Source organism: Parabacteroides sp. B2-S-102 (assembly GCF_023656665.1).
GTDB lineage: Bacteria > Bacteroidota > Bacteroidia > Bacteroidales > Tannerellaceae > Parabacteroides > Parabacteroides distasonis.
In genome coordinates this window covers 1-57,671 of sequence record NZ_JAMOKM010000016.1, presented here as the reverse complement: position 1 = coordinate 57,671, position 57,671 = coordinate 1, and the positions used below count along the sequence as shown (strand labels likewise).

50 protein-coding genes and 3 pseudogenes (1 of these 53 running past the window's edge) are annotated in these 57,671 nt (G+C 44.5%); 27 read left to right on the top strand and 26 right to left on the bottom strand.

The window, feature by feature from the left end; translation table 11 throughout:
• The 7 genes in view from sufD to rimP are tightly spaced (at most 42 nt apart) and all read right to left on the bottom strand, a layout consistent with a single transcriptional unit that may run on beyond the window.
• Nucleotides 1-954: the 5' portion of a Fe-S cluster assembly protein SufD gene (sufD, locus tag NBH07_RS17320; RefSeq protein WP_008779222.1), read on the bottom strand. It extends 399 nt beyond the left edge of the window; the window shows 954 of its 1,353 coding nt (coding positions 1-954); the start codon lies at nucleotides 952-954; its stop codon lies off the left edge, out of view.
• Nucleotides 947-1,702: a Fe-S cluster assembly ATPase SufC gene (gene sufC, locus NBH07_RS17315; RefSeq protein ID WP_005859388.1), complete on the bottom strand. Its 756-nt coding sequence runs from the start codon at nucleotides 1,700-1,702 to the stop codon at nucleotides 947-949. Before sufC ends, sufD begins: the two co-directional genes overlap by 8 nt.
• Before the next feature lie 42 nt (nucleotides 1,703-1,744).
• Nucleotides 1,745-3,190: a Fe-S cluster assembly protein SufB gene (gene sufB, locus NBH07_RS17310; RefSeq protein ID WP_005859390.1), complete on the bottom strand. Its 1,446-nt coding sequence runs from the start codon at nucleotides 3,188-3,190 to the stop codon at nucleotides 1,745-1,747.
• Between the two features lie 30 nt (nucleotides 3,191-3,220).
• A complete protein-coding gene (locus NBH07_RS17305) occupies nucleotides 3,221-3,712 on the bottom strand; it encodes a CvpA family protein (RefSeq protein ID WP_005859392.1) in 492 nt (163 codons plus the stop codon).
• A 2-nt stretch (nucleotides 3,713-3,714) separates the two neighbouring features.
• Nucleotides 3,715-6,636, bottom strand: a complete 2,922-nt coding sequence (infB, locus tag NBH07_RS17300; RefSeq protein ID WP_009016919.1) for a translation initiation factor IF-2 — start codon at nucleotides 6,634-6,636, stop codon at nucleotides 3,715-3,717.
• Nucleotides 6,637-6,656: 20 nt separating this feature from the next.
• On the bottom strand, nucleotides 6,657-7,922 hold the full coding sequence (nusA, locus tag NBH07_RS17295) for a transcription termination factor NusA (protein ID WP_005867586.1): 1,266 nt from the start codon (nucleotides 7,920-7,922) through the stop codon (nucleotides 6,657-6,659).
• Nucleotides 7,923-7,926: 4 nt separating this feature from the next.
• Nucleotides 7,927-8,394 (bottom strand): ribosome assembly cofactor RimP, encoded by a 468-nt coding sequence (gene rimP, locus NBH07_RS17290; protein ID WP_005867585.1) that lies wholly within the window; start codon nucleotides 8,392-8,394, stop codon nucleotides 7,927-7,929.
• A gap of 390 nt (nucleotides 8,395-8,784) precedes the next feature.
• Between rimP and NBH07_RS17285 the strand changes: the two genes are divergently transcribed.
• From NBH07_RS17285 to NBH07_RS17275, 3 genes are read left to right on the top strand one after another with little or no spacing between them, the layout of a single operon-like run.
• On the top strand, nucleotides 8,785-10,983 hold the full coding sequence (locus NBH07_RS17285) for a TonB-dependent receptor (RefSeq protein ID WP_039848540.1): 2,199 nt from the start codon (nucleotides 8,785-8,787) through the stop codon (nucleotides 10,981-10,983).
• 34 nt (nucleotides 10,984-11,017) lie between these two features.
• Complete coding sequence (gene pnuC, locus NBH07_RS17280) at nucleotides 11,018-11,605, top strand: nicotinamide riboside transporter PnuC (protein ID WP_009016917.1); 588 nt, start codon at nucleotides 11,018-11,020, stop codon at nucleotides 11,603-11,605.
• A 17-nt stretch (nucleotides 11,606-11,622) separates the two neighbouring features.
• Nucleotides 11,623-12,282 (top strand): thiamine diphosphokinase, encoded by a 660-nt coding sequence (locus NBH07_RS17275; RefSeq protein ID WP_009016916.1) that lies wholly within the window; start codon nucleotides 11,623-11,625, stop codon nucleotides 12,280-12,282.
• An 80-nt stretch (nucleotides 12,283-12,362) separates the two neighbouring features.
• Here the strand turns inward: NBH07_RS17275 and NBH07_RS17270 are convergent, their stop codons facing one another.
• The 12 genes and pseudogenes from NBH07_RS17270 to NBH07_RS17220 form a co-directional block, all read right to left on the bottom strand.
• Complete coding sequence (locus NBH07_RS17270; protein ID WP_009016915.1) at nucleotides 12,363-12,743, bottom strand: hypothetical protein; 381 nt, start codon at nucleotides 12,741-12,743, stop codon at nucleotides 12,363-12,365.
• Nucleotides 12,744-12,794: 51 nt separating this feature from the next.
• Complete coding sequence (locus NBH07_RS17265; protein WP_250833564.1) at nucleotides 12,795-14,279, bottom strand: DUF3868 domain-containing protein; 1,485 nt, start codon at nucleotides 14,277-14,279, stop codon at nucleotides 12,795-12,797.
• An 8-nt stretch (nucleotides 14,280-14,287) separates the two neighbouring features.
• Entirely contained in the window at nucleotides 14,288-14,845 is a 558-nt protein-coding gene (locus tag NBH07_RS17260) for a DUF3575 domain-containing protein (RefSeq protein WP_005859412.1), read from the bottom strand.
• Between the two features lie 42 nt (nucleotides 14,846-14,887).
• Nucleotides 14,888-15,175, bottom strand: coding sequence for an HU family DNA-binding protein (locus tag NBH07_RS17255; RefSeq protein WP_009016913.1), 288 nt, complete (start codon nucleotides 15,173-15,175; stop codon nucleotides 14,888-14,890).
• 344 nt (nucleotides 15,176-15,519) lie between these two features.
• Nucleotides 15,520-15,621, bottom strand: a pseudogene (locus tag NBH07_RS22770) (PD-(D/E)XK nuclease family transposase); the annotation flags it as partial.
• A 626-nt stretch (nucleotides 15,622-16,247) separates the two neighbouring features.
• The gene (locus NBH07_RS17250; protein ID WP_156682712.1) at nucleotides 16,248-18,722 is read right to left on the bottom strand and encodes a DUF4906 domain-containing protein; all 2,475 of its coding nucleotides are present in this window, start codon (nucleotides 18,720-18,722) and stop codon (nucleotides 16,248-16,250) included.
• A gap of 17 nt (nucleotides 18,723-18,739) precedes the next feature.
• Nucleotides 18,740-20,269: a hypothetical protein gene (locus NBH07_RS17245; RefSeq protein ID WP_009016911.1), complete on the bottom strand. Its 1,530-nt coding sequence runs from the start codon at nucleotides 20,267-20,269 to the stop codon at nucleotides 18,740-18,742.
• A 21-nt stretch (nucleotides 20,270-20,290) separates the two neighbouring features.
• Nucleotides 20,291-21,385, bottom strand: a complete 1,095-nt coding sequence (locus tag NBH07_RS17240) for a hypothetical protein (RefSeq protein WP_009016910.1) — start codon at nucleotides 21,383-21,385, stop codon at nucleotides 20,291-20,293.
• Between the two features lie 257 nt (nucleotides 21,386-21,642).
• The gene (locus NBH07_RS17235) at nucleotides 21,643-23,088 is read right to left on the bottom strand and encodes a fimbrial protein (RefSeq protein ID WP_039848572.1); all 1,446 of its coding nucleotides are present in this window, start codon (nucleotides 23,086-23,088) and stop codon (nucleotides 21,643-21,645) included.
• A 54-nt stretch (nucleotides 23,089-23,142) separates the two neighbouring features.
• Nucleotides 23,143-24,270 carry a fimbrial protein gene (locus NBH07_RS17230; protein WP_009016908.1) on the bottom strand — a complete coding sequence of 376 codons (1,128 nt, stop codon included), beginning with the start codon at nucleotides 24,268-24,270 and terminating at the stop codon, nucleotides 23,143-23,145.
• Between the two features lie 41 nt (nucleotides 24,271-24,311).
• Nucleotides 24,312-25,223 carry a FimB/Mfa2 family fimbrial subunit gene (locus NBH07_RS17225; RefSeq protein ID WP_009016907.1) on the bottom strand — a complete coding sequence of 304 codons (912 nt, stop codon included), beginning with the start codon at nucleotides 25,221-25,223 and terminating at the stop codon, nucleotides 24,312-24,314.
• A gap of 42 nt (nucleotides 25,224-25,265) precedes the next feature.
• Nucleotides 25,266-26,531, bottom strand: coding sequence for a fimbrial protein (locus NBH07_RS17220; protein WP_009016906.1), 1,266 nt, complete (start codon nucleotides 26,529-26,531; stop codon nucleotides 25,266-25,268).
• Between the two features lie 246 nt (nucleotides 26,532-26,777).
• Between NBH07_RS17220 and NBH07_RS17215 the strand changes: the two genes are divergently transcribed.
• Nucleotides 26,778-27,779, top strand: a complete 1,002-nt coding sequence (locus NBH07_RS17215; RefSeq protein ID WP_250833563.1) for a site-specific integrase — start codon at nucleotides 26,778-26,780, stop codon at nucleotides 27,777-27,779.
• Between the two features lie 496 nt (nucleotides 27,780-28,275).
• On the opposite strand, the gene NBH07_RS22765 is transcribed toward NBH07_RS17215, so the two are convergent.
• Nucleotides 28,276-28,449: a hypothetical protein gene (locus tag NBH07_RS22765; RefSeq protein WP_005859435.1), complete on the bottom strand. Its 174-nt coding sequence runs from the start codon at nucleotides 28,447-28,449 to the stop codon at nucleotides 28,276-28,278.
• Between NBH07_RS22765 and NBH07_RS17205 the strand changes: the two are divergent.
• The 5 genes and pseudogenes from NBH07_RS17205 to NBH07_RS17185 all read left to right on the top strand — a co-directional run.
• Nucleotides 28,447-28,638 (top strand): annotated as a pseudogene (locus NBH07_RS17205) (site-specific integrase); the annotation flags it as partial. The gene NBH07_RS22765 and the pseudogene NBH07_RS17205 sit on opposite strands and share 3 nt — an antisense overlap.
• An 81-nt stretch (nucleotides 28,639-28,719) precedes the next feature.
• A complete protein-coding gene (locus NBH07_RS17200; RefSeq protein WP_005825771.1) occupies nucleotides 28,720-29,337 on the top strand; it encodes an FAD:protein FMN transferase in 618 nt (205 codons plus the stop codon).
• A gap of 101 nt (nucleotides 29,338-29,438) precedes the next feature.
• Nucleotides 29,439-29,675 (top strand): hypothetical protein, encoded by a 237-nt coding sequence (locus tag NBH07_RS22760; RefSeq protein WP_010185707.1) that lies wholly within the window; start codon nucleotides 29,439-29,441, stop codon nucleotides 29,673-29,675.
• Nucleotides 29,676-29,985: 310 nt separating this feature from the next.
• Nucleotides 29,986-30,291 carry a hypothetical protein gene (locus NBH07_RS17190; protein ID WP_005859437.1) on the top strand — a complete coding sequence of 102 codons (306 nt, stop codon included), beginning with the start codon at nucleotides 29,986-29,988 and terminating at the stop codon, nucleotides 30,289-30,291.
• A 190-nt stretch (nucleotides 30,292-30,481) separates the two neighbouring features.
• Nucleotides 30,482-31,935, top strand: a pseudogene (locus NBH07_RS17185) (IS1182 family transposase).
• A gap of 141 nt (nucleotides 31,936-32,076) precedes the next feature.
• On the opposite strand, the gene NBH07_RS17180 reads toward NBH07_RS17185, so the two are convergent.
• Nucleotides 32,077-32,352 carry a hypothetical protein gene (locus NBH07_RS17180; protein WP_151881457.1) on the bottom strand — a complete coding sequence of 92 codons (276 nt, stop codon included), beginning with the start codon at nucleotides 32,350-32,352 and terminating at the stop codon, nucleotides 32,077-32,079.
• A 788-nt stretch (nucleotides 32,353-33,140) separates the two neighbouring features.
• Between NBH07_RS17180 and NBH07_RS22665 the strand changes: the two genes are divergently transcribed.
• From NBH07_RS22665 to NBH07_RS17105, 16 genes are all read left to right on the top strand, one after another.
• Nucleotides 33,141-33,350 carry a hypothetical protein gene (locus tag NBH07_RS22665; protein ID WP_005654431.1) on the top strand — a complete coding sequence of 70 codons (210 nt, stop codon included), beginning with the start codon at nucleotides 33,141-33,143 and terminating at the stop codon, nucleotides 33,348-33,350.
• 160 nt (nucleotides 33,351-33,510) lie between these two features.
• Nucleotides 33,511-33,963 carry a ferritin-like domain-containing protein gene (locus tag NBH07_RS17175; RefSeq protein WP_008777875.1) on the top strand — a complete coding sequence of 151 codons (453 nt, stop codon included), beginning with the start codon at nucleotides 33,511-33,513 and terminating at the stop codon, nucleotides 33,961-33,963.
• A gap of 102 nt (nucleotides 33,964-34,065) precedes the next feature.
• Entirely contained in the window at nucleotides 34,066-34,713 is a 648-nt protein-coding gene (locus NBH07_RS17170; RefSeq protein WP_005851956.1) for a MarC family protein, read from the top strand.
• A 50-nt stretch (nucleotides 34,714-34,763) separates the two neighbouring features.
• Nucleotides 34,764-35,246 carry a ferritin gene (locus NBH07_RS17165; protein WP_005859444.1) on the top strand — a complete coding sequence of 161 codons (483 nt, stop codon included), beginning with the start codon at nucleotides 34,764-34,766 and terminating at the stop codon, nucleotides 35,244-35,246.
• A gap of 28 nt (nucleotides 35,247-35,274) precedes the next feature.
• Nucleotides 35,275-36,324 carry a class I fructose-bisphosphate aldolase gene (locus NBH07_RS17160; RefSeq protein WP_005825795.1) on the top strand — a complete coding sequence of 350 codons (1,050 nt, stop codon included), beginning with the start codon at nucleotides 35,275-35,277 and terminating at the stop codon, nucleotides 36,322-36,324.
• A gap of 13 nt (nucleotides 36,325-36,337) precedes the next feature.
• The gene (gene gpmA, locus NBH07_RS17155; RefSeq protein WP_005825796.1) at nucleotides 36,338-37,087 is read left to right on the top strand and encodes a 2,3-diphosphoglycerate-dependent phosphoglycerate mutase; all 750 of its coding nucleotides are present in this window, start codon (nucleotides 36,338-36,340) and stop codon (nucleotides 37,085-37,087) included.
• 75 nt (nucleotides 37,088-37,162) lie between these two features.
• Nucleotides 37,163-37,591 (top strand): Hsp20/alpha crystallin family protein, encoded by a 429-nt coding sequence (locus tag NBH07_RS17150; protein WP_005825798.1) that lies wholly within the window; start codon nucleotides 37,163-37,165, stop codon nucleotides 37,589-37,591.
• A gap of 101 nt (nucleotides 37,592-37,692) precedes the next feature.
• Nucleotides 37,693-38,190: an RNA polymerase sigma factor gene (locus NBH07_RS17145; RefSeq protein ID WP_005825799.1), complete on the top strand. Its 498-nt coding sequence runs from the start codon at nucleotides 37,693-37,695 to the stop codon at nucleotides 38,188-38,190.
• Between the two features lie 22 nt (nucleotides 38,191-38,212).
• On the top strand, nucleotides 38,213-39,199 hold the full coding sequence (pfkA, locus tag NBH07_RS17140) for a 6-phosphofructokinase (protein ID WP_005825800.1): 987 nt from the start codon (nucleotides 38,213-38,215) through the stop codon (nucleotides 39,197-39,199).
• A 13-nt stretch (nucleotides 39,200-39,212) separates the two neighbouring features.
• Entirely contained in the window at nucleotides 39,213-41,459 is a 2,247-nt protein-coding gene (locus NBH07_RS17135) for a cation:proton antiporter domain-containing protein (RefSeq protein ID WP_005825801.1), read from the top strand.
• Between the two features lie 27 nt (nucleotides 41,460-41,486).
• A complete protein-coding gene (glgP, locus tag NBH07_RS17130; protein ID WP_005654457.1) occupies nucleotides 41,487-44,045 on the top strand; it encodes an alpha-glucan family phosphorylase in 2,559 nt (852 codons plus the stop codon).
• A gap of 16 nt (nucleotides 44,046-44,061) precedes the next feature.
• Complete coding sequence (locus tag NBH07_RS17125; protein WP_009016897.1) at nucleotides 44,062-44,871, top strand: arginase family protein; 810 nt, start codon at nucleotides 44,062-44,064, stop codon at nucleotides 44,869-44,871.
• 52 nt (nucleotides 44,872-44,923) lie between these two features.
• Nucleotides 44,924-45,460 carry a methylglyoxal synthase gene (locus NBH07_RS17120; RefSeq protein ID WP_005654459.1) on the top strand — a complete coding sequence of 179 codons (537 nt, stop codon included), beginning with the start codon at nucleotides 44,924-44,926 and terminating at the stop codon, nucleotides 45,458-45,460.
• Between the two features lie 1,333 nt (nucleotides 45,461-46,793).
• On the top strand, nucleotides 46,794-47,006 hold the full coding sequence (locus NBH07_RS17115) for a hypothetical protein (protein ID WP_005825814.1): 213 nt from the start codon (nucleotides 46,794-46,796) through the stop codon (nucleotides 47,004-47,006).
• Nucleotides 47,007-47,393: 387 nt separating this feature from the next.
• Nucleotides 47,394-47,597, top strand: coding sequence for a helix-turn-helix domain-containing protein (locus NBH07_RS17110; protein WP_009016895.1), 204 nt, complete (start codon nucleotides 47,394-47,396; stop codon nucleotides 47,595-47,597).
• Nucleotides 47,598-47,609: 12 nt separating this feature from the next.
• On the top strand, nucleotides 47,610-47,903 hold the full coding sequence (locus tag NBH07_RS17105) for a helix-turn-helix domain-containing protein (protein ID WP_005859453.1): 294 nt from the start codon (nucleotides 47,610-47,612) through the stop codon (nucleotides 47,901-47,903).
• 64 nt (nucleotides 47,904-47,967) lie between these two features.
• On the opposite strand, the gene NBH07_RS17100 is transcribed toward NBH07_RS17105, so the two are convergent.
• Nucleotides 47,968-49,179 carry a site-specific integrase gene (locus NBH07_RS17100; protein WP_008782100.1) on the bottom strand — a complete coding sequence of 404 codons (1,212 nt, stop codon included), beginning with the start codon at nucleotides 49,177-49,179 and terminating at the stop codon, nucleotides 47,968-47,970.
• An 87-nt stretch (nucleotides 49,180-49,266) separates the two neighbouring features.
• Nucleotides 49,267-50,436, bottom strand: a complete 1,170-nt coding sequence (locus NBH07_RS17095) for a site-specific integrase (protein WP_250833562.1) — start codon at nucleotides 50,434-50,436, stop codon at nucleotides 49,267-49,269.
• A 116-nt stretch (nucleotides 50,437-50,552) separates the two neighbouring features.
• On the opposite strand from NBH07_RS17095, the gene NBH07_RS17090 reads away from it, so the two are divergent.
• Nucleotides 50,553-50,897 carry a tyrosine-type recombinase/integrase gene (locus tag NBH07_RS17090; RefSeq protein ID WP_008777870.1) on the top strand — a complete coding sequence of 115 codons (345 nt, stop codon included), beginning with the start codon at nucleotides 50,553-50,555 and terminating at the stop codon, nucleotides 50,895-50,897.
• Nucleotides 50,898-51,000: 103 nt separating this feature from the next.
• On the opposite strand, the gene NBH07_RS17085 is transcribed toward NBH07_RS17090, so the two are convergent.
• Nucleotides 51,001-51,363 (bottom strand): PD-(D/E)XK nuclease family transposase, encoded by a 363-nt coding sequence (locus NBH07_RS17085; RefSeq protein WP_005867552.1) that lies wholly within the window; start codon nucleotides 51,361-51,363, stop codon nucleotides 51,001-51,003.
• Nucleotides 51,364-51,523: 160 nt separating this feature from the next.
• Here NBH07_RS17085 and NBH07_RS17080 point away from each other — a divergent pair, with 160 nt between their 5' ends.
• A complete protein-coding gene (locus tag NBH07_RS17080; RefSeq protein ID WP_005867551.1) occupies nucleotides 51,524-52,891 on the top strand; it encodes a fimbrial protein in 1,368 nt (455 codons plus the stop codon).
• An 857-nt stretch (nucleotides 52,892-53,748) separates the two neighbouring features.
• Here the strand turns inward: NBH07_RS17080 and NBH07_RS17075 are convergent.
• Entirely contained in the window at nucleotides 53,749-55,110 is a 1,362-nt protein-coding gene (locus NBH07_RS17075) for a fimbrial protein (protein WP_229045737.1), read from the bottom strand.
• 342 nt (nucleotides 55,111-55,452) lie between these two features.
• Nucleotides 55,453-57,354 (bottom strand): hybrid sensor histidine kinase/response regulator transcription factor, encoded by a 1,902-nt coding sequence (locus NBH07_RS17070; protein ID WP_039848570.1) that lies wholly within the window; start codon nucleotides 57,352-57,354, stop codon nucleotides 55,453-55,455.
• Nucleotides 57,355-57,671: the final 317 nt, after the last annotated feature.

The following is a 57,671-nucleotide window of genomic DNA, read 5'->3' as shown; positions in this document are numbered from 1 at the left end:
CAACTCGTTGCTGGTACAATTCGGAACCGCATGGGTAATATGGCTATAGGTATCCATCTGTTGCTCCTTGTCCAGAACGGACATACCGCATAAGGTAGACTCGGCATACTCGCCATTCAGTTCCACGTAATAATTGTTGCGAGTCAAGCCATTCGTCAACGTAATACCGTTTACCAAGACATTGGCCGAGGCCGCCTGCCTTACGTGTACGGAGGAGAAACGGGTCGTGGACACACTGCTTTCCTCCAAATCATAATAATCGAAGCGAGCGCCTTCCTCTGCGAAAATCTCAACCACTTGAGTCGCCAAGAATTTCACGTCATCGATACTATGATCGCAAACCAATAGCTTCGCTTCCGAATGAGGTTCCATAATCACCAGAACACGACGGTTCGCCATCGTATCCACATCGCTACGGAAAATATTCACCAATTGGATAGGACGCTCAACCACGACATTTTTCGGTACATACACCACGAAACCATCTTGGGCTAACATCGTATTCAATGCGATAATACCATCCTTGCTACTCGGTGCCGCCTTTCCGTAATACTTGGAAGCGATCTCCGGATATTGCTCCGTAAAAGCCTTCAACCCTCCAGCATACACGCCTTCCGGCAAATGCGCTTTTGGCAATTCCTTATCGTAAAACGTATCGTTCACTACAAAGTATAACGATGTGCTCAGGTTCGGTACGTCACAACGGAACACGTCATAAGGATTCACCGGGATAGCGACCCGGTTGATATTCAAACCGTAATCCGGAGCGAACGCTTGGGCTACATCCGTATATTTATAATCCTCGCTTCTCGTGGAGGGGAATCCGAGTCGCTCAAAGTTCGCCAAGGCCTCAGCCCTGAGGGCATTCATCACCGGCGTACTATGACGACATACCAGATCCTCACATTGGGCGAAAAGATCGATATATTGTTGCTCGGCCTTCATATTACTCATCTCCCATCTCTTTCTTGATCCAGTCGTAACCTTTCTCTTCCAGTTCCAAGGCCAATTCCGGACCGGCGGTCTTCACGATACGGCCTTTGTAAAGCACATGAACCACATCCGGCTTGATGTAATCCAGCAGACGCTGATAGTGCGTGATTACGATAGCGGCATTCTCCGGAGTCCTCAACTGGTTCACGCCATGCGCCACGATACGCAAGGCATCGATATCCAAACCACTATCCGTCTCATCCAAGATCGCCAATTTCGGCTCTAACATCGCCATCTGGAAGATCTCGTTCCGCTTTTTCTCTCCACCGGAGAAACCTTCGTTCACGCTACGGCTGGCCAGTTTATTATCCAGCTCGACGATCGCACGTTTCTCACGCATCAATTTCAAGAAGTCCGTAGCCGAAACCGGTTCCAGACCGTTATATTTACGGTGCTCGTTCAACGCCGCACGCATAAAGTTCACCATACTAACTCCCGGGATCTCGACCGGATATTGGAAGCTCAAGAAAATACCCTCACGGCTACGATCCTCGGGAGAAAGATCCAGCAGATTCTTACCGTTGAAGATAACCTCTCCTTCCGTTACCTCAAAAGCGGGATTACCTACCAATACACTACTTAACGTACTTTTTCCGGAACCGTTCGGTCCCATGATAGCATGTACCTCACCCGCTTTCACCGACAGGTTGATACCTTTCAATATCTCTTTGCCATTTACGTTGGCATGTAAATTCTTAACCTCTAACATCTTTTCTAATTGAAAATTGAAAGTTGAAAATTGAAAATTATTCTATCCTACGCTGCCTTCCAGCGAGATCGTTAGTAATTTCTGAGCCTCGACAGCGAACTCCATCGGTAACTTATTCATTACCTCGCGGGCATATCCATTCACGATCAAACCGACAGCCTCTTCTACCGAGATACCCCGTTGCTGGCAGTAGAACAATTGCTCCTCACTGATCTTACTCGTCGTAGCCTCATGCTCCACGATCGCCGTCTCATTCTGAATATCAGCGTAAGGGAACGTATGAGCTCCACAAGTAGAGCTTAGTAACAAACTATCGCATTGGCTATGGTTTCGGGCGCCTTCCGCACGGGCGGACACCTTTACCAATCCCCGATAGCTATTCTGGCTATGACCGGCAGAGATACCCTTGGATACGATCGTACTTTTCGTATTCTTACCCAGATGGATCATCTTCGTACCCGTATCGGCCTGTTGGTAATTATTGGTCACGGCAACCGAGTAAAACTCACCTACCGAGTTATCACCCGCCAAGATACAGCTCGGATATTTCCAAGTGATTGCCGAACCGGTCTCTACTTGCGTCCAAGAGATCTTGCTACCCTCACCTTTGCACAAACCTCGTTTCGTCACGAAGTTATAGATACCGCCTTTACCTTCCTTATCACCCGGATACCAGTTCTGTACGGTAGAATACTTCACCTCGGCACGCTCGTTCGCCACGATCTCCACGATAGCGGCATGCAATTGGTTCTCGTCACGCATCGGTGCCGTACATCCTTCCAGATAACTTACATACGCCTCATCGTCAGCGACAATCAAGGTACGCTCGAACTGTCCGGTATTAGCGGCATTGATACGGAAATACGTACTCAACTCCATCGGGCAACGTACGCCCTTCGGTATATAAACAAACGAACCGTCCGAGAACACGGCCGAATTCAAGGCGGCGAAGAAATTATCACGATAACCAACCACGCTGCCCAAATATTTCTGCACCAAGTCCGGATGATGTTGTACAGCCTCGCTGAACGAACAGAAAATAATCCCCTTCTCCGCGAGATTCTCCTTGAAAGTAGTCTTCACGGAAACACTATCCATCACGGCGTCTACCGCCATTCCGCTTAAATGCTTCTGTTCTTCCAAAGGAATACCCAGTTTATCGAATGTTTTCAACAACTCAGGATCTACCTCATCCAAGCTCTTCGGTCCCTCTTTTTTCTTAGGGGCGGCATAATAGATAATGTCCTGATAATCGATCGGCGGGATATTCAAGTGAGGCCATGTAGGCATCTCCAACGTCTGCCAATGGCGAAAAGCCTTCAAACGGAACTCGAGTAACCATTCCGGCTCGTTCTTCTTGGCAGAGATAATACGGACCGTCTCCTCGTCTAATCCACGATGGATCACCTCCGTATCAATATCGGTAACGAAGCCGTATTTATAATCTCCGCTCGTTACCTCATTAATTATATGATTTGAATCCTGCATAATTAAAAATTAACCATTGATAAAAGCCCTTCATTCTCCTAATGAAAACAAATTATGTGGGAAAATTGTTGGTACTATTTGCTTCACGCTATAATAAAAACGAGATTCTATCTTTGATTGGCGATGAATCAAGACCGATCCACGATCCACGAACTCCAGTGCGTTCAACAGCAAACTGGTAAAGACCAAAACGACCAGCAACCCGAAAAAACCACCAAACAAATGGTTGATAACGCTCAACGGTGTCGCCCCTACCACCTTGGTAACCAGTTCTCCCGCTAAAATAAACACCCCCATAATCAAGATAAAACCCGCTATATAACTCAAGATCGTAACCCCTTCTTCCGGAAACCAACCCAACGCCAAGATATATCCTTTCAGCCAAGCCGCCGCTTTTCCGCAGAAAAAGATCGCGATCACTAGGGCTATAAGCGAAACAACCTGTTTGATGATTCCATCAAACAGGCCTTTCACAAATCCTATCCCTGCCAGACATAGCAATGTAATGTCCAACCAGTTCATCGTTATAACGTCTTCTTAATTTCTGTCTCTTCGTAAGCCTCGATCATATCGCCCACTTGGATATCGTTGAAGTTCGTAATATTCAAACCGCAATCCAAGCCAGCCACGACCTCTTTCGCATCGTCCTTGAAACGTTTCAAAGAGCCTAGCTCGCCGGCATAAATCACGATACCGTCACGTATCAAACGGATCTTGTTCGTACGCTTGATCTTGCCTTCCTTAACCATACATCCGGCAACCGTACCGACCTTGGTGATCTTGAATACCTGCTGAACTTCCACATAAGCGGTAATCTCCTCCTTGATCTCCGGAGAAAGCATGCCTTCCATAGCGCTCTTCACCTCCTCGATCGCATCGTAGATGATAGAGTACAAACGGATCTCTACACCTTCCTTCTCGGCGTTTCTACGTGCTTGCAAAGACGGACGAACTTGGAATCCGATAATGATAGCGTTCGAAGCCGCTGCCAAAACCACATCCGACTCGGAAATCTGACCAACCGCCTTATGAATTACATTCACCTGAATCTCCTCGGTAGACAAACGGATCAAGGAGTCGGACAAAGCCTCTACGGAGCCATCCACGTCACCCTTCACGATCACGTTCAACTCTTGGAAGTTACCCACGGCGATACGACGTCCGATATCATCCAAGGTAAGCATCTTCTGCGTACGAAGACCTAACTCACGCTGCAATTGCTCACGACGGTTAGCGATCTCACGCGCCTCTTGCTCAGTCTCCAATACATTAAATGTATCACCAGCCTGAGGAGCACCATTCAAACCGAGGATCAATACCGGCTCGGAAGGACCAGCCTTCTCCACCCGTTGATTACGCTCGTTGAACATCGCCTTGATACGTCCTTGATGAGTTCCCGCCAAAACGATATCTCCCATCTTCAACGTACCGTTCTCCACCAATATGGTAGATACATAGCCACGTCCCTTGTCCAAAGAAGACTCGATGATAGAACCAACCGCACGTTTTTTCGGATTCGCTTTCAAATCCAACAGGTCGGCCTCCAACAATACCTTCTCCAACAACTCCTCGACACCGATACCTTTCTTAGCGGAGATCTCCTGACTCTGGTACTTACCCCCCCAGTCTTCCACCAAGTAATTCATATTCGCCAACTCCTCCTTGATCTTCTCAGGATTAGCATGTGGCTTATCGATTTTATTAATAGCGAAAACAATAGGAACACCGGCAGCCGAAGCGTGATTAATCGCCTCGATCGTCTGAGGCATCACGTTATCATCAGCGGCCACGATAATAATAGCGATATCCGTCACCTTCGCGCCACGGGCACGCATAGCGGTAAACGCCTCGTGACCCGGAGTATCCAAGAACGTGATACGGCGGCCATTCTGCAACTTCACGTTGTAGGCTCCGATATGCTGCGTGATACCACCAGCCTCACCAGCGATTACGTTCGCGCTACGGATATTATCCAATAAAGAAGTCTTACCATGGTCAACGTGTCCCATCACCGTTACGATAGGCGGACGGGCTACCCAATCCTCCTCGTTATCATCTTCCTCATCAGCGTTGATCGCCTCGACAACATCCGCGCTTACATATTCAGTCTTATAACCGAACTCCTCAGCCACGATATTGATCGTCTCCGCATCCAGGCGCTGATTGATCGAAACCATAAGGCCGATGCTCATGCAAGTACCGATAACCTCCGTTACAGATACGTCCATCATGTTCGCCAAGTCGTTGGCCGTAACGAACTCGGTCAGCTTCAATACCTTGCTTTCCAGTTCTTCCTGTTCCATCAACTCGTGCTCACGTTTCACAGCGGCGTCACGTTTATCACGACGGTATTTAGCCCCCTTATTATTCTTATTATTCTTGTTGGTCAAGCGAGCCAAAGTCTCCTTGATCTGCTTTTGAACATCCTCTTCGCTAACTTCCGCTTTCACCGGCTTCTTCAAGCGAGGCTTACGGTCGTTATTCGGACGATCGTCACGATTCGGGCGCAGATAATTCGTACCCGGCGTATTATTCACGTCTACTCGATCTTTCTTGATACGTTTACGCTTCTTCTTAGCGTCACCTTCCTCACCCGGTTTAGCAGGAGCGTTCGGTTTAATCAAAGTAGGCGAATTCGGACTCTTATGAGGAGCGCCCGGACCGTTGCTATTATTACCCGGCCGATTGTTATTAAACTTTTGCTTCTCATCACGCTCTTTCCGCTTCTCCTCCTTCGTTTTCTTCTTCGGACGAGTCGATTGGTTAAGCGCATCCAAGTCAATCTTACCGGTTACCTTGATCTTTGATTCCAATTTAACCGAGTTCAAACGGAAAAGATTATCGTCTTTTTCCTCGGTCTTCTCTACTTCCTGTTCCGGTTTCACACTTTCCACCTTAGGTTCCGCAACAACCAGTTGCTTCTCTACGGTTTTTTCTTTTTCCACTTCCACTACTATAACTTTTTCTTCTTTTTTCTCCGTGGGAGCCTGCGCAGGCTGCGCGGGTTTAACAGGAGCTTGAGCAGCGGGAGCGGCAGGCGCTTCCTTCACTTTCGGCTCTTCCTTTACCTTAGGCTCTTCTTTCACCTTCGGCTCCTCTTTAGCCTTCGGCTCTTCCTGCTGTTTTTTATGTTGTCCACCATCCAAATCGATATGACCCTTCATTACGATCTTAGGCCTGAATTCTTCCGGTATCACTGTCTTTATTTCCGCAGTCTTCTCTTCTTTCACAGAAGGAGCCTCTTTCTGCGCACGATCCGCCGCAAAATTACGATCTTTCTCAGGCAGATCCTTTCCAAACTCTTTTACGAGCAAAGCATACTGTTCATCACTGATCCTCGTGTTGGGATTATCCTCAACCGAGAACCCATTCCGGTGCAGGAACTCAACCACCGTGTTGATTCCCACGTTCAATTTTCTCTGTACTTGAATTAATTTTATAGGCATATCTAACTTTGTCGTAATACTTATTCGTTACCTTCATCTTCAAATTCCGCGGATAAGATAGCTAAAAGATCGTCCACGGTCTGCTCTTCCAGATCGGCACGTTCAATAATCTCATTGCGGTTCATAGCAAGGACGCTCTTCGCCGTATAGCATCCTATATTCTTCAGTGCGTCGATCACCCAGCTGTCGATCTCGTCGGAGAACTCATCCAAGTAGATATCCTCCTCGTCCGCTCCTTCGATATCACGGAATACGTCAATCGTATACTCAGTCAACATACAAGCCAACTTAATATTCAGACCGCCCTTACCGATCGCTAAAGAGACCTCCTCAGGACGTAGATAAACCTCAGCTTTCTTTTCTTCCTCATTTACACGGATAGAAGAGATCTTAGCCGGGCTTAAAGCACGCTGGATAAACAAAGAGAGATTTGAGGTGTAATTAATCACATCAATGTTCTCGTTTCTCAACTCGCGAACGATTCCGTGAATACGAGAGCCTTTCATACCTACGCAAGCACCCACCGGGTCAATACGGTCATCGTATGACTCGACAGCCACTTTGGCACGCTCTCCCGGGATACGGGCGATCGCCTTGATCGTAATCAAGCCGTCATTAATCTCCGGAACCTCCAACTCAAACAACCGCTGCAAGAAGACCTTATCCGTACGGGAAAGAAGGATCTTCGGGTTGTTATTATAGTTATCCACACGTTGAACGATCGCACGTACGGTCTCTCCCTTACGATAGAAATCGGTCGGGATTTGCTCGGATTTCGGCAGTAGCAACTCATTACCATCGTCATCCAGCAACAGGATTTCTTTCTTCCACACCTGATAAACCTCAGCGGCGATGATGTGGCCGATTTTATCCTTATACTTAGCGTACAAGCTGTCTTTCTGCAATTCAAGTATCTTTGAAGCCAAAGTCTGGCGCAAGTTTAAGATCGCACGACGTCCGAAGTCCGCGAAATGCACCTCGTCGGTCACTTCCTCGCCCACCTCACAGTCGGCGTCGATTTTACGGGCCTCCGTCAACGTAAGCTGCAAGTTCTCATCCTCCAATTCATCATCAGCCACAACCGTACGGTTTCTCCAGATCTCGAAATCACCTTTCTCAGGATTGATAATCACGTCATAGTTCTCATCCGTGCCAAACATCTTGGCGATCACGTTACGGAACGAATCTTCCAAAACGCTAATCATCGTATCTTTATCGATATTCTTCAACTCCTTGAACTCCGCAAGGGTGTCAATCATACTGATTGTTTCCTCTTTCTTGGCCATAATCTTACTTGAATCTTATTAAGTATTTTGTATATTTTATTTCATCAAATGTATACGACTCATCCTCTATCACGGTTACCTTCCGCTTAGCGCCCTCCGGTTTCACCTTCTTCTCGACAGAGACAACCACACCGTTCTCGTCGGCAGATTTCAACACACCTGTCAGCTTCGAGCCGTTTTTCAACAGCATCTCCACCTCGTTTCCGATGTTCTTGACGTATTGGCGAAGTACCTTAAAAGGAGAAGTAATGCCGGCGGAGCCAACCTCCAGCTCATAGTCCTCGACGTCACGATCCAGATGCTCCTCCAAATACCGGCTCAACTCAGCGCAATCATCAATGCTTACCGCTTCATCGTTATCAATTTCAACGACTATCAGGTTCCCCGGTTTAATCACTACGTCTACTAAATAATTGCTTGAAGAGGCTAGTTTTTCCTCTACTAATTGGCTTACCACTTTCTTTTCTATCATACATATATCTGTTAAGAACAAAAGAAGGGGACTACCCGCCCCCTCCTCAACTTCACTTAATCGCCCGCAAATATACAAAAAATCAATGAGTTCTCAAAATATCCTCATCTTTTTGCAGAAAAAATTAATACGACACAAACCGGATTACGATCGATAGTAATCAGAATTAATATCTATAGAAATCCGATTTACTATTGATAGTAATATTTATTAACACTTTTATGCCTATCTTTGCTGCCGAATACGAAGGGGTGCTCGCAAAATCCTTCATGAAAGGAGCAGGCTGAGATCATACCCATAGAACCTGTACAGGTAATGCTGTCGTAGGGATTCATGCTTCTCCGATCCTTTCTATTCATCTATTTAGTTTTAAAGCAAAAAGATGAAAAGATGAAAAATGTATTGGTTATCTTGGCCGGCTCCTTGCTGGCTACAACCGCCAAGGCACAAATGCCCAGTCCGGTCGACTCCTTGAAAATCTCAAAAGACGTATCTTTGGATGAAGTGGTTATTACCGCTACCAAAGTCGGGAAAGAGACCCCGGTAGCTTATAGCGACATCTCCAAACAAGAACTAAGCAGCCGGAACAACGGGCAAGGTATCCCATTCCTTATCTCCCAATCCCCGTCTGTTATCATGACCTCGGATGCCGGAACGGGTATCGGTTACTCCGGTTTTCGTATCCGGGGTACAGACGCGAACCGTATCAATATCACGATCAATGGCGTACCGGTTAATGACTCCGAGTCTCATACCGTATTCTGGGCTAATATGGCCGATATAGCTTCCTCGGTAGAATCGATCCAGATCCAACGAGGTGCTGGAACCTCTACGAACGGAGCCGCGGCTTTTGGCGCTACGGTCGCCATGCAGACCGGGAAACCGTCCTTAAAGCCTTACGGCGAATATTCCGTATCAGCAGGTTCTTTCGGTACGCTGAAGCATACGGTAAAAGGCAGCACCGGATTACTTTACGATCATTTCGCTTTCGACGCCCGCTACTCCAATATCCGTAGCGACGGCTTTATCGATCGCGCCTCCGCCCGTATGAGCTCTTACTATGCCTCCGCCGCTTTCTATGCCGATAATACATTGATTAAATTTCAAGCCTTCGGGAACAGCGAGAAGACCTATCAAGCATGGAACGGCGTTCCGTCTTATTTACTTGACACAGATCGTAGCTATAATCCATGCGGAGAATATGAGGAAGATGGAGTGAAGAAGTTTTATAACAACCAGACGGATAATTATTGGCAACACAACTACCATTTAATGGCCAGCCAGCGTATCGGAGATTTCTGGAATATGAACCTGACCCTTCATTACACCGACGGAAATGGATATTACGAGGATTATAAATCGAAAGCCAAATTCAGCAGTTATAAGCTACCGGAATATATCGATCCGGAGGGTAATACCGTAAAAAAGACCGACCTCGTGCGCCGTAAATGGCTCGACAATTATTTCTATGGGGCCGTTTATAGCGCGAACTATCAACGTGACAATACCCGCCTTACGCTGGGAACCGCCGTCAACCACTATGTAGGCGATCATTTTGGCCGGGTAATGTGGACCAAAAGCGCAAACGTCTTGCCACAACCGGATTACGAATATTATCGCAATACCGGTAAGAAATTAGACTACAACGCATACGCTAAATTGACTCAACGTCTTTCCCCTCTTTTCACCGGCTATCTGGACTTACAATACCGTGGGATCCATTACACCATTAAGGGAAACGATGACAAAGCCGGGGAAGGACTGGACATTCGTAAGAACTGGAACTTCTTCAACCCGAAAGCCGGAATAAACTTCCATAACAATGGCCATAACGCCTTCGTCTCTTTCTCCGTCGCTAACCGGGAACCGAACCGTGACAATTTCACGGAGGCAGGCCCCGAGGAACGTCCTACCCACGAGACCTTATATGATTACGAGGCCGGTTATAGTTTTGGTAACGACCGTTTCCGGGTTGGAGCCAATCTCTATTTCATGGATTACAACAACCAATTGATCCTGACCGGCAAGATCAGCGAGATCGGCGAGGCACTCACTTCCAATATAAAGGATAGCTACCGAATGGGCATCGAGCTTACCGGAGGTGTACAAATCACCTCTTGGCTGAATTGGAACGCGAACGTAACCCTCAGCCAAAATAAAATCAAGCATTTCGTGGAATACGTGGATAACTGGGATACCGGAGGACAAGAGATCAATGATCTAGGCACAACGAATATAGCTTTCTCACCCAATCTAATAGCGAACAGCATGTTCGATTTCGTTTACAAAGGGTTTATCGCGAGTTTCAACTCACAAATAGTAGGCCGCCAATACATAGACAATTCAAGCAGCAAGGATCGTTCCATCGATCCCTACTTTATCAATAGCCTACGTATCGGTTACGCCTTCCAGCCTAAGTTCATGAAAGAAATAACCCTAGACGTGACTATCAACAACCTCTTCAACGAGAAGTACGAGACCAACGCATGGGTATACTCGTATATCGAAAACGGCACACGTAAAAAGGATGACGGTTATTTCACCCAAGCCGGCACGAACGCCATGGCCAGGATCACCTTCAAATTCTAACTTAATTTTCAATTATCAATTATCAATTACTAAAATGGTTTGGCTAGAATACTTCGGAGTAATAACTGGTCTGCTCTATCTCTTTCTAGAGATTAAACAACATAAGGCCATGTGGGTGGTGGGATTCCTCACCTCCCTCGTGTATGTCTTTGTCTTCCTGTCCGCTAAGATTTATGCGGACATGGGATTGCAAACCTATTACGTAGGAATCAGCATATACGGTTTCTATCAATGGACCCGGAAGAAACATGAGATACACACGGAAAACGACAGTCTTCCCTCCGACCGTATCCTATACACCCATCTGAGCCTTCCGCTTTTCGTGGGGATTATCGGGACATTGGCCGTTGTATTCGCCATCTTATGGTATCTCCTTCATCAATTCACGGACTCTCCCATCCCCGTAGGCGATGCGTTCACCACGTCGGTAGGCATTGTCGCTACTTGGATGCTGGCAAGGCGAATTATCGAGCATTGGATTTTTTGGGTAATCGTAAACCTCGTTTCCGTATATCTTTATTACCTTCGGGGCTTGTATCCAACGATGCTACTCTATTTTTGCTATGCGACACTAGCCATTGTGGGCTATTACAATTGGCGGAAGAAAGGGGAAGAGTTTTAATTTATAATTTATGAATTATGGGAGATAATACGGAAGTGAAGGAAAGAGGATGTGTGATCGTAGCGAATGGGAGATTTCCTTCCGCTGAGTTACCCTTGAGATTATTAAAGGAAGCGAAAACGATTATCGCTTGTGATGGAGCCGTAAAGACACTTTATGAAAAGGGTATTCATCCGGACGCTATCGTAGGAGACTTGGACAGTATACCCGCCGATCTGCGCAAACGTTACGCAGACCGAATCCACCATTTAGAGGACCAAGAGATCAACGACCTCTCCAAATCCATCCGCTTCGCCCATGCCCAAGGCTATCGAGAAGTTCTCATATTAGGAGCTACCGGATTGCGTGAGGATCATACATTGGGAAATATATCCCTTCTTATGGAGTATGCCCCCTTATTCAAGCGGGTGGAGATGTTATCCGACTATGGTCTTTTCACACCTATCTTAGAAACAACGACTTTCGCTTCTTATCCGGGGCAACAAATCTCCATTTTCGTTCTTTATCCCGAAGGGGAGATTAGTACAGAAGGACTCCGCTGGCCCATTTGCCAACGAAAGCTCACCTCATGGTGGCAAGGAACTCTCAACGAGGCTTTAGGAAATCAATTTACCGTCACCCTCTCCCCGGATTGCCGGGTGATCATTTACAGGGAAGCTCCCTATACAGAAAAATAGTCCTGAAAAGTATCACTACTTTTCAGGACCGTTACACCCCTCAACTTTACATGCTTAAATAAGAAGCGTTCGCTTCCTTATCAAGCAGATAATTTTTTTAACTCATTCTCTTTCCATTCGGAAAAACCTTCTACCCTATCCCTTATCTGGAACTGTAGCTTATCGTCGGCAACCAACTTCAGCACAGCCGTAGGAGAAAGGGGCAAATACATATCATTCACGGCGAAAAAAGCTTTCAGTAAAACCACGTCATAGTCATCGTGGATTACTTCTTTCTTTAATACAACCGGAACCTCCATCTGAGTCAGATAGTAGGCTGAACGTTCGTATGCGCACCAAGCATCTCCTTCCAGATACAGATAGACATTGTTTGGATTATCTACCTCATGAGGCAGAACCAACTCTACTACATCTGATGCTTGTTCCATATAAAAGAAATTATTATTAATATTTGTCTTCATGACATTTACAAATTAAGTGCCTTCTACCCTATACATAGGGAGGAATAGCTATCATTTTACAGCGTTGAAACTATCAAATACCGCATTATCCTCTATTTTCTTGCGCAATTCCTCTAAATTTATCGCCGCGGCCTTTACTCCCATATCCTGAGCCTGCTTCAATAGAGATTCCGCTTCTGTCAAATCACCGGTCAACATACTTAACACTCCTTTCGCGTGAACCGCCTCCGGGGCGTTCCCCGCTTTCGCCAAATAGTTCTTAGCGGAAGCATAATCACCCTTACCCATAGCGATATTCGCGGCGTTAAGATTCGCTACCGGATCATTCGGGAACATACAAACAGCGATATCAAATACATTATTATATTCGTCACTACCGATCTCATAGCTGTTAGCCACCGCGAACATCTCCCCTAAACTTAGCTGTTGCGGACGAGTCTTGATGATCTCACGCCCCTCATCCTCCGTAAACTCACGTACCGTATAATCAATCTTATACTCCGAGCGACGTAACGAAGGGAAAATATCTTTCAGCACATAACGGAAAGCGGCGCCACCACCCAAGGCACGTAACTTAGCCTCCTTGCGATCCGGATCATCCGAGCTATCGATAATCGCCAATACCTCGCTACGATTCGGTACATTCGGATCGGCCTCTACCTTTTCCTTAAAACCGGCCCAATCTTCCGGTTCCGAGCTCATCGTGAAGAAATCAGCCTTGAAGTCATTCTTCTGGCGGATATAGTCACGTAACGCTTTGACACGATTATCCGCCAATTTCTTATTACTAGCGTAAGAGCCTTCCGGTGAGGCATATCCTTTCAGTACGATACCTGTCGGTTTCACGTTCTTATCCTCTGTAACGGTACGGATCGTATTATTGATCTTCGCCAACTCCACCGCATTATTACGGAAATCAGGAAGAATCTGATATTTACCCACTTGGAAGTCTAAGAAAGCCGTACCGACCTCCGCACGATGCTTCTCCGTCTCTGCCATCGGCGTGATATAAGAGAATGTAGGCTGAACCTCATAGCGCTTATCCGGACGACGACGAATCTTGTCAGCGATCAATAACGGACTACCGGCCTCTTCCTTACCGCAACCGCATAGATTCGGGTCTAACACGACACGTGCGTCTTTCATCCAATCCTCAAAAGGCACGGCGGTTTTATAACTTACCACTTGATCTTCCTTATTGGCTTTCAAGATAGTATAATGAGGTACGTCGTTCAAATTATCCAAAGCGACCTCACGGTTATATACTTTCTGGCGGATACGTCCGTTCACCAAAATAGAAGGAAGCCCCTCTTTTTGCGAAGCCGATTCCAAGACGGGGGTCAGTTCCAAATAGCTACGGGATTTCACCGCATCGCCACTTACTGTCACCACGGCATCGATATACACCGAGTCGCCCTTCTGTACCACGTCGTTACAAATCACTTTAACCCCATCCGAGGCAGTCTGTCCCATGATTGCCGGAGACACGACGGCCATCATAGCCGCCATCATATATGTATTTATCTTCTTGTTCATCGCTTGGGTCATTTAATAAAATAAATAATAGAAATAGCGGCTTTCGTAACCCCGAAATAATCTTTCGTATCGCTTTTCAATACGGTTCCGCAAGTGGCACAAGGATATTTATCATAATCCAGATGCGCCCAACCAATACCCAGCACGGCTTCCATGCTCCACCGGTCACTCAACAACCACTGATAGCCATAAGAAAGTCCGGCTCCATACAAATTACCTTGATACCGATGATTCTCCATATTCTTGCTCAAGAACTTCAGACCTCCAACATTGTAATCCGCATAGTGCGCATGCAAGCCGAAGAAATGTCCGTTGAACTTCTCGCACAACCAATAACGAGCTTCTGGTTGTACCAGCCAATGTTTCATACGAGCCTCATCGCCAAACTTCCATCCATTATAGTTACCGGATAGATCTAGCGACCACTTTTTCGCCAAGCCAACCTCTACGCCCAAGTTGATCGTAGCAGTCGCATCATAGAGCAAGTTCGACTTCACCGCGAACTTCTGGCCGTAAACGCCTGTCGTAGCTACCAAGAGCAGGACTAGGAAAAGAATTCTCTTCATATCGAATATTTTTTCGTTTTTATTATACATTCATGAATGCCTTCACTTCGACGAGCTCGCATTCAACCGTTTAAGTAATAACTTACCGGGCTTAAACTTCACGCTTTTACGAGCTCTTATTATATAAGCCACTCCATTCCTAGGATTTCTGCCGATCCGTTCGGTTTGTTTCCAAGCGGAGAGCGTCCCAAAGCCCAATAGCATCAAAGAACCATCACTTTCCAAAGCCTCTGTCGTAGTCTCTTCCCAAGCTTGAACAAACCGCATCGCCTCCACTTGCGTAACCGACAATTTATCAGCCAATGTTTTCACGAGTTCTCTCCTATTCATCCCTTTCACTTTTAATTTGCATCACAAAAATAGATTATAACATTTCTTAGCACGATAGGTGTGAGTTTCAACTTTAAAGGGTAAACCTACCAACTATCCTTGATTGATAAGAACACCTATTCATTTCCGAGAAGGTGATAGGAACACCGACACTTTATAAAGACAGCAAGGGGCAGACTTGTGTAAGCCTGCCCCTTATCAGTCATACTGTATTTATCAGACTCGGATTCTATTAACACCATCAATCCGCATCATCCACTTCTAATTCTTAATCTCCTCCTTGCGGATAAGGTTCTCAAGGTCATTCACTTCCTCCAAGGAAAACCCCGTAGATTGGGCGATCACAGCCGGATCCGCCCAAAAGTCTTACCTGTTTGCTCGTTTGCCAGAACCACGTCCGTTCGCCATGAAGGGAACTCGGGAAGGCTGAAGTTCAGAAAACGTATCTATGTCGTAAAGGTAAGGACTATTTTCCGAATAAAAAATCTCGTTTAGATAAAATAAGCCATTCATATCACTTTAGTATCAAAGATCAACCTGTTAGCCAAACGGACATTATCTGATCCTTTTGATCAATATAAGACGCATATCGTGGCATTCCCTTTTAACGAAAGCCACACAATAAAGACATGGAGCGCCGCTTTATTCATGTTTTAGGATAAAAAAGGACGGTTTTCAACGCACATTAGGAGGCAAAAGCCTACACATACGGTGGCGTTGGGCAACACCTACCGTGCCGTTGGGCATCGTAAGCGGTCGCTAATAGGGTTATAAGCGGTCGTGAATGGGCATTCTTGTACCGTTACACCCCAGTCGTAAGCCTGTTTTTCCCCTTTTCACCCTACTTGATATGAATTACGATGAATTAATTTAGCTAGAATGAAAGGGCATTTTTCAACATCTACGTATATGCTAAGCAATTACTGTTTTTTTCTTGCGTATTTGGAGGCAAGTCGTAGGTCGGGACGGAAAAAGGGATTCTCCGGGAGTTAAGAATACAAAGTGTCAGATTGATTTCTGTTAAATAGAGAGAGACGCAGCATGCTGCGTCTCTACAACTAGATATATCAATTTATTTTTCACTCCTCACACAACGAACAAACATGCCGTTATTCGTATTTAATGTTCCGACATTAATAGGAACATTGGTATTCAGAGAATACCAAAAATCTATAAAAAGCATATTCGTATCAGCATGAGAGTCACCAGATCCAGACCAATAAAAAGCCCCATATCGATGGGCTGTATTATAGAGAAGTCGACCTCCACCCAAATACCCAATACCAATCTCATCAATCCCTGTATCCTCTGCAGCACTCCCATGCTCAGTCATAACAGCCTTTCCATAAGAGAAGAACAAATTGACAGGTTCTCCAGTAGAACGAACCATTAATGTCCCTTTAGCCGGATTGCAATCTATAGTTTCATCTATAACCGCATTGCCTTCTGAATCCCACTGCCAACCAAAAGGAGTATTCTCAACCGGACAACTATCATCATACACATATCCTCCATATGTAAATAATGTATTTTTCTCCGTAGCACTCTTAATAGCACTGTAATGGCTAGCCGCAGGAACTTTATAACCACTCGGACATGGACCTTGTCCATACTCCCATTTGTATTTTTCATTGCGCATGTCCTCCGATGTTTTTTCTTTCCAATTCAAATGCTTATTACCATAAGTCACATCCCATGGTGTATAATAGGAATCTGAAGCCCCTCCTTGATAAAAATATCCAGATTGGGTCGGAGCGTTGGTGATAGAGCCTTTTGTCGTACAATTGAATAAAGACCAAGTTGCCCCACCATCCAACAATTGCGTATCCGCATAACCTTGACGCAAATAAATCATATGCTCGCAACGGTTATTATGATAGGTTACCTTGATAGCGCCATAACGATTGGTGGAAGAACTTCCTGTGCTCGAATTCGGTTTATAATTAAAAACAATATCACCTCCAGTACCTGTAACAGACTCCGATGTTCCGACGACAGACTGTCCGTCATCTGTAGATAGCGTAAACCAATCCCCGGCGGTAATAGTAGCTGTCCAAGGGCCAATAGAATTCAATATCTCATACTTTCTCTTCTCCTTATTAAATTCTCGCACCTTAACTTTGACAAGCTCCCTGTTGTCCCATTTCTTATAGAAAGCTATCGGATCGACCAAACGGATAACTTGATTGACAGTTACAGTTTTAGAGATTGATTTTCCATCCTTCCCTGTAGCCGTAATCGTCACGGTATTAGTTATGTGATCCTTACTACTAATATTCGTTTTCTTCGTGATAACTCGAATCGTATTCGTATTTTTATCATACGCACCAATCTGGAAATCCTTACTATTTGAACCTTCCACACTCCATTCACACTTATCAAACCACTGATGATCTGTTGGTAACTTCACTTGGATATCACTTATAGAGCCTATCCGATACCCGATATAAATATCATCCACCGTAAAATCCCAGTTGAAATCTTTCGTCACACGCCAAGAAGCCTCGTCAACCCCGCCCTTACCGGTAAGATTAAGCGTCACGTTATAGTGGGCGTTTCGCTCTACCGCAAAATTGGTAAAAGCGTCATCTCCTAAGAAAAAGCGATAAACAATCTTCCCATTAGCACCCATTTCTGAATACTCTGCTTCCACACGAATATAAGAACAAGTCTTATCCGTTTCCACAGTGGCGACATCCTTTATTGGGGTGTTACCTAAACTTGCCGGGGTTTTATAAGCCTCTACATACTGTCCGTCTTTCAGTAAGCAGACACCATCCGGTTGCTTATTCTCATACATAAAGAAAACACTGTTATCTTTCATTGAACTAACATTTTCTACCGGATTGGAAAATTCGATCATATCAGCCTCCGTTATATAATCTGAAGGTGACGGATTTGCCGGGATTAAGTTGTTCATAAACAATTTACCAGTAGCCGGTACTTGATGCAAAGATACTTTTAGGGGCTTGATCGTACGATCTTTCAATCCAGAAGTATTCACAGATACGGATATCATAGCGTAAATACGCTTTAACGAAAGGATGGCAGAACCTTTTCCTCCGCTAACTGATACATTATCATCGAATGCGCTCATTACCATCTTAGGTAAATTTTCTGGCGTTCCATACGATAGGTTATTTATCTCATCGAACGGCTCCGCACTCAAATCAGATTCTGCGTTCGCAATTACTCGTACACGATAAGAGCCATTCTGTAAAGCTATATCGTAATTAACCGCCTTATTCTCTTCGTTATTATTTACGGTAAGGCCATTCAAGGCTGCACCGGTCAAATACAATCCTTTAACTAAACGATTATTATCCTTATTATACACAAGGATATTCAAATCGCTAATAGCATTAGCATCAGTAGCCGAGGCTTTCGTGAGCGGAGAGATCACGTCGCTAGCGGAAACGCTCAAGGACAGTCGTAATCCATCAACTTTCTGCTCTCCTCCATTCACTTCCGTCTCTTCCATGCAGGAACCCAGTCCTAGCATTAACAGGCCCAAGAACAAGGCATATATATATTTCATCGCTTTCATAATATTCTATTTACTGTTTAATTAAAGTTTGCGCTAACATCTTTCCCAGCCCAAGGAGCTACCCATATCTTAAATTCACCTGTTGATTGTTTCAACATTCCTGTCACATGATAATAGTTACCGTGGATCAAACCGTCCGTGCATTCATCCGCTTTATATTCAGGGTTGATTGGGATGGAGTATTTGTAATCCGTACCCTCACCTCCGGAGGTGATCTCCTCACTGGAGCTAGGCTCACCCTCAAGCTCCAAATCATCTTGATATAGATAAAACTCCGAACTCCCATCTCCCCATCCTGAACCGTTTTCCCAATAAGGATGCAAGAAATTTCCTTTCATCTTATAAATATATTTCTTTATATCCGCACCCAACGCAAACTCACCGACCAGATTGACTGTCAGAGCATTCTGCAAATCGGCGACTTTCTCTCTCTCATACGTATAAAGAACAACCTCTACAGTGGAGCACGCTTTATTTATTGTTTTTAGTTGGCTGTCAAGTAATTTAGACAAGAGATTTTTCTCGTTCTCGGATATAATCAAGTTTGATTCTGTATTCACATTCAGAATCTGAATTGTTTTCAAGCTAAAGAGCCATTTAGGAGTCGTCTCTATTTTCTCAACTGTTATTCCCCCCTCTAACGTTATCGTTAGATGAGCACATTTGTCGCCAATCGTTGTGCCCACGTTACATCCTACATGCGAACAACCATTTCCATTCATAGCCTTCGCTATTTCTACAGCCCCCGCCGGAATTCTACCATTTTTGCCTACAGCACCAAGCTTCCCATCCAACTTATAAATGGTGACAGCATTACTGCTATTTGAAGCACTGTTCATTAACTCTTTAGTCAGCACGGCTGTTAATTCCGTCAAAGCAAAACCTCCCAGATTCCAATCACTCGTTGTCGTAGAACCTTCCAGCTCCGGCAAATCTACCTCTAGCTCCAGATGTACCTTCGCCGCCAGTTGTTTTAGGCTAACCGTCTTACCTCCCGTAATCAATCCATCTGTCAACGTTAATGTCATCTCCCCCTCTCCGACCTTTATCAAGGTTTTAGGATCGAATGTATAATAATCGGTTCCCCCTAAAGATGTATATGATACGGATTCTTCACATAATGTCGCATAGTCCATTTCCGCATAAGACGCAACCTTGTCCTCCAATGGATTCACGATAGCTACCACCTTCAGTTCCGTGTTAAGCGGCAAGGTCAAACCGGTCAGTTTAAAGGAGCCGGAACTTTGTGTCCCGACAAAACTGCCATCACCTAAGGTTCCGGTCTTAGAAATCAAGTATTTCCACTCGTTATCTACCTTCTTGAAGATAGAGACAAAAATATTGTTTATGTTAAGTTCATCCGCCGTAGCGTACTGATAAGTACCATCGGCATTTATCACTTTCGTCTCCACGCCCTCAGTAGAGAAAGAGATCGAAACCGTACCTGTTTCCATCGGTCGCTCATCTATCAGCTTCTCTTCCGTACATGCGGTAAAGGCCAAGAGCGCCAAAAATCCTGTCAATACTATATCTTTTAACTGCTTCATGTTATGTTTATTTTACCCTGTTTACTTAACTGGTTCTCCAAAAATATCACCGACACTCAAGGTATTCGGTATCCAATCTTCAATTACAAAATCAATATCCTCGCTGGCATTACCTATTGTCACAGATAACTTATAGAGATTCCCCCCAACAACCTTCACCGCATCTCCCGGCTTTGTCTTGATCGGATAGGTACGATCCATTACCGCACCATCGACCTTATAGGTTATTTTCATGAAAGTCTGACGATCTACATCCGTATTATCATAGCCATAAAAACGGATCTTATCGTAAGTACCGTAAATGTCTTTCTTCGGATCACTCTGGTTCACATCGGTTGGCTTCAGAATATTATCATCTACTCCGGAAAAAGAGCTACCATACTCACCTACCACTTTAGCGCTTAGCTTAATGTTCAGCATCTGTACGGAAACGACCTCTACATTCGGTACTACCGGATACTCACCATCCACCTTTTCTTTACTCGTGTCTACCACCTTGAAGGAAGCCAGTTCAAACGCCGCAACTCTCTGCGATACGGGAATTGTTATTTTGTTACAATTCCCGTCATCGTGAGTAGCCAATTGAGTAGTTGTTTTATAAGATCCAATGGGTTGTTCTCCTACTTTTACTAGAAAATTAGGATGTTCTGCCAACTCTACATCTTGAATATCCGCTATGGTTGTACAAGCCAATAACTTATCGGCAGTCGTCTGTGTCAGGTTCGCCACCGCATAAGCCGTAAGTGCCGGCTTATCACTTGGCACTTTCACGATCATGTGGCGCTCGATATCCGTAGTAAAGGACTCGCTACTCGTCTGCAAATCGCTCGTTGCGTACCAATAAGAAGACAATACATTGTCATCTTTAATAATAGCTACAAAACAATTACTGATAGAAGATTCCGTAGAAGTAACATCATTGGGATTTTCCGTTATTTCACCAGCCTTGGTCATAGAGCTATTGCCGGAAAGAGAGAAGGCAAAAACGGCCTCGGTGTTTGCGATATTCGTCCCAACGCCTCCCATATCCACGTTATTCAAAATATCGTCTTCCATGGAGCAGGACACTCCGATGCAAAGGAAGCATAACAATGCTAGTATATTCTTTATTTTCATAATGGATTGAATTTTTCTCTTGTTTTACGCTAGCAAAATTAGAGGAATCCATTATTCGGCACGATAGGCGTAACTTTCAACTTTAAGGGGTAAAACTAGCATATTGGAAGTAGCGTTTTAAGGGTGTGGCTAAAGCTATCTTAGGCGATAGGGATACCTATGCAGGGCGCAAATCCATCCATCATAGGACAAAAAAACGGAGCCCGGAAATTCCGAACCCCGCCTTTCGCTGTTTATTTAAATATAAAAGAACTTAATCAATTCACGTCATCCTCATGTTGCGTAATGACTGTCCAAGGCTGCACCTTTACGCTAAAGCTGATGCAAGCGTTCAACTCGCTAGTATCGGGATCCTTGGAACCCTCGCCGGTAATAGTGGCATATACCTTATATATATTATTGCGTTGTACGCCTATAGCAGCACCATCGCTAATAGGGATACGGTAATAACGGTTCTCTTTGACCACTCCATTATTTGTCCAAGTCCCTTTAAGGATCAACAGGGTTTGGATATTTCCGGTAGGAGCATCGCTAGGCTCTGGATCTTTTGTCATGTCGTGTGTTGTTCCATTATACTCATATACGTAAAATTGAGCCATTTCCGGAAGACTGCTGTTATTTGTACCGGAGGTTGTCTTATCAGAGAACGTTTGCCATGCGGGTCCGGAATAATTGACCTCACTGCCACTCATGTTCTTACTGTGATTATTACTTACCATGTTTATAGAAACCTGCTCCTTGATCTCTTTGGCAAACTGAGCGACATTGTTTGTACCCTTCACCAAGTAATAATCATCACGTATATAATCACATCCATGGCTGAAAGGGCCGGCGGCTTGCTCCAATGAGTAAGCCGTAGCGTCACCATACAATTTAGACTTAGTACTAACATTCGCTACGTATACGCCTGTCAATGTAAATGTAGCACCTTCATAACTCTGCGTGAAATTGCAATCCAATCCCTCTAACTGCACCCGGGCTACATGGCGGGTTAAGGAAATATTATCAGTCGAGTTCTCCTCAGGATAATAAGCATCACCCTCAGTCCATTTGTCGCCGTTTTTAATGATTGTCGTATGATTGGAGCCTATATCAGCTTGTTTTGTATTCTTAATAGACTGATCATTAGCTATTACCCAATTATCGTAATCCGTCCCAGCCACAAGCCCACCGATTGTGACAATCTGGCTAAACATCGGGACATAAGTAGCTTGAGTTGACGCATGTACATCCGCAAAACTTACGATATTCGAAAGCTCGCCGTTCGTTATATCCCCCCATGTAGAAGGAATTTTATCAAGCGCTGTATTCGCAAAGATTACCACTTTCAATTGCGTAGAAGAAACTTCACCTGCCGCCATAGCCTTCACTTTAACAACGATATCTTCAATCGTTCGCAACTTTTCAGAGCCGGAAGCCTCCACTGTTTTCATGGCCGCAAATTTATCGTTAGCCGCATCACCGTCATTATCCGCATAAAATAAATAAGCGGTCAGGCTCCTTATAAATTGCTCGTTTCCACTGCCTACTTCCGTTGTCGCTTTTGTCTGTATCCCATCCAAAGCCGTAGCGGTAAGAGAGACGTTCGCATCTATCATCTGATAGTTTTCTTCCGGTATCTCGATGCCATTCGAGCTATCGTCCGAGCAGGAGGCAAAAGTGCATACGGCGAAGGAGGCTAATAATAAATGTCTTAGTTTCATATCCTTTTGTTTTTTCTTGTTTATACTAAATTTCATTCCCTATGATTCCATTACTTAGTCTATTACCGGATGCTGCATTACCGGGCCCCAGCCTACTACCTGCACGGCTATATTCAAGTTGGTATCTACCTCGGGTTCCGGATCCGGACCTGGGCCCGGGTCTGGCGTTACGGGAATATTGTCGAAACTTTCGCCGTCAAAATAAATACGGAGACGGTAAACGTAGTTGCGACGGATGAAATTATGATCATAGCCGTTCTGCAAGCCACCCGCATTGATCACCGCCGTGAAGATTTTCGTATGGTCCTGATAACTGGAATTTCCCCGTAAGGTAGCTTTTACGGCGATCATCGTGTGATCGTCGCTTTTCATATTTTCCATTACATAATGAACGAATGGCGTATTGGATATCGAAGTGCCATCATTTACCAACAGATCCTCGAACGAGGTATCTTCCGAATTTCGCACGGCATCGGGAGCCTCTGTCTCTCCCCAATCCGCCTCACTGAAATAGTAAGACTTTGTCTTCATATTGTAGATGCCTACCGCATCGATTCGCACCTCACGTCCGGCGAACGGCGTTCCGGCAAAACGAGTGGATATATTCACCAAATCAATACGTGCGGCTACACGGGTCAAAAGGATCGGGTCGGAGATGCCATCCACATTCTGATCGCCAAGATCCGTATATCCTAAATAGTTATCTTCCTCAGATAAAGCGGATTTTGTAACGATCACTTGACTACTCATCGTTAGGTTCGTTTGCGATTGCGAGGAGAGGTCTACCAAGCGAGTCTGGAACTCATCGTAGGTAGAAACGGTAGATAATAAATCTCTCGGCACGTTCGCCAAGACAATGATCCGTGCCCGGACAGCCTTCGTTGTCGGCACATCGGCTATTATGGCGGAATGTTCCGCCCCGGAAAGAGCCTCCCATTTATAACCGAGCAGTTCCGTGCCGGTCTCATTAAATACTACCACAGCCAAATTATTGATATAAGCCTCACCCTCCAACTCATTCACGTCATTGGGGTTATAGGCTTTCGTAGCCGTACCGGATGCCTTGACAGCGACGGACAGCTTAGCGCCTTCTAAGGGAAGAACCGGATCCTCATCTTTAGAACAACTCACACAAGCGAGAATCGCCAAACCGGATAAAAATATGTTCGCTAATAATTTCATGTTCGTATCGTATTTCTTAATTATATATGATGAGGTACCCTTTAATGCATCGGAATATCTTCTTCCACTACTCCCCAAGGACGAACGGTTGCCCGGACGGATAAGGTTCCGCCCTCACCCCATTCAAGGATCAGATGGGTATTCTCTCCCGCGCTCGTATAAATAGGATCACCGTTCTCGTCTACCTTGGCCGAGCCTAACGAGACTCCATTGGCGCTTATCGACACAGCCATATCCTGTCCCGGACAAGCGGTTTGCATAGTAGGGGTTATCCATTCAACCCCGGACTCGTTCCATGCACCTTCCGGATTATAATATACGCTATCGCCAATCTGCGTGCCACGGTAATCAAAACCACTTAATGTATTATTCAAGTAGAAGTCGCAATCCACGGAACTTCTCAACCCCATCCTGCCGAGTTGCTCTTGCAACCCTCGGGTCTCGATCGTGACCGTACCCACTTTCGGACGAATCACGATCTCAGTCTCCTTCGCTACGCCTCCGGCTTTTGTCAACACTTGTTCGCTACCATAATAAAGGCTGTCCGGGGTAACCGCCAAACCATCTTGGCTTTTCAACATCACTTTCAAGTCCTCTATGGTCTGGGCCTCCGATACGGATTGCTTTTCACCCAAGGCATTCACGTTGCCCCATGCCACGATACGTAGACTACGATCGGCGGTATAGCCATCCAAAACGATCTCATTGCGGGAACGGATAAAGTTCTTATCCAAGCTACGTTTCTCCAAGTAATTCAGATTCTCGTCGAATATATACAGATCGGTAGATTCCATCCATCCGTATTCCGTTATATCGTCTCCCTTGATATTCTCGACCTTCAGTTTGAGCGTATAGCATTGATCCAAATCCTCCTTGATGCAGCTAGTCGCTATAATAGCGAACAAAGCCACAACCAAGAGAAGCAATTCCTTTGTAAACAGTATGTGTTTCATAATCCTAATTTTTTCTTATCAATTATTTTACCCTATATTGCTTTATTCTACTTCCTCATGGATAGTCTTCACGTTCCATGGCTCCACTTTCACGGATGCGCTCACATTGGTGGAGATCATCGGGTCATATGGGATCTCGGAACCGGGGCCGATAATCGTTAAAGAGATCTCGTATTTGTAGTTACGTTGGACGTAAAACTTACTCCTTTTTTCCGTGCCATCAATCGTCACTTCTTCTCCGACAGGAATCGCATAATAACAATTCTCTTTCGTAATAGATTCTTTCGCACCTTGCGGTAGATAGGTATAATCACCTTTTACGATCAATAAGGTATGGTTGGCATAAGCCTCATTGACGTTAGATTCACCGGACTTCACCTCACCCTTTGTATTCTCGTAAACATAAAATTCATGATTCAAGGCTGGATCATTCTCAACATGCTTCTTTGCCAATGCGTCATATTTCGTCTGGAGCCCTTTTTTGTAAGAACCTTCGTCGATATTATTCGGAGACGTTAGAAATAGTAGACCTACCTTATAATCTAAGTATCCAAAATGGGTATCTCCAAAAAAATCTTTCTCGATCGTCCCCCACTCCTCAGTAGAAGCTACGCTTGATACACCTTTCGCACTAGCGATAAAGACCTCCTTCAAAACGAAGGACTTACTTTCATAATTCGCATTTTCTGGATTACCTATGTCTGCACCAGCCAAAGCGATCGAAGCGACATCTCGAACCAAGGGAACCGGGCCTGCGCCATAAACTTCCTTACCAGAAATATCTTTTACCGTTATATCACCGACCTCATCATCATAACCAATATAGTTGGTCGTATTTGCCACTAATGTCACGTTAAGCACTTTACTACTCATCGTCAAGCCTTTTGTCAAAGTCTCGTCAGACAGATTGATTGTTGTTTCAATAAAGTCAGTTATATCCTTAGCCTTTGCCAATTCGGTTTGGATAACAGGGGCAGCGTTCGCCACAACCACTACATGAGCTTCACCCGCATACACTTCTTGCGGACCGACATCCTTTGTCCCATCAGAGTTAGGAGTAGCATCTTTTGTATATATCACACTCCATCCATCAACTCCAAACACCCCAACCGTTAGCGTATTCACGTCCGCATCCGTTGGAGTAGTTTCTCCGGCCTTCGTAACCGCCCCTTCCTCACTCTTGATAGCCAAAGCTAGTTGAGCTTTCTCTAAGACAGGAGCCTTTGGAATTTCTATTTCATTATCATCGGAACAAGCGGCAAATCCGCATAGCACCAACGATAAAAGAATGTATTTCTTGAATCTCATAGTATAATATTTTTTGTTCTCACATTAATATGTGACAAAAATAGAAAGGATATATCGTGGTGCTGATAGGCAGAACTCTCTATAATAAGAGACAAATGTATCAATTTCATAAAAGTGATAGGTTTCCCTACCTTTTGCAACTTTCACCTACAAAAACAGGCTCAATCCGTGTATTTTATGCTACCGGGGTGGTACTCGGATCATCCTAGTAACAAATATACATAATCACTTAAATTCAGCAAAATCATGGCAAGAAAAAAGAATGAGATGAAAGCGAAAGAGCCCGTAAAGCTCCGGTTCAAGAAACTGTCGAACGCAAACCAGTCCATATATCTGGACATCTATTACAAAGGAAAGAGGTATTATGAGTTCCTCAAGCTCTACCTCACCCCGGAACGTTTCCCTGAAGACCGTGATAAGAACCGGATCACTTTGCGCTTGGCCAATAGTATCAAGGCACAACGGATCATTGATCTTCAGAACGAGATTTATGGTGTCCGTATGATAAACGGGCTCGGGAAAAAAACACTTTTAGAATTCCTCTCGGAATTGTCCACCGATAAATCCGCGCATGGCGACAAAGCCTATTCCCTACGATTAAGAAGTCTGGCCAATCATCTTAGAGACTATATGCCGCAATGCCTGCTTAAGGACATAGATACCGGTTTCGTGAAAGGTTTCATCACTCACTTGCGTAAACAACCCTACCTCAAAAGCGACTTCACGATTCACGGTTATTACCGGCTCCTGAATGTCACACTCAATAAGGCGGTCAAAAAAGGACTGATCCTCTCGAATCCTTGTAGTTTGCTGGATACAGACGAAAAACCTCACAAACCTACCAGCCTGCGTACTTATTTGACCCTAGAGGAACTAAAGAGGTTAATCTGGACAGATTGCGCATGCCCAGAGGTAAAAAAGGCTTTTCTGTTCTGCTGTTTCTGCGGACTCCGGATCAGCGACTTGACCGCTCTTGGATGGGAAGATATGCAAAAAGACGGAAATGATAAATTCCGTTTACAGATCATACAGAGAAAGACGAAAGAGGCTATTTATCTCCCATTGTCCGAGGAAGCGATAAAATACCTTCCCGCAAGGGAGAATGAGAATGACAGGCTCGGCTTGATATTCCATCTACCTAGCCTCACGATTATATGTCAGGTATTAAAAGGCTGGACTTTAGCCGCCGGCATCAAGAACAAGAAAGTGACCTTTCACGTAAGGAAACACAATGCTTTTGCTATCTAACTGAAAATTAAATAGTTCTCTTGTTATTTTTATTTAATAGGTAACTATTTAGAAACGAGCGAAATTCAGCGGCTTGTTTCATCTTGCATACATTCAAAGGACGTTTTTGTTATGCAAAAATAAGGTTTTCAAGTGAGAAAAACAAAATATCCTTAGGCTTTATCTCCTAAAAACTACCAGTAATGGGGGGCTGGAAAACAATCCTCCTTTTGAAGATATTTCTCTTCTTTTATGTACATATCCGCGTATGCTTTGCGGAACAAATGTTTTTTTCTATTATTAATATTCATCATTTCCTTTTTTGCCAAACGCATCTTACTATCAGGTCTGTCCTTTTTTCTATAGTTGTGTCCCTGGCATAAGACTGTCCTGCCGGGTTACGGGTATGGAAGTGTTCCTCTTCCCCTTTGTCTGGCGGTTGCATCTCAAAGGTTCATCCCGGGCAAGGCAGCCGGTAACACAAGCAGGGCGGTCCGTCGGAGTCCACGTAATAATTTCACATTTTCTGTGTTTCTTTCTGTAAGGCTTCCTTCAGCGTCTGCTTGTCCAGTGTTTTCTGTTTCGACATGAGCAGCTGCAGGGCGCAGCGGCGCACCACGTTGGTTATGGAAGGAAAGGTAAAAATAATAAAAGAATTGATTCGCTTCAATAAAAATCCAGTTTTTTTCATATCGGACATTATACCTTTGTTGTTTCGGGTATATTAAAAGGCGTGCCATAAGAAACTTTACAAAAGTATTAGGACACAAAATCAATCTTTTCTATGCAGATATATGCTGAACTGATTAACCCAAAGGTCGGAGAAGATACGGACAAAATTTTCGATAAGATTAGTTTCATATATCGCTTAGCTAATTAGAAATGTATTCTACATAGAGATACACTTGGCACAAAAAACATCGTAAGATATATAACTTGATGCAATCCTTTCCGCACAGCCATGCAAGCGTCGGAACAAACAGGCGGGATATTTGACGTAACTTGTGCACCGCTTATCAACCTGTGGGGATTTGGCTTTACAAAGTTTGACAGCATCACTCCGCAACTCGTAGACAGTATCCGCCACTTTGTAGGCTTCCGAAAAGTGCGTTTACAGGGCAACCGTGTGATGAAAGACGATCCCCGCATCCTGCTCAATTTCTCGGTGCTCGGCGGCGGTACTATCTGTAACATAATCGCGTGTTTGTTCGACCGCAAAGGCATATCGAACTATATGATAGACATCGGCGGCGAAATGATAGCGAAAGGAAAGAACCCGCAAGGGTGGAATTGGTGCATTGGCATTGTCAGACCGAAGGATGACAGTACCGGAACAAACTCCGAGCTTGAACAAATTGTGCAACTGTCGGAACGGCTGGGACTCGCAACTTCCGGCAACTACCGTAATTTCTATCTGAAAGATGGAAGGAAATACGCTCATGCCATCAATCCGATAACAGGATATCCGGTTCAAAAGGATATATTGAGTGCTACAATTATTGCCCATCAGTGCATGCTTGCTGATGCCTATGCAACGGCCTTTATGACGTTGGGGAGCCGCAAAGCCCGTCAGTTGTAGAAAGAGCATCCGGAAATTGACAATTTCATTATCTATACGGACAGTTGCGGAAACTACCGGACAGAGTACTCGCCGCGAATGAAAAGGTATCTGGCAGATTAATGTTTTCTATATTCCTGCGGAGTAGAGCCGGTGAACCGTTTAAAGAATTGGGTGAAGAACGCCGTATTTTCAAATCCCAGCGAATGGGCCATCTCCTTTACGAACATATACGCAATTACTTCGGCGTGAAAGTGACAAAGGGAGTCGCTTTCCAGTTTATGGTGAACAACCTGTTGAGCAAGGAGTGCGGCTATCGTTCGATAACATTCATGGTGAAATTGGATATTACTTTTTAACAGTAGAAGGATAATAACCAGGAGCCGTAATGGAGAGATTACTTTCGTTACGACTCCTTTCGCATGCCGTCTGCATGATTTTAACGTCTCAACTCTCTTATTCACAGTCGTTAGACCATGTGTAGCCATGTGTATCGCATTCCACATCATTGTAGAAAAAATGCCCATCAGACATTTGCATTATGCAATATGAATAATTCATAAGGGTCTGTTTTACAGCAATATGATAAATATCCATTTATTTGGCACGGTGATTGTCTATTCTTTAGCGTAAGACGATAAGATGTTTAACAATTTAATAATTAGCATTATGAAAAAGGTATTGTTTGCAGTAGCACTGGTAATGGGATTAGGTAGTTCAGTAGCATTCGCTAACAACATGGCATCAGATGTTGAAATCGTTGCAATGGTGAACGAGTTTAAACCGATTGATATAAAGGAACTCCCGCAGGCAGTTCAGGACGCCATCAAGAAAGACTATGCTGAATCCACCATTAAGGAAGCAGCCGTAGAAGTGGCAGAAGATGGCGTAAAGACTTATAAAGTAACTTTGGTTGATGCCGTCGGAACCGAAAGCGTTGTGTTTTTCAACGAAAAAGGTGAAATGCTGAAATAATTCTGAATGGTTATTTAGGATAACAGTTACATTTGCACATAAAATAAACAAGGCTGTCTCAAATAAACTTTGGGATGGCCTTTTTTGTGTCTGCAAAAAATCGGGTAAGCCCTAACTTCGCTCAGCCAGAACTTGCCCATCTCCCTAATTTTTTGTATCTTAGGGCATCAAGTAAGATATCCCAAAGATAATGTTTAAAAGTTACACATCCAACGATAATCTGCTTTTACCTCCATGTTTAGGCGATTTTATTCCCCGGAACGATCCGGTCCGGGTTGTTCACCGCATCATTGAACAGATAAACCTTGAAGCACTTTACCGTAAGTATTCCCCTAAAGGCTGTTCTGCGTACCACCCACGCATGATGCTTCAGATTCTTGTCTATGCATTTGCGTAATATCTATTCCAGCCGTCGCATAGAAGAGTTCTGTCGTAATGACATACGCTTCATGTGGCTTACCGGCAATGTAACTCCTGACCATAATACCATCAACCGTTTCCGCAGCAGCCGGCTAAAGGATGTGCTGAAGACGATATTTGCAACCATTGTAAAGTTTCTCGTGGCGGAAGGTTTTGTAAGTCTGGATGTGGCCTGTACTGACGGGACGAAGATGGAGGTGAACGCCAACCGTTATACGTTCGTCTGGGGGGCAAATCTATACATACCCGCATATCCAGAATCGCGGAACAGCTTGAGGAGATATGGCAATACGCCGAGTCCCTCACCAAGCAGGAACTGCGTGATTCCGCTCCGGTTGCCTATCAGGATATCACCCCGGAGAAAGTGGAAAAGGCACTCGGGCAGATAGATGATGCCCTGAATGGAGTGGATGCTGACAAGAAGATGAAAGCGAAGGTAAGACGTGTAAGGAAGTCATGGCCTGAACAGCTCAAGAAATATGAATCGCAGGGAAAGATACTTGACGGACGTAACAGCTACTCAAAGACAGACAATGATGCTACTTTCATGCGCATGAAAGATGACCATATGAAGAACAGACAACTCAAACCCGGATACAATCCCCAGTTCAGTACCAATAAACAGTTCATTCTGAACTATACCATCCATCAGTGTTGGGCGATACCTCCACCTATCCTCTGCATATGGATGATTTCCATTCCCTCTACGGCAGATACCCTGACGTGTCTGTCTGTGATGCCGGATACGGAAGTGAAGAGAACTATCTGTATGCTTTCAGACATGGCATTGAAACCTTTATAAAGTACAATTATTTTCATAACGAAGAAACCGACGGCATGTATTGTCCTACGGGACAGAGAATGGAAAGACTCTCCGATGCAAGGCGGGTAACAAACAACGGTTTTGTGCAGACCATATCAAGATACAAGGCACGTAACTATAAGGGCTGCCCGTTAAGATGCCGGTGCTACAGAAGCCGCTCGGAAAGGATTGTACAGGTAAATCACCGTCTGAGGAAAATCAAGGAAAGAGAACGTGAAAAGCTACTCTCTGATGAAGGTCTGAAATATCGCAGTCAGCGACCACAGGATGTGGAAGCCGTATTTGGAAACCTCAAGAACAACAAGCACTTCAAGAGGTTCCATCTTCGTGGATTTAAGAAGGTTGAAATTGAGTTCGCCCTGCTAGCCATAGCATATAATCTTGCAAAAGTAGCCTCTTAGGAGGCTTATGGCAACGAAAAAGCAGTTTGAAAGGATGAAATCTTCAAAAGTAAGTTTGTAAACACCTCTTTTGAGACAGCCTCTCCTTTTTTAGTAAATTTGTATCTGTCTAATTTTTAAGCCCCTATATCCATACTCAATCTAACCAAACATCGCATGAAGTGGTACTGCTTCATCCAAATGCAACTGATAGGCACGTTCGTACATTATTTTGTGCTTGATTGTATCGTTATATCCATTGCAGCCATTATCTGTAGTCCATTTGTATCCATGACCCATTACAGACAGGCGTTGTTCAGTATGACTTATTTTTCCTCCCTGGTGTTTTTTATGGAGTATGCATTGTGCATTTTGCGGCACCGGCCAAATATCCGGATAGAGGCATAAACCGTGCACGATGGAAATATATTTTTTCATTCTACGGTTTGTGGACTCCGTGACCATTTTCCCTTATATGTTAACCTATATGTATTGGGATACGAATATTGTCCATGCCATTATCCTCCTTTACATTTTTATTATTGTCAAATAGATAAGATACTCACGGAAGAGTGGGTTATGGCCTATACTGCCTGCGGCATCATGGTCTGTTTTTCTGCTTGTACTATATAGAGCTTAATGTACAGCTTGAGGATTTCAAAAAAATTGTGACGGGCTTTGGCAGGCAGTAATTCTAAGACTTTTAATGAAGAAAAATTAAGCCACCCCTTAAAAAAGGAGATATTTCCTTTGAAAGAATTCATTTCTTTTATTACATTTGTATTAGTCTTTTAAAAATAGAAGATTTATAGTAAAGCGTTAAGGCATTATCCAAGTTCAGGAAATCCCCAATTTCGAAACAACAATTGGATAATACATTGGACGCTCCACGTACTATTTATATAGATTTTTGTTATATATAGGCGTGGGGCTTTGTGTATTATATGTTGTTGAGTATGGGGATACTTCTGAACGGTAATACCAAAGTTCCCACGCTTAACTTTATATAAACACAATCCCAGGGAACAGGGTTGGCTTATTATAAACATTATGAAAGCAACTTGTTTTAAAAGCGAGACAACTGTCTCCAACGACTTCCCCCCCTTCGTTTGTTACTGTCTTTTGTGGAATATTCTATCCTTTCATTTCCATCCTGTCTCTTTCGGGACATACCGTTCATTATCATACAAATTACATGCCAAGACACTTTTCTGCCTTCTCCTTCTATGGTACTAGATAATAGTAACTCCCCCTGTCACACAGAGGAAGAACTTTGGTTGCAGGTACTTTCTCTATCAAGAGAGTTGCAGGACTGTAAAGCTAGTCTGCACCATAATACTTTGGACTGTATTTCCGATAAGATTGAAGGAATAGAAAGAGAACTGGATATCTTATTGGATATTCTGCAAGGAAGACAAGACAAAAAGACACCATAGCACTATTTTTTGTGACAATTTGTCTATGCGGATAAGTATCCTATTATTTAAGCCTCGTTTAAGAATTCCGTTTTATGGGTTACCCACAATCGAATGGAATTTTTATATACAGGGAATAACACATAATATTAGTAATGGATTTTCAATATTCAGAGTGATAATGGATAAACGAATAGAAAACGCCATGAATGAGTTGATCAATACAGAAATATGGTCAACCGGTTTATACCTGTCATTGCAGGTCTATTTTGAAGATGAACGGCTTCCAATACTTAGCTCCTGGCTAAACTCCCAAGCACAGGACAATATGAACAAGGTTTATCAGATGATGAATCGGATATGCCATGATGGAGGATGTGTTGCAATCAATGAAATGAAACGGGATACACATGAATGGACAACGCCATTGAATGCCCTGAATGAATTGCTTGAACACGAGCAGTACATATCATGTCAGGTAAACACATTTCTCATATTATGCCGGAATGTGAACATGTCCTTCCATTCTTTCATCAGCGGGCTGTATGCAGACCGTATATATGTAAGTACGGTATTTATGGAATTATTACGTATCCTCGCCAAGGAAAACGAACGGAGACTACCTTATTTTTGACGGTATGGATTTAAGATTGATATTCTGCAAAATTTAATATTGCAGAATGCTATCTGGTATGTTTTTTGCGATATAATAATCGACAATAAAATATATGTCATCATGGATATATTTGTATATATAACATTGTGTTTCACTTCGCTATTCACCTTGATGGACCCGCTTGGAGTGATGCCGGTATTCCTGCAAATGACTGATGGAATGGATACGAAAGAACGCAGATGTATCGCCTTGAAAGCATGTACCATTGCATTTATCATATTAGTCCTTTTTACATTATCGGGCAGGTTCCTGTTTCATTTTTTCGGCATCTCAACAGACGGATTCCGGATTGTGGGAGGTATCATCATCTTTAAAATCGGATATGATATGTTGCAGGCACATTTCACCCATGTGAAACTGAATGAAACTGAACGAAAAGAATATTCCAAAGATATAACCATCACACCTCTTGCCATTCCGATGTTATGCGGTCCGGGAGCGATTTCCAGTGGAATAACATTGATGGAAGATGCTTCGGAATATACTTTCAAAATAGTATTGCTTGGCGTAATCGCTTTGGTCTGCATTCTTTCATTCTTTATTCTGTGCGCGTCCACCCAGCTTTTAAAAATCTTGGGAGAGACGGGAAACAATGTAATGATGAGACTGATGGGACTTATTCTGATGGTGATCGCCGTGGAATGTTTTATCAGCGGGATACGTCCGGTATTAATTGAAATTTTGAAACAAGCCCATGCTTGTTCTTAAAGAAGAGAGATAATTTGGATTTATTATTAACATTAAAAGTTTGATTCGTCATGACTGAAAAATTGCAAAATGCCCTGAATGAGCAAATCACAGCAGAATTATGGTCTGCCAACCTGTATTTATCGATGTCTTTTTATCTGGAAAGAGAGGGCTTTTCCGGAATGGCTCGCTGGATGCAGAAACAATCTGCAGAAGAGATCGGGCATGCATATGCCATTGCTGAGTACATGATTAAGCGTGAGGCAACCCCGAAAGTGGACAAGGTCGATGTGGTTCCACAAGGTTGGGGTAACCCTGTTGAAGTATTCGAACATGCTTTGGAGCATGAAAAACATGTTTCCAAACTGATTGATGAATTGGTACAGGTAGCATCCGAAGAGAAAGACAATGCCACTCAGAACTTCTTGTGGCAATTTGTTCGTGAGCAGGTAGAAGAAGAAGCGAATGTACTCAATATTGTTAGTCGGCTAAGGAAAGCCGGAGACAGTGCTATCCTTTTTATGGATGCAAAACTGGGTGAACGGGAGTCATAAACCAGAATAATCAATAAAAATAAATAAGATGAAAATAGTAGATTTATTGGGAGGACAGGCTGAGTACTACCTGAACCATACATGTAAGACGATAGACAAACAACTTATCCATATTCCGGGACCGGATATGATAGATAAGGTATGGATGAATTCCGACAGGAATATACGCACCTTGGAGAGCCTACAAGCCCTGTACGGGCACGGGCGTTTGGCCAATACCGGGTATGTCTCCATCCTGCCGGTGGATCAGGGGATAGAACATTCTGCAGGAGCGTCTTTCGCCCCCAATCCGCTTTATTTCGATCCCGAAAACATCATAAAGCTGGCCATTGAAGGAGGATGCAACGCCGTGGCATCCACATTCGGAGTTCTGGGAGCTGTGGCACGTAAGTACGCCCATAAGATTCCTTTCATCGTGAAGTTGAACCATAACGAGCTGTTGACTTATCCGAACAGCTACGACCAGGTAATGTTCGGTACGGTAAAAGAGGCATGGAACATGGGTGCTGTAGCTGTCGGCGCTACCATTTATTTCGGTTCGGAACAAAGCCGCCGCCAGATAGTAGAAGTGTCACAGGCTTTTGAATATGCCCACGAACTGGGAATGGCTACTATTTTATGGTGCTATTTGAGAAACAGCAGCTTCAAAAAGGATGAAACCGACTATCATGCCGCTGCCGATTTAACAGGACAAGCCAACCATATCGGGGTTACCATCAAAGCCGATATCGTGAAGCAGAAGCTCCCATCCAATAACGGCGGTTTCAAGGCTATCGGATTCGGAAAGACAAACGAGCGTATGTATTCGGAACTGACCACTGACCATCCGATAGACCTTTGTCGTTATCAGGTGGCGAATGGCTATATGGGACGTGTCGGATTGATCAACTCGGGCGGGGAATCCCATGGGGAATCCGACCTGCATGATGCCGTCGTAACGGCAGTAGTAAACAAGCGTGCAGGTGGTATGGGGCTGATCAGCGGTCGTAAGGCTTTCCAGAAACCGATGAAAGACGGAGTTCAACTTCTGAACACCATTCAGGACGTATATCTGGATTCTTCAATAACCATTGCATAAAGGAGAAGTATCCATGAAAAGAATAGTGTTATTACGTCATGGCGAAAGCCTATGGAACAAAGAAAACCGTTTTACCGGATGGACGGACGTGGATTTAAGCGAGAAAGGAGTCGAAGAAGCCTGCAAGGCAGGCGATGCATTACGGGAGGCCGGATTTTCTTTTGAGGCAGCTTACACTTCTTACTTGAAACGTGCCGTAAAAACGTTGAACTGTGTCCTGGACCGGCTGGATGAAGACTGGATTCCGGTTGAAAAGACCTGGCGGCTGAACGAGAAGCATTACGGCATGCTTCAAGGACTGAATAAGAGTGAGACGACGGTCCAATATGGTGAAGAACAAGTACACATCTGGCGAAGAAGCTATGACGTGGCTCCCGCTCCGGTAGGCAAAGATGATCCCCGTAATCCGGGCATGGATATCCGCTATGCCGGTGTGCCAGATAGGGAACTTCCCCGTACGGAATCCCTGAAAGATGCTATTGGGCGTGTCATGCCTTACTGGGAATGCATCATCTTTCCCGCATTGATGTATAAGGACAGCCTGCTGGTAGTCGCCCATGGCAACAGCCTGCGCGGAATCATCAAGCATCTCAAAGGGATTTCCGATACGGATATTTCCAACCTGAACCTGCCTACGGCGGTTCCTTATGTCTTTGAATTTGACGACAGACTGGTTCTTGTCAAGGACTACTACCTTGGAAACCCGGAAGAGATACGGAAACGGACAAAGGCTGTAGCCGAACAAGGTATGATCAGACGATAAAAGTCAGTCAATCAGACTGGATTGTATTGTCTTTTTGAATATTTTATTTATTAACAATTAAAAAAGGAGGTAAAAATGGTACCTGTAAAAACAAACTCAAACTGGTTGCCGAGTATTTTTAACGATTTCTTCGAGAATGAGTGGCTGGCAAAAACGGGAGTTACGGCTCCTGCCATCAATGTCATTGAGAATGACAAGGACTACAAGGTTGAAATGGCGGCTCCCGGAATGACAAAGGATGATTTCAAGGTGAATGTTGACGAGAACAACAACCTGACAATCTGCATGGAAAAGAAAGAAGAGAAGAAGGAGGAGAAGAAAGACAAGAAGTATCTCCGCCGCGAATTCTCATATTCCAAGTTCCAGCAGACCATCCTGCTGCCTGAAAATGTGGAGAAGGATAAGATCTCCGCAAAAGTCGAACACGGGATTCTGTCCATTGAAATCCCGAAAATGAAGGAGGAAGAAAAACAAAAAACGTTCAAGGCTATCGAGGTTAAATAATTCCAGATCTGGAATGTCGTAAGGTCGGACAGGCTTTTCTTGTTCGGAAAAGCCGTCCGACCTTTAACAGACACTTCCGGAACAGGGAACCGGCACAACCGATGAAGGAATTCAATTTTGAAAAAGAACTACTTGGCGTACAGGACGAACTGTTCCGTTTTGCGTACAAACTGACAGCTAACAGGGAGAAGGCGGAAGACCTGTTGCAGGATACCCTGCTCAAGGCAATGCTTCACAAAGAAAGTTACAACAAGAACACGAATTTCAAAGGGTGGCTGTTTATCATCATGCGCAACACGTTTATCAACGGTTACCGGGCGGAGGTCGGTCATACCCGCCTGTACATATCCTCCGATCCTGCATATTATTCGCGGATCATGGACGAGTCCCGTACAGAGGAGGTGGACAAGAACTATGACCTGGAAAAGATACGTAATGCCATCAAAAGTGTACCGGAGTCACATTTCATACCTTTTGAGATGTACCTGTCAGGATTCAAATACCGTGAGATAGCGGAAAGAACCGGCGTGAGTTTGGGAACTATAAAGAGCCGTATTTTTCACTGCCGGAAAAAACTGAAAGCTATATTGGCAGAATGAAACAAAACAAGAACTGAGATAGATGAAAAAAGATGAATATATAGGAATTCTGACTTCCGGAGGGGACGCTTCCGGAATGAACGCGGCTATCCGTGCCGTGACCCGCGCCGCTATTTTTAACGGATTTAAAGTGAAAGGAATTTATAGAGGTTACGAGGGGCTGATTGCCGGTGAAGTGAAAGAACTCACTACGGAAGACGTAAGCAGCATTATCCAGAGGGGAGGTACCATACTGAAAACAGCCCGCTCCGAGACTTTCATCACTCCCGAAGGACGCAAGAAAGCTTATGAGATCATACAGAAAGAGAACATCAATGCATTGATAATTATCGGTGGAGACGGTTCCCTGACGGGAGCCCGGATCTTTGCGGAGGAGTATGATGTGACGTGCATAGGATTGCCCGGCACCATTGACAATGATCTGTACGGCACCGATTTTACCATAGGATATGATACGGCCCTGAACACCATCGTGGAGTGTGTGGACAAAATCCGGGATACGGCCACCTCGCACGACCGCATTTTCTTTGTCGAGGTGATGGGGCGTGATGCGGGCTTCCTGGCACAAAACAGCGCAATAGCTTCCGGTGCTGAAGCGGCCATCATTCCGGAAGACCGGACGGACGTGGACCAGTTGGAAACATTCATCGGACGTGGATTCAGAAAGACGAAAAACAGCAGCATCGTAATTGTGACCGAAAGTCCTGAAAACAAGAATGGAGGTGCCATGTATTACGCCGACCGGGTAAAGAAGGAATATCCCGGATATGATGTCAGGGTTTCTATCCTGGGCCATCTGCAACGGGGTGGCGCTCCGAGTGCCAATGACCGCATACTGGCAAGCCGGCTGGGTGAAGCCGCAATCCAGGCCTTAATGGAAGGCCAGCGAAATGTTATGATAGGCATACGGAACAACGAGATTGTTTATGTTCCTTTTGTCCAGGCAATCAAAAAGGACAAGCCTATTGACAAAAGCCTGATCCGGGTCCTTAACGAATTATCGATCTAAAATAACCGTTAATATGTCAGAAGTTGCTCCTTTAATATCGGATCTTGCCATAATTCTGATTATTGCCGGTATTGTAACCGTCATTTTCAAGTGGCTGAAGCAACCGGTCATATTGGGCTACATTGTAGCCGGTATTATGGCGGGTCCTTCCGTTTCCCTGGTCCCGACTGTTTCCGATCCTGCCAATATCAAAATATGGGCGGACATCGGTGTCATTTTTCTGCTGTTCGCGATGGGACTGGACTTTTCGTTCAAGAAATTGATAAATGTGGGCATTACGGCTATCGTTGCCACTGTCACTATTGTATGTGGCATGATGTTCATAGGCTATACAGCGGGGAATGCAATGGGGTTCTCCCACATGAGCAGTATTTTTCTGGGTGGAATGTTGTCCATGTCGTCCACGGCCATCGTATTCAAGGCCTTCAATGACATGGGACTTCTCCAACAGAAATTCACCGGCATTGTCTTGGGGATTCTTGTCATCGAAGATCTGGTGGCGGTAGTGATGATGGTTATTCTTTCCACGTTGGCGGTAGGCAAACATTTTGAAGGGAAGGAGATGCTGGAAAGTATATTGAAGCTGGCCGCTTTCCTGATTTTCTGGTCGGCATTGGGTATCTATCTGATACCTACCCTGCTGAAGAAGATACGCCGTTTCACCAGCAACGAGATTTTATTGATAACCTCTCTGGGACTTTGCCTGGGAATGGTGATGATTGCGACAAAAGCGGGATTTTCTGCCGCATTGGGAGCCTTTGTCATGGGGTCCCTGCTGGCAGAGACCGTTGAAGCGGAAAAAATCGCACATATCGTACAGCCGGTAAAAGACCTGTTCGCTTCCATATTTTTCGTGTCGGTGGGAATGATGATCGATCCTGCCATGATGTGGGAATATGCCGTCCCTATTCTTATCCTGACATTGCTGGTACTGTCCGGTCAGGTCCTGTTCGGGAGCTTTGGTGTCCTGCTTTCCGGCCAGCCGTTGAAAATTGCCATACAGTCCGGCTTTTCACTGACACAGGTCGGTGAGTTCGCATTCATCATCGCATCTTTAGGCGTCAGTCTGAATGTCACGGACAAGTATCTCTATCCGGTCATAGTGGCCGTATCTGTCATAACGACTTTTCTTACCCCCTATATGATACGGCTTTCGGAACCGGCATACCGGTTTATAGACATCCACATGCCTGGATTCCTGAAAGATTATCTCGTACACTATACGTCCGGGGCAATGACTGTAAAACACCAGGGCACTTGGCATAAACTGATCCGGTCTATGCTGGTGTCTGTCACACTCTATCTGGTCGTATGCGTTTTTTTCATCACTTTATATTTTTCCTATGTGCATCCTTTGATTAGGAAAAGTCTGCCGGGAATGGAAGGGAACTTGTTGGGCTTCATCATCATCTTTCTTGTCATATCCCCGTTTCTATGGGCCATCATCATGAAAAAGAACAATTCAGCCGAGTTCCGTAAACTCTGGACGGACAACAAGTTCAACAGAGGGCCTTTGGTATCAATCGTACTTGTCAAAATACTGATTTGCACGATTATCATGATGAGTATCATTACCCATCTTTTCAATGTTGCCTTGGGAGCCGGGCTGGTAGTTTCTTCCCTTATCATTGCCGTCATTTATTTCTCCAAGCGGATCAAGAAACGGTCGCTGACTATAGAGAGACAATTTATGGCAAACTTTCAAGGGACGGATGGGAATGGACTTTCTACAGAAAGTGATACAGGCTCCACCCTTGGCAGCAATATCCCGTTCAAGGAATTACATTTGGCGGATTTCACAGTATCCCCTGATTCCATATATGTGGGCAGAACATTAAAAGAAAGCAGCCTGCGCACCTTGTTTCAGATAAATGTGATTTCAATCACCCGTGGAGAAAAACGCCTGGATATACCACAAGGGGAAGAGCATCTCTATCCATATGACAAGGTTACGGTCGTAGGTACGGACCGGCAGTTGGAAAGCTTCCGGACATCCATGGAGCAAAAGAAGGTAGAAAGGAACGGGAACGGAACATCCTCGCAGGATGAGATGGAAATAGGGCAATTTCCTGTCGAAGGAGGTTCACCATTGATCGGAAAGACGATCCGGGAGGCAGACATATCGGATAGCATCATTATCGGAATAGAGAGAAGTACCGTGAATATTATGAATCCAGACCCTGATACAATTTTCAAGGAGAATGATACGGTATGGATTGTCGGTAAACGAAAAATAATAAAAGGATTGAATAAAGATTAGAACTTATTTAATTTAATATAAAATGTCATGGAATATTCAAGTTATAATGTAAATACCCCTCAATGGAGGGAGATTACAGTAGGTTCACATCTTCCTGCAGAACTGCGGAAGCTTGCAGAAATCGCACATAATCTCTGGTGGACATGGAATGATGACGTAAAGAAACTGTATTGTGATTTGGACCCGGGACTTTGGAAAGAGGTGGAACAGAATCCGGTATTGTTTCTGGAGCGGATAAATTATGAAAAGCTGGTAGCGCTGGCACATGATGAGAACTTTGTCTATAAAATGGATGCCGTCTATTCCGCCTTCAAAAAATACATCGATGTGGAACCGGACCACCAGCGCCCGTCAATAGCTTATTTCAGCATGGAATACGGCTTGGATGAAGTTCTTAAGATATATTCCGGTGGTTTGGGAATGTTGGCGGGGGATTACCTGAAAGAGGCGTCGGACAGCAATGTGGACCTTTGTGCCATAGGACTTTTGTACCGTTACGGTTATTTTGACCAGTCGCTTTCCATGGACGGCCAGCAGACAGTCAATTATAAAGCGCAGAATTTCGGGCAGCTCCCGATTGAAAAGGTAATGCAACCGGATGGGAAACAACTGGTAATCCACGTCCCCTATGCCGACAGTTTTGTGGTACATGCCAATGTTTGGAAAGCCAGTGTGGGGCGTATCCCCCTTTATCTGCTGGATACGGACAATGAACTCAACAGCGAGTTTGACCGCCCTATCACTCACCATCTGTATGGAGGTGACTGGGAGAATCGGCTAAAACAGGAAATTCTGCTTGGCATAGGCGGGATGATGACGCTGAAAGCTTTGGGTATAACGAAGGATGTATATCACTGTAATGAGGGGCATGCCGCATTGATCAATATCCAGCGGCTTTGTGATTACATAAATGGCGGCTTGAATTTTGGGCAGGCCATGGAGCTGGTACGTGCTTCCTCACTTTATACCGTACATACTCCCGTACCCGCTGGTCATGATTATTTTGACGAAGGGCTTTTCAATAAATATATGAAGGGATATCCTGGCAAGTTGGGTATAACCTGGGATAACCTGATGGATCTCGGGCGTCACAATCCGGGAGACAAGGAGGAACGTTTCTGCATGTCTGTCTTCGCCTGCAAGACCTGCCAGGAGGTAAACGGCGTCAGCAAGTTACATAAATCGGTATCCCAGCAAATGTTTGCGCCGATCTGGAAGGGATACTTCCCGGAAGAGAACCATGTGGGTTATGTAACCAACGGGGTACATCTGCCTACCTGGTGTGCGGCAGAATGGAAAAAGCTTTTCAAGGACAATTTTGATGAGAACTTTTTCTGTGACCAGTCCAATCAGAAAATCTGGGAGGCTGTCTATGGCATCCCAGATGAAGAGATATGGAATACCCGGTTAAAACAGAAAGCAAAATTGCTGGACTATATCAAAAGCAAATGCAGCAAGGACTGGCTCAGGAGTCAGGTTGATCCGGCATTGAGCGTTTCCATTTTTGAGAGATTCAATCCCGATGCCCTTCTAATAGGTTTCGGACGCCGTTTTGCTACATATAAGAGGGCTCATCTTCTGTTCACGGATATAGACCGACTTGCTAGGATCGTGAATAATCCGAAATATCCGGTACAGTTCATCTTTGCAGGCAAAGCCCATCCCAATGACGGTGCCGGGCAGGGACTGATCAAGCAAATCGTGGAAATATCCCGGCGCCCGGAATTTTTAGGTAAAATCATATTCTTGGAGAATTACGACATGGACCTGGCGCGCCATCTTATCTCGGGTGTGGATATCTGGATGAATACCCCTACGCGGTTGGCAGAAGCTTCGGGTACGTCGGGCGAGAAGGCATTGATGAACGGTGTGCTTAATTTCTCCGTGCTGGACGGTTGGTGGTATGAAGGATACCGCAAGGATGCCGGATGGGCACTGACCGATAAAAGTACTTATCAGAATGAACAGTACCAAAACCAGCTGGATGCCGAAGCCATCTATTATTTGTTGGAGCATGACATCCTGCCACTATATTACGAGCATGGGGGGAAGAACTATTCGGAAAACTGGGTCAAGTATATCAAGAACTCAATCGCACAAATCGCTCCCCATTTTACCATGAAAAGACAGTTGGACGACTACTATGACAGGTTCTATAACAAGCTGTCAGAGCATTTCCATATTCTGGCAGCCGACAACTTTGCGAAGGCGAAAATGATGGCTGACTGGAAAGCAAACGTCCGGAGCAGATGGGATGCCATAGAAATCAAATCCATAGAGGCTGGGAATGGGCTGAATGCCACGGTTGAAGCCGGAAAGGAATATGAGGTGACGGTTGTCGTTGATGAGAAAGGCCTGGATGACGCAATCGGAATAGAATCGGTCATTATCAGGCATGAAGGCGGTCAGGATCACATATATGAGGTAATTCCCCTTTCGTCAGTTTCCAAGAATGGGAATTTATATACCTTTAAGGCGACATCCGGCATTTTCAACGCCGGAAGCTTCAAGCAGGCCTTCCGTATGTATCCCAAGAATGCTTTGTTACCTCACCGGCAAGATTTCTGTTATGTACGATGGTTTTAATGAACAGTAAAAGGATATGCAAAAACAACGTATGAGCGGGCAAAATCAAAAAACAGATAAACGGATAGCATGGCCGATCATCATCATGAACTTCACGGGAGTGTATGACTACGAGGCGTTTGCCCGGAACAATAAGTTTATATGGCTGGACTGTCGTCATCTTTATGGTACAGAGGGCTACTGTGACAGGGATGGTACTTTGGCTTTGAAGCGGATGATTGCTGATTATCCGTCGGAGGGAGTCCATTTCATCGATTCAGGCAATTATCATTATTTGACTAAATTCTGGACAGACAAACTCGAAACTCCGTTTTCGCTGATTGTGTTCGACCACCATCCCGATATGCAGCCACCGTTGTTTGACAACATACTTTCTTGCGGAAGTTGGGTAAAGGATATATTGGACCATAACAACAACTGCAAGAAAGTAATTATCGTAGGTGCTTCAGACAAACTGATACAGGCTGTGCCGAAAGGATATGAAAGACAAGTCCGGTTTTACAGTGAAACTACGCTCATGCACGAAGAGGGTTGGCAGGACTTTTCTTCCGGACATATCAACGGGCCGGTTTACATTTCCATAGACAAGGATGTCTTGAATCCGGCTTCGGCAGCAACAAACTGGGATCAAGGTTCTCTCAGCTTATGGGAATTGGAGAAACTGCTGGCTGTTATTCTTCAGAAAGAACAGGTAGTGGGCATTGACATCTGTGGGGAATGCTCCACAACACTCAATCTTTTTGAAGAAAAACGGGAAACCATCATGGATAGCCGGGCAAACAAAGAATTGCTCAGACTTATCCGGTCATCCTCCGGCCTTCAATAGAATTAGTTTTTTCTTGTTATTATAATTTATCATATAAAAATAATTTAGCTTTATGAAAACAATTGTTCGAAGAATTGGGCTTGTTGCACACGATGCAATGAAAAAAGACATGATAGAGTGGGTTCTCTGGAACTCGGAACGTCTGATAGGACATAAATTCTATTGTACGGGTACAACCGGTACACTAATTAAAAAAGCCCTTGAAGAAAAACATCCTGAAATCAAATGGGATATCACAATCCTGAAATCTGGTCCTTTAGGAGGTGACCAGCAAATTGGTTCGCGGATCGTAGAAGGAGAAATAGACTATCTGTTCTTTTTTACAGATCCGATGACACTACAGCCGCACGATACGGATGTGAAAGCATTGACCAGACTGGCTGGAGTTGAAAATATTGTTTTCTGCTGTAACCGTTCGACTGCGGACCACATTATTACGAGTCCTTTATTCACTGACCCAACTTACGAACGTATTCATCCGGATTATACCAATTACACGCAGCGTTTTGAAAACAAGGGAATCATATCTGAAGCAGTGGAGCAAGTGAAAAAGCGGAGGAATAAAAGTGAGAATAACATTTCCAAATGAACTGTAATAAGTAGTAGCATATTTATAAGGCTATCTAAGAAACAAGTTGTTTACATCTTTCAGAACTGGTATCTACTGAATGGTAATCTGCTTCCACCAACCCTTCTGGTTGGTGGAAAGAAACCACTTATAAAATATTTCGCTTCCTTTATGCATCCCAGTCGAAAAAGGACAAGGGCATTGCGGGTGTACATCACTCCTTTCACCTTCTTGTTTAGTCCTTCCAGCAAAGTCTTGCTACCAGTTTTTTCTGGAACTACCTTGTGAAAAATTATGCGAAAATCGCCTTTCTGTGCCCGGATTCATCCGCAGGATCCCATGCCAAAGGGACATGGAACATGCCGGTAGCTTATCCCCCACGACTCCGGAGCATCAGGGGGTAGGGACGGTTTGGCGGCAGGTTGCCGTTAAACCGTACGATTTTCGTTTAACGAAAACACAACTTGCTGTCCGCAGGGGCGGACCATGTTTCTCCAATAATTATTGTGTATCAGACCATTGTGTGGCTATTTTCCTGTGGTTTGTGGGGCTTTTCCATCAGATATTTGCCGGCTGTTCTCCCCATTAAAGGATAGATATATCTCCATGACCATGTGACTTACGCCCATAATTCGGGGATAAGGAGGCGAATATACGGAAAATCTGCCCTTTACATGCCCTATTGTCCATTAATGGATTGCTACTTCTACACTTCTGCAAATGGAGAATAACAGGTAACCGTATACGCCTTATTGTTTTTTCATCGTCTCCATTAATGGATTGATACTTCTACACATCTGTAAATGGAGAATAACAGGTAGCCGTATACGCCTTATTGTTTTTCTTCATCGTCTCCATTAATGGATTGCTACTTCTACACATCCGCAAATGGAGAATGACAGGTAGTCGTGTGTGACTTATGTTTTTTCTTTATAATCTCCATTAATGGATTGATATTTATACACTTCTGCAAATGGAGATTTTGAGATATCTATATCCGGAAGGATGCGTGCTCCCTTCGCTCCCGGCTATCCCTATTTTGATATCCGGCTATATCGCAATTCTGTGATAGCATTATCCGGATAGCGTATCATACGGCTATATACAAATATGGCTACACTATAATTCATGGTTGTGATGGAGATGGCTTTTCCCATCCGGTAACAGACCATGATGCCACGAGGAAAAAAGCGACAGCCGCAGAGAAAAAACGGATGGCAGGAACCATTATGGAATCTGGTAAATAGAAAATCCGGTACATGCGAATTCAGGCGATCATCCCGGATGGTAACCTGTCAAAGAGGCTTTTGAGACATTTGAAATACCGATAATAAAAAAAACGAGATCAGGTATTTTGGCGGATGGCGGCAGGATTGCCGCCTCCGGCCCTTCCGAGTTTGTACGCGTCCTGCGTGAGGGCAGCTGGTTTGACAGCGGGTGCACCGACGGGGAGTACATGGTGAATTTCTCCGGGCGGTACAGGGAACTGCACGGGGTGACGGTGAGGACCGACACGCCGGAGCATTTCATGGACGACCTGAAAAAGTACGGTTACATCAAGGGCTGAACAGTCCGTTCCTTTATTATTACACTCCCTGCCGGTTTGGGGTCGCTTCACTTCCGGTGGGGATTTTTCTTTTTTCATCGCCGTGACGCACCCGTCCTTCAGGTTTTCCAAAGGGGGTCGTGAAAACCGACCGGCTACGGAGTATTTTTCCCGCACCATATGACAAAAACCGACTATCCATGACTATTCCTGCCAGTGTACCGGTCGCGCTTGCCTCTCATGGTTTCTTCCCTTATATTCGCACTGACATTTAAACAAGTTGAAATTATGGAAATATGCTACATCGAGGCCGGTGTCCTTGAGAGGATGCTGGCACGCGCCGAGAACCTGTCCGCACATGTGGACAGATTGTATGAGAGAAACCGCCGTAAGGAACCCGGAGAGTGACTGGACGGCCAGGATGTCTGCCTGCGCCTTGACATCTCGCCGCGTACCCTGCAGACCCTCCGCGATACCGGACGGCTGGCGTTCACCCGCCTCCAGCGCAAGTTCTATTACAAGCCCGAAGACGTGGAGAGGCTGATGACCTACGTCGGCATCAGACGCAAGGAGAAGGCTGTGAGAGAGGGAAGAAAGAACGGAAACCTTTAAAGAGCGGAAGAGATGGAAGGCATTATCGACAAGGAGAACGAACGTGCCCGCAGGTTCTTTGCCCTGCTGGACAACATGGAGAAAAAAGTGGAACGTCTTGCCCGTGACAACCGTCCTCCCTTCAACGGGGAACGGTTCCTGACCGACAGGGAGCTTTCCGGGACGTTGAAGATCAGCCGCAGGTGCCTGCAGGATTACAGGGACCAAGGACGGATTCCCTATATCCAGCTTGGCGGGAAGATCCTGTACAGGCAATCGGACATCGAGAAGCTGCTGGAGGAGAACTATCACGCTGCATTGGTATAATATCGTATTCAAGTTTAAGGATTGCCGCCGGAATTGCATTTACGATTCCGACGGCAATTTTTATTTAGCCTGCGGCTTCCTTGCCGGCCGCAGGCTTTCTTCTTTCCATCAGCCGGTCCATGTCCGAGGATATCTTCCGGTCGGTGACCTGGGCGTAGACCTGCGTGCTGTCGATATTCGTATGGCCCATCATCCTGGCGATGCTCTCTATCGGAATGCCCGCGGTCAGTGTCAGGGTCCCGAACGAATGCCGGGCCATGTGGTAGGACAGGTTCTCTTTCATGCCTAATGCCACACCCATTCCATGTACCTCGTACCAGAGGACATCGCGGACCGGCAGCGGGAATACCGGCCTGTCGTCATCCGTGGTGTTGTAAAGATCCAGTATCTGTCCGGCTATGGGATGCAGCGGGATGAACGCCTCCACGTCCGTTTTGGCGCGGCGGATGCGGATATACCTTCTTCCTTCCGAGGTCGTTCCGATGTGACGGGGATGGAGAGCCCTCGTATCCGCGTAGGCCAGACCGGTCAGCGAGGAGAAGATGAACGTCCTGCGCGCCAGCTCCATCATCGGGTCGGGCAGCGGGGTTTCCATCATCCGCTTCAGTTCACTGCGGCTGATATGCCTTAGTTTAGGCGCTTCTTTCCTCTCGTATGCCACGTCCTCTATCGGGTTGGCACGCAATACTTCCCGGTCCACGGCGATGTAGATGAGCCGGTTGAGCCAGCACAGGCAGTGGTTCACGTGTCCGTTCCTGTGTCCCAGCTCTTTCTTGAGAAAGACCTTGAACGATTCGGCGAACTCTTCGGTGATGTCCGAAAAGGCGATGTCCTTCATCCCGCGGGATTCGATGAACTGCCTGAGGTTAAGCTGCGTGGTCTTCGACTGGCGGTAGGTGGAGGTGGAATTGATCTCCTTGGAGCGGACCCTGAGCCGTTCGCGTTCCACCTCTCCGGCCTGCAGGAGGTATTCCGGCACGGAATTGGCACCGGATACGGTGGTCTTGAGCAGCTCGGCCGTGACCACTCCCTGGTTCCTCAGCAGGTTCCCGTACGCCTCTTCCAGCCGGCCTCGGAAGGCGGTAAGGCGGTTGTTCTCCCTGGCTGTTTTGATTTCACACTTCTTGCTGTCCCAGTCTCCGGGTTTGCAATAGATGCCTGTCGTGACAGCCGATTTCTTTCCGTCAATGCTGATCCGGCAGAGGACGGCGGTCGTGCCGTCCGATTTTACCTTGTTACGGTTGATGTAGAATAAAAGCTTAAATGTACTGCGCATGATAATGATTGTTTAATTGTTTAAGGATTAAAGAATAAGTTTCAAATCGCGGGTTGCCTCGACGAACCTGTCCATGTCCTCGAACAGTCACTTCGGAGTTACACGGGCATATATCTGGGTGGTCTTTATGTTGGAGTGTCCCAGCATTTTGCTGATGGTCTCGATCGGCACTCCCTCCTCGAGCGTGACCAATGAGGCGAAAGAATGCCTTCCCATGTGGTAGACAAGGTCCTGGCTCAGCCCCGCCATCAGGCGCAGGGATTTCATGTTGGCCCTGAGCGTATGGTAGTCCTGCGGCGGGAAGAGGGTGATGCGGGTATCGTCACGATACTTCCCGATCAACGCGAGTGCTTCCGGCAGCAACTTGACGCGTCCGAGGTAGTCGGTCTTCTTCCGCCGGTATTTCAGCCAGAGGCTGCCCTCGTCATCCTGGAAGAGGTTCTCCCGGGTGATGCTTACCGCATCGGCATAGGCGGTGCCGGTGTAACAGGCGAAGAGGAAGAGGTCCCGGGTGATGACATGTGACCTGCGTTTTTCCGGTATCTCCAGATCGCGTAGCTTCTCGAAATTCTCCCGGCTGAGTGCTTTCGGTGTTGTCTCCTTCTGCTTGGGCAGCTTGAAGTGGCAGAAATGGTATTTCTCCGAGTGCCCCTCCTTGTAGGCGATGCGGCAGATCTTTTTCAGGATGGACAGGTAATGGCGCACCGTCTCCATTGCCAGTTTCTTCTTTTCCAGGCAGAAATCCTGATAGTCACGGATGAACTGCTCGTTGAGCTGTCCGAAGGCGAGGTCCGAGACCTTGAATTCCGTTTTGATGAATTCGGCAAGGGTGCGCCGGGTGTACACGTAGGTCGACATTGTCGTCGGTGCACGGTCCACGCCGACACGGGCCTTCATCTCCTCATTGTGCCGGTCGAGAAGTTTGAGCAGGGTCATCTGCATGCCCGCGTTACCCTGGAACATGTCCCTGACCGCGGCGGCATCGAAATCCTTTTTCCTTTCCATGAGGGAATTGAAGGCCGAGTGTACGGCAAGCAGCAGCCTCTCTATTTTTTCATTGGTCTCCACCGCTTCCCGGCTCTTGCCATTCAATCGGCTCTCATGCGCGTTCCATAGCCCGGGGGTACAGGAGAGCTTGCAGCTGAACTGCGCCATCGTGCGGTTGAGGGTGATCCGTCCCATGATCGGGGCCTTGCCGGTCTTGTCCGGCTCGCTCTTTTTCAGGTAGAGCAGCACCTTGAATTTTTCCACTTTCATAACGCTCTTTTTTAGGTTGTAAAAATACTCCTTTGAAAAGCGTCCTTTGGCATGCAAAACATTGATAAACAGTGAATACAAATCTGCTTTGTTCCTATCGGTAAAAATTCGGTTACCTGCCGTTGTTTTCGAAACAGGCGGCTAACAGTCTGGTAACTGAAACGTCGCAATATTTTGTTTTCTTTTGCAGGTCTGTCTGTTCTGCAAATCTTGCAAAATGCTTAATTATAAACGTTTTACGTTTAATTATCGTCATTCTGTTTTTTATTGCATTTCTAAATATTACTTACATGGCCCGCCATACTTTCGCCACTCTTTCACTAGCTCTTGGCATTGACTTGTATACGGTATGTAAATTACTAGGACACAAGAACATCATCTCCACACAAGTATACGCGAAAATCATCGATGCTAGTAAAAGACAGGCAATAGACCGGTTTAATGGGGTGTTAGACGCATGAGACGGATATTACTTCAGATTCGGATGGCACGGATCAAGAAAGATACTTCTCCCCAAGATCCGTGTCATCCGCTATAGTTTCAGTCCGCAACTGGCTTATCAGATCAGAGACTTTGTATTATTTCCAACGAAAGCCCCGTGCATTCGGCGACTAATGAAAGAGCGACACCGGCTTTCTTCATGTTACGAGCGTTACGTAGGGTAGCCAAACGCTCACCTTCTGCTTTACCTTTTGTTTCCGCCTCCTCCACGGCGTACTCCATCGTGGCCTTCCAGTCACGGTAGATCTTCAGATTCTCATCGTACGTCGCACGCTCCTTGGGGGACAAGGCATTCACATTCGCTACGTCGAGCAAGCGTCGGAAGTATGCCTCTTTTTCTTTAAATGGGGACATATCAAATAGATTCATATTCTTCAATACATAAATTGTTTTTTCCAACGGAGTCTCGCCCTGACGGGAGATCATACGGCAAATGTAATAAAAACCTCGATTAAAGAAGTAACGTTGAGGGTAATTAATACTACTGAGTTGTTACTTCCCTTCACACAACAAAAGCCTAATCAACTAAAGAACACCCCCCTATAACCATTCCCCAATAGAACTTAGAAATTTATTATTCGGGACAATGATCGCTTGCGCATTTGCGGCGTGTTCAAACGAGGATGATCCTATCCCTAGCGTGGATCCGACACCTACACCGGAAGCAGGCACCGCTGATCTTACGATTGTGGTGAAAAACTTAACAAAGAGCACACAGACAAAAGCCGGCGAGGATGAGAACGCCAAGGAAGGCGAAGCTAAGATTTACAATTTATTTGTAGCCCTTTATAATGAGGACGGAACATTCTTACAAGTTAGTGATCTTACAGCTAATGAGGATGAAGAGGTTACTGATTCAAACAATGAGATTCAGTTTAAGGGATTAAAGGCTGGTGCTTCTTATCGTGCTTTGGCTTTCGCGAATGTTCCAAAGGATGCTCTTACCGCGACCGCTAACTCTTTTGAGTTGACATCTGCTTACTATGTCTTTTCCGGAGAAGGAGCGAATGGGTTACCTATGAGTAGTGGTATTAGCCCTAAATTCACTCTTGCCGAAGGTGAAAATTATTATGGTTACTCAAACACTACAGGAGGACACAGTATTGAATCTGGAAAACCTTTAGGATTAATTAGAAATGTGGCTCGTGTGGAATTGAATGCCCTTGATTTGGATATGACTAAAGTCAAGGTTGATGGTAGTCAAAAATACAAATCAGGAACGATTAAGTTTGTGCCTAAGGATGTTTTTGTATTACATGGTCGTACAAAAGCTAAGGTGGCAGACCAAAGCCAAAGTAATACAGAGTGGTTCAATCTGCCAGATAAGGTTTGGGGTAATATTGCCGCTACTTATGAAACTGCTGATGGAGATGATTATTATTCCGGGACTAACTCTAGTAACTCATTCGGCCGTTTTGCTGGAACTGTCGATGCTGCTAATTATATAAAGGCATTGAGTACAGCAGAAACAACATATACTCAGAATTGGGAAGATGCTACTATTTCCGGAGATAAAGCAATTACTCTTGCGAACTCTTTATATTTTTATGTGTTGCCTAATAATCAGACAGGAGCGGCCAGAGAACAAGAAGATCCGGAAGAGGAAGATCAAGCTTTCGTCCTGGATAAAACAACTTTGGCATCCGAATTGGTTGTCAGTGGTGAAGTTTATATAAAAGCTATAATGAATGATAACACATCTTGGACATTTGGTAAAGAGGATGCTCCTGTCTTGCGCTATTGGCCGATAAAGATTGGTCTCGATGGATTGGATAGCGAAAACATGTATTACGGTCAGGTACATAGAAACGTGGTTTATCAGATTTCTGCTACTATCGCCGGTAATGGTTATGCAGATCCTACGCAGCCAAAGGATGATCCTACAGCCGACTTGTTTGTTAGGACAATGGTCATGAATTGGGGTACAGCTACTCAAGCTCCTGTTATCGAATAATACTTATTCTTTGAATAATAATCAAAAGGCATTCTCTATCAACAGGGAATGCCTTTTTTGTTATAAATATAATATGTCAATGCCCGTTGGCAAAGTTAGAAAGTCAAAAGTTTTATGTTTAAGAAGTTGTTCTCTCCGGACACGCCCCAGATGCCATTCTATGTGTAAATAATCCAAATCATCTACCATATCTACCATTATTTATGTAATCTTTTGATTGTAAATAATTTATCTTGTGGTGGTAGATAGTGAACATCTACCACTACAAACTTCGATCTACCATCATTAGGTTACCGGAAAGATTAGCACGAACAATTACTACTAACGATAAATAATGTATAACATTCTGTATTTCAATAAATAATAGTTTTTTGCATAGAAAAACAAAAGTTTTGCTATAGAGAAACTTTTGTTTCTTTAGTATGAAATAAAAGTTTCTTCAGTATGAAACCACTAACTTCACCTATTGAAACTCTTATTGGCTTTAATCCCTTTGTCTGTCTCTTATAAAATCGTATAATACTAAATATACGAGTCCGCAAGCTTGGGAAGTGATTTTTTTGCGTTTCCCATTAAAACATGGTAGATGCAGAATGAAAATTGTAGATGTTATTCCATCTGCAACCACTATATAACATATTTATTTACAATAAGTATGAGGTTGAATTGTAGATATTGTAGATATTCTCATGAAATAATATTCCGGCTCTTAGGTTCAAGACATATGGGATCGCCATCATAAGGAAAAGATAGTAAATTTTGTAGTCTCCGGATCAATTTATAACCAGAATTATACATGCAAAAAAGGCACTCCCGATAAAAGGAATGCCTTTTGGACGTTATTCAAAGAATAGATATTATTCGACAACTGAAGATTGATTTGCGCTACCCCAATCAAGAACCTTTGTCTTAACAAACAACTCAACAAAGTCTGTTGGAGGAACAGTAGGATCATCATATCCTCTACCGGCTAAAGTTGCGTCAATACTGTAAATTATATTACGATGGATCTTTCCATCCTTTAAATACTCAGCCGTAGCTGCTGCCATTTCATTCGTCGCAGCAATTTTAATAGGCCAATATGCTGTTTTCTCCGCATAGTTGTATACTGCATCACTTCCGCTCTTTTTAGCATTTTCGAGCTTATAAGTACCTTTAACTACAATTTCAGTTGCAAGATCCTCTGGTTTGAAATTTTCAGCACCATTCATTTCACGAGCAGCCTTAACTTGGGGATTTTCGAACACATAGAATTTAGGGGCGATTTTGATAGTCGCAGACACACCATCTTCAGTTGCGATATTCTGTACCAATGCGGTGGCTGGTAAACTGGCCTTGTATCCTTCAATAATAGAACCTCTCATATTCGTAAACATAGCGTCATCATTCACGAAATCTCCTCTATAACCTGAAGCATAATCTGTAGCATTAGCAGCATAAGTTGCGGACACATTACCCCATACGGTATTGCTAACGACATTCCACCAGCTATTGCCATTACCCATATCTGCTGCATTGGACTTCGTCCGCCCATGCATGATGAATACACATTCTGGTACAATTGTCGCAGTTCCTTCAACGTATTCATCTTTTGTAGCTTTAGTCATGTCTAAACTAAGTCCCGTAAAATCAATGCGTGCTACATTTCTTATCAAGTACAAGGGATCTGCTACAAGAATATGTTCACCTTCTCCCACTGTTTTAGTATATCCATAATAGTTTTTACCTGCTTGTAAAGTGAATGGATCAGACAAACCACTACTCATTGGTAAATAGTTTTCTGCGAATCCGGCTATTGGCATTGTATATACAGGAGACACAAAGTTGTTAATTGTAGTACCAGTCAATGAAATTTTACCCATATTAGCAAATGCGATAGCACGTAATTGCGCACCTTTTGTCAGTTCGGCAAATTGAATCTCATCATTATCCGCAGTAGCGTCCTCAGTGGCAATATCAGAGCTTGAAGCGACAAGCTCTCCAGTTGTAGCATCATAAAGAGCGACTGTTAGGTCTGTAATTTTAGCTTCATTTTCAGTCTGTGTCCCCGCCGCAGCTTTAGTCAAACTTCTAGCCGCATTTTTCACAGAAATAGTCAATGTTGCGTTATTTTCTCCTGTTTGCGGTTGATCCGGTCCTACGATAGGATCATCCTCGTTTGAACACGCCGCAAATGCGCAAGCGATCATTGTCCCGAATAATAAATTTCTAAGTTTCATATACATATAATTTTATGAGTTAATAAATCTTTTATATAAACCTTTCTTTCTCAATTGCTTTTTAAGTTTTCAGTCACATAACAAGAACTCTTTGTTCAAATCTTCCCCATGACCAATCTGTTGTTCGTTGATGACATTGCAAAGGTATTTGGACTATAAAAAAAAGTAAATAGGTGTTACTTTCATAAATAAGAGGTAAAACTATAAATTTTCATTCGGGATATTTTCGGGCTGATTAGCACCGTTGTAAGGCTATCAAAAAGAGGTTGAAAAATATCGTTTCAAAAAACAAATAAAAAATTTTGCCATTCCCCGACGATTATTCGGGAAATGGCAAAACGATTAATTCTTACCCGGCAGATACTGTGAAGGGGTGACGCCGTATTGTTCCGTAAAACGCTTACGGAAAGTGGCGGTATCGTTGAAGCCGACCATTTCCGAAACCTCTTGGATAGAGTATCGCTGCATACTGATCAGCTCGGCGGCTTTCTTCAAACGTACCATACGGGTAAGCTCCAATATACTACTATCCGAGTAGTGTTTTATCTTTCTATATAATGTAGGGAGACTCATGTTTAAAGAATCCGCCAAAATCTTCGCCTCAAAACTAGGGTCATCCAAATGTTTCTCGATCGTTGAGATAACCGCATCCATAAAAAGATTGGAAGGGGAATCATCTTTCTTTACCGTTTTCTCTCCCTCGGGATGCGCACCTACAGGATTCGACGTATAGAAACGTCTCATCTCATCCCTACGTTTCAATAAACTGTTTACCTTACTTCGTAACACCTCTACATCGAATGGCTTGGTTATATAATCATCGGCGCCACATTCAATGCCGGCTATAACATCCTCACTCTCTACCTTTGCGGTTAGCAAGACAACCGGCACTTGCGCTAATTCTGGGATGCCTTTGATCTCACGACAGGTAGCAAGCCCATCTTTAACGGGCATCATCACGTCACATAAAATAAAATCCGGCCGTTCAACTCGCGCGATCTCTACACCCTCCTGGCCATTATGAGCTTCCGAAACATGATACTCACTGGCAAAAACATGACGCAGGAACCAACGGATCTGATCACTGTCATCAATCACCAACATTTTCTTCCCGGTCTCTTTCTTTTTCGGAACAACTTGGATCAACTCGGCGATCTCCTCCTTCTGCATCTCATTCAGCTTTACCAGATCACCATCCGGCTCGATGAATTCCACGGCACGTTCCATATAATGGCTTCTCCCCAAAGGAATCAATATCGTATATTGGGTTCCCGTCTCGTCCTCCGATGAAATTCCTTCGAAAATAGCGCCGGAGGATTCTGTCATATCCACGATCTGTTTCAAACCCAAACGGGTACTTTCGCTTTCTCCTAACCCATCATCTTGGATAGAGAAAGAACAATAAGCCTTACCATTCGAGCGCACCACGGAAATATTGATCGAGATCTTTCCAAAGCGGTAGGTATTTTTTAACGCATTAGATAAAAGTACACGCAAGGCAAACTCCATCTTCCGACGATCTATCCAGACCCAAAGAACAGAGGTTTGGGTATTAATATGAAATTCCACATTATTCATGGCTATCCAGTCCACGAATAAATCACAAATCTGCTTTGTTATACTGATCATGTCATAACGAGCTATCCGAAGATGGTTTGCCACGTCATCTCCATGACGGGTATTTCGCAATTGCTCGATAAGGTCTTGAAGAGCCAAGGTATTACGGTAAGCAGACAATAATTGAGTCGCTTCACTAGAGTCAATATCATTTTTACGTTGCAACAACTCACTCAACGAACCAAGCACAAGCGATAGTGGAGTACGCATTTCATGAATCGTTTCAACAAAAAACGAATTATGGAGCTTTTCCATTTCCTCAAGGCGCTTTTTCAAATCCTCCCGTTCTACCTCATTATCCCTATTCCAATTATCAGTCTCACGGATTTTATTGACCAACATTTGTTGGATCTCCCGATTTTTTACGCTTAACGCATCGACAGACCGAAGAAGCTCATCGTTTCTCGCCATAAGCTCACCACCTTTGGCAATATTCTCTTTCTTCAACCTATACATATAATAACTCAAAAAAGCTATTACACATATGGACACTATCAGTAAAATGATAAAAGGTAGAATTCCTTGAGAGCCCTCCATTGTATCATTGTTCGCAGCAATATAATGAGCTTCAACGAACAAGCCCCAAAATGCCATCATAAATTTCGCTTTAAAACCTTTTGATCTCATATCATTGATTATTAAGATGTTATTTATATAAAACGCCAGTAAAAAACGTTCGTTTAAATCTTGCGTTTTTATCTTCAACTTTTTTGCAGCCTTACAAAGGTCAAAAATTTTATTTAAATTTCAGTTATTCAGTTGGATAAAAATAATAAAAAAATAACATGATTATCAATGAGACTTCATAATTTATGCACATGAAAACGCAAGATTTAAACGAACGTTTTTTACTGTCGTTTTAATAGACGTTAACAACAACTGCATTCCTATCACACAACAGAGGCAAGGCTATCAATAAGGACCAGCGATGATATATTTACCAC

Excerpts from the sequence above, each read along its gene's own strand:
- NBH07_RS17255 (WP_009016913.1), bottom strand. The coding sequence starts at position 15,175 with ATGAATAGGAGAGAACTCGTGAAAACATTGGCTGATAAATTGTCGGTT.
- NBH07_RS17215 (WP_250833563.1), top strand. The coding sequence starts at position 26,778 with ATGGCAAGAAAAAAGAATGAGATGAAAGCGAAAGAGCCCGTAAAGCTC.
- NBH07_RS17220 (WP_009016906.1), bottom strand. The coding sequence starts at position 26,531 with ATGAGATTCAAGAAATACATTCTTTTATCGTTGGTGCTATGCGGATTT.
- pnuC (WP_009016917.1), top strand. The coding sequence starts at position 11,018 with ATGGTTTGGCTAGAATACTTCGGAGTAATAACTGGTCTGCTCTATCTC.
- NBH07_RS17230 (WP_009016908.1), bottom strand. The coding sequence starts at position 24,270 with ATGAAATTATTAGCGAACATATTTTTATCCGGTTTGGCGATTCTCGCT.
- NBH07_RS17145 (WP_005825799.1), top strand. The coding sequence starts at position 37,693 with ATGAAGGAATTCAATTTTGAAAAAGAACTACTTGGCGTACAGGACGAA.
- pfkA (WP_005825800.1), top strand. The coding sequence starts at position 38,213 with ATGAAAAAAGATGAATATATAGGAATTCTGACTTCCGGAGGGGACGCT.
- sufC (WP_005859388.1), bottom strand. The coding sequence starts at position 1,702 with ATGTTAGAGGTTAAGAATTTACATGCCAACGTAAATGGCAAAGAGATA.
- NBH07_RS17260 (WP_005859412.1), bottom strand. The coding sequence starts at position 14,845 with ATGAAGAGAATTCTTTTCCTAGTCCTGCTCTTGGTAGCTACGACAGGC.
- NBH07_RS17170 (WP_005851956.1), top strand. The coding sequence starts at position 34,066 with ATGGATATATTTGTATATATAACATTGTGTTTCACTTCGCTATTCACC.
- NBH07_RS22665 (WP_005654431.1), top strand. The coding sequence starts at position 33,141 with ATGGTACTAGATAATAGTAACTCCCCCTGTCACACAGAGGAAGAACTT.
- NBH07_RS17265 (WP_250833564.1), bottom strand. The coding sequence starts at position 14,279 with ATGAACAAGAAGATAAATACATATATGATGGCGGCTATGATGGCCGTC.
- glgP (WP_005654457.1), top strand. The coding sequence starts at position 41,487 with ATGGAATATTCAAGTTATAATGTAAATACCCCTCAATGGAGGGAGATT.
- rimP (WP_005867585.1), bottom strand. The coding sequence starts at position 8,394 with ATGATAGAAAAGAAAGTGGTAAGCCAATTAGTAGAGGAAAAACTAGCC.
- NBH07_RS22760 (WP_010185707.1), top strand. The coding sequence starts at position 29,439 with ATGTTTTCTATATTCCTGCGGAGTAGAGCCGGTGAACCGTTTAAAGAA.
- NBH07_RS17245 (WP_009016911.1), bottom strand. The coding sequence starts at position 20,269 with ATGAAGCAGTTAAAAGATATAGTATTGACAGGATTTTTGGCGCTCTTG.
- NBH07_RS17180 (WP_151881457.1), bottom strand. The coding sequence starts at position 32,352 with ATGAAAAAATATATTTCCATCGTGCACGGTTTATGCCTCTATCCGGAT.
- gpmA (WP_005825796.1), top strand. The coding sequence starts at position 36,338 with ATGAAAAGAATAGTGTTATTACGTCATGGCGAAAGCCTATGGAACAAA.
- NBH07_RS17200 (WP_005825771.1), top strand. The coding sequence starts at position 28,720 with ATGCAAGCGTCGGAACAAACAGGCGGGATATTTGACGTAACTTGTGCA.
- nusA (WP_005867586.1), bottom strand. The coding sequence starts at position 7,922 with ATGGCCAAGAAAGAGGAAACAATCAGTATGATTGACACCCTTGCGGAG.
- NBH07_RS17270 (WP_009016915.1), bottom strand. The coding sequence starts at position 12,743 with ATGAAGACAAATATTAATAATAATTTCTTTTATATGGAACAAGCATCA.
- NBH07_RS22765 (WP_005859435.1), bottom strand. The coding sequence starts at position 28,449 with ATGAAAAAAACTGGATTTTTATTGAAGCGAATCAATTCTTTTATTATT.
- NBH07_RS17225 (WP_009016907.1), bottom strand. The coding sequence starts at position 25,223 with ATGAAACACATACTGTTTACAAAGGAATTGCTTCTCTTGGTTGTGGCT.
- NBH07_RS17070 (WP_039848570.1), bottom strand. The coding sequence starts at position 57,354 with ATGAGATCAAAAGGTTTTAAAGCGAAATTTATGATGGCATTTTGGGGC.
- NBH07_RS17085 (WP_005867552.1), bottom strand. The coding sequence starts at position 51,363 with ATGATCTCCCGTCAGGGCGAGACTCCGTTGGAAAAAACAATTTATGTA.
- sufB (WP_005859390.1), bottom strand. The coding sequence starts at position 3,190 with ATGCAGGATTCAAATCATATAATTAATGAGGTAACGAGCGGAGATTAT.
- NBH07_RS17305 (WP_005859392.1), bottom strand. The coding sequence starts at position 3,712 with ATGAACTGGTTGGACATTACATTGCTATGTCTGGCAGGGATAGGATTT.
- NBH07_RS17105 (WP_005859453.1), top strand. The coding sequence starts at position 47,610 with ATGGAAGGCATTATCGACAAGGAGAACGAACGTGCCCGCAGGTTCTTT.
- NBH07_RS17160 (WP_005825795.1), top strand. The coding sequence starts at position 35,275 with ATGAAAATAGTAGATTTATTGGGAGGACAGGCTGAGTACTACCTGAAC.
- NBH07_RS17100 (WP_008782100.1), bottom strand. The coding sequence starts at position 49,179 with ATGCGCAGTACATTTAAGCTTTTATTCTACATCAACCGTAACAAGGTA.
- NBH07_RS17285 (WP_039848540.1), top strand. The coding sequence starts at position 8,785 with ATGAAAAATGTATTGGTTATCTTGGCCGGCTCCTTGCTGGCTACAACC.
- NBH07_RS17240 (WP_009016910.1), bottom strand. The coding sequence starts at position 21,385 with ATGAAAATAAAGAATATACTAGCATTGTTATGCTTCCTTTGCATCGGA.
- NBH07_RS17075 (WP_229045737.1), bottom strand. The coding sequence starts at position 55,110 with ATGAAACTTAGAAATTTATTATTCGGGACAATGATCGCTTGCGCATTT.
- NBH07_RS17275 (WP_009016916.1), top strand. The coding sequence starts at position 11,623 with ATGGGAGATAATACGGAAGTGAAGGAAAGAGGATGTGTGATCGTAGCG.
- NBH07_RS17250 (WP_156682712.1), bottom strand. The coding sequence starts at position 18,722 with ATGAAAGCGATGAAATATATATATGCCTTGTTCTTGGGCCTGTTAATG.
- NBH07_RS17135 (WP_005825801.1), top strand. The coding sequence starts at position 39,213 with ATGTCAGAAGTTGCTCCTTTAATATCGGATCTTGCCATAATTCTGATT.
- NBH07_RS17120 (WP_005654459.1), top strand. The coding sequence starts at position 44,924 with ATGAAAACAATTGTTCGAAGAATTGGGCTTGTTGCACACGATGCAATG.
- NBH07_RS17235 (WP_039848572.1), bottom strand. The coding sequence starts at position 23,088 with ATGAAACTAAGACATTTATTATTAGCCTCCTTCGCCGTATGCACTTTT.
- NBH07_RS17080 (WP_005867551.1), top strand. The coding sequence starts at position 51,524 with ATGATCGCTTGCGCATTTGCGGCGTGTTCAAACGAGGATGATCCTATC.
- NBH07_RS17150 (WP_005825798.1), top strand. The coding sequence starts at position 37,163 with ATGGTACCTGTAAAAACAAACTCAAACTGGTTGCCGAGTATTTTTAAC.
- NBH07_RS17175 (WP_008777875.1), top strand. The coding sequence starts at position 33,511 with ATGGATAAACGAATAGAAAACGCCATGAATGAGTTGATCAATACAGAA.
- NBH07_RS17190 (WP_005859437.1), top strand. The coding sequence starts at position 29,986 with ATGAAAAAGGTATTGTTTGCAGTAGCACTGGTAATGGGATTAGGTAGT.
- NBH07_RS17165 (WP_005859444.1), top strand. The coding sequence starts at position 34,764 with ATGACTGAAAAATTGCAAAATGCCCTGAATGAGCAAATCACAGCAGAA.
- infB (WP_009016919.1), bottom strand. The coding sequence starts at position 6,636 with ATGCCTATAAAATTAATTCAAGTACAGAGAAAATTGAACGTGGGAATC.
- NBH07_RS17125 (WP_009016897.1), top strand. The coding sequence starts at position 44,062 with ATGCAAAAACAACGTATGAGCGGGCAAAATCAAAAAACAGATAAACGG.
- NBH07_RS17095 (WP_250833562.1), bottom strand. The coding sequence starts at position 50,436 with ATGAAAGTGGAAAAATTCAAGGTGCTGCTCTACCTGAAAAAGAGCGAG.